At 50.5% G+C, this 50,714-nt stretch carries 53 protein-coding genes and 2 pseudogenes; 19 read left to right on the forward strand and 36 right to left on the reverse strand.

The features are described from left to right. The coding region (locus ACLTD4_RS13730; RefSeq protein WP_412331360.1) for an aldo/keto reductase at window positions 1-686 on the reverse strand (686 nt) is incomplete at its 3' end. 225 nt (window positions 687-911) lie between these two features. On the opposite strand from ACLTD4_RS13730, the gene rd reads away from it, so the two are divergent. Next, window positions 912-1,073, forward strand: a complete 162-nt coding sequence (gene rd, locus ACLTD4_RS13735) for a rubredoxin (protein WP_055655477.1) — start codon at window positions 912-914, stop codon at window positions 1,071-1,073. Between the two features lie 86 nt (window positions 1,074-1,159). Here the strand turns inward: rd and ACLTD4_RS13740 are convergent, their stop codons facing one another. From ACLTD4_RS13740 to ACLTD4_RS13765, 6 genes are all read right to left on the reverse strand, one after another. After that, window positions 1,160-2,479, reverse strand: a complete 1,320-nt coding sequence (locus tag ACLTD4_RS13740; protein ID WP_002600380.1) for an aspartate kinase — start codon at window positions 2,477-2,479, stop codon at window positions 1,160-1,162. 68 nt (window positions 2,480-2,547) lie between these two features. Beyond that, on the reverse strand, window positions 2,548-3,933 hold the full coding sequence (locus ACLTD4_RS13745) for an MATE family efflux transporter (protein ID WP_117623332.1): 1,386 nt from the start codon (window positions 3,931-3,933) through the stop codon (window positions 2,548-2,550). Between the two features lie 10 nt (window positions 3,934-3,943). Continuing rightward, entirely contained in the window at window positions 3,944-4,714 is a 771-nt protein-coding gene (locus tag ACLTD4_RS13750; RefSeq protein ID WP_117623331.1) for an arginase family protein, read from the reverse strand. A gap of 39 nt (window positions 4,715-4,753) precedes the next feature. Then, the gene (locus tag ACLTD4_RS13755) at window positions 4,754-5,344 is read right to left on the reverse strand and encodes a hydrolase (protein WP_117623330.1); all 591 of its coding nucleotides are present in this window, start codon (window positions 5,342-5,344) and stop codon (window positions 4,754-4,756) included. A gap of 7 nt (window positions 5,345-5,351) precedes the next feature. Further along, window positions 5,352-5,858, reverse strand: coding sequence for a DUF523 domain-containing protein (locus ACLTD4_RS13760; protein WP_117623329.1), 507 nt, complete (start codon window positions 5,856-5,858; stop codon window positions 5,352-5,354). Window positions 5,859-5,891: 33 nt separating this feature from the next. Beyond that, window positions 5,892-7,172 (reverse strand): metallophosphoesterase, encoded by a 1,281-nt coding sequence (locus ACLTD4_RS13765; protein ID WP_412331361.1) that lies wholly within the window; start codon window positions 7,170-7,172, stop codon window positions 5,892-5,894. A gap of 171 nt (window positions 7,173-7,343) precedes the next feature. On the opposite strand from ACLTD4_RS13765, the gene ACLTD4_RS13770 reads away from it, so the two are divergent. Next, window positions 7,344-7,817: a DUF2752 domain-containing protein gene (locus ACLTD4_RS13770; protein WP_055655487.1), complete on the forward strand. Its 474-nt coding sequence runs from the start codon at window positions 7,344-7,346 to the stop codon at window positions 7,815-7,817. An 85-nt stretch (window positions 7,818-7,902) separates the two neighbouring features. Continuing rightward, on the forward strand, window positions 7,903-8,163 hold the full coding sequence (locus tag ACLTD4_RS13775; protein WP_117623327.1) for a hypothetical protein: 261 nt from the start codon (window positions 7,903-7,905) through the stop codon (window positions 8,161-8,163). Between the two features lie 94 nt (window positions 8,164-8,257). Here the strand turns inward: ACLTD4_RS13775 and ACLTD4_RS13780 are convergent, their stop codons facing one another. Together ACLTD4_RS13780 and ACLTD4_RS13785 are read right to left on the reverse strand one after the other, a co-directional pair. Further along, window positions 8,258-8,854: an ATP-dependent Clp protease proteolytic subunit gene (locus ACLTD4_RS13780; RefSeq protein WP_055655491.1), complete on the reverse strand. Its 597-nt coding sequence runs from the start codon at window positions 8,852-8,854 to the stop codon at window positions 8,258-8,260. Further along, a complete protein-coding gene (locus ACLTD4_RS13785; protein WP_055655494.1) occupies window positions 8,851-9,273 on the reverse strand; it encodes a helix-turn-helix domain-containing protein in 423 nt (140 codons plus the stop codon). The genes ACLTD4_RS13780 and ACLTD4_RS13785 overlap by 4 nt, the downstream gene beginning before the upstream one ends. Before the next feature lie 274 nt (window positions 9,274-9,547). Between ACLTD4_RS13785 and ACLTD4_RS13790 the strand changes: the two genes are divergently transcribed. Continuing rightward, window positions 9,548-10,750, forward strand: coding sequence for an FprA family A-type flavoprotein (locus ACLTD4_RS13790; protein ID WP_055655496.1), 1,203 nt, complete (start codon window positions 9,548-9,550; stop codon window positions 10,748-10,750). Between the two features lie 244 nt (window positions 10,751-10,994). On the opposite strand, the gene ACLTD4_RS13795 is transcribed toward ACLTD4_RS13790, so the two are convergent. The 6 genes from ACLTD4_RS13795 to ACLTD4_RS13820 form a co-directional block, all read right to left on the reverse strand. Beyond that, complete coding sequence (locus tag ACLTD4_RS13795) at window positions 10,995-11,930, reverse strand: hypothetical protein (RefSeq protein ID WP_117623326.1); 936 nt, start codon at window positions 11,928-11,930, stop codon at window positions 10,995-10,997. A 33-nt stretch (window positions 11,931-11,963) separates the two neighbouring features. Continuing rightward, a complete protein-coding gene (locus ACLTD4_RS13800; protein WP_110326968.1) occupies window positions 11,964-12,329 on the reverse strand; it encodes a DUF6054 family protein in 366 nt (121 codons plus the stop codon). Further along, window positions 12,316-13,002 (reverse strand): hypothetical protein, encoded by a 687-nt coding sequence (locus ACLTD4_RS13805; RefSeq protein ID WP_117623325.1) that lies wholly within the window; start codon window positions 13,000-13,002, stop codon window positions 12,316-12,318. The genes ACLTD4_RS13800 and ACLTD4_RS13805 overlap by 14 nt, the downstream gene beginning before the upstream one ends. A gap of 190 nt (window positions 13,003-13,192) precedes the next feature. Further along, window positions 13,193-13,489, reverse strand: a complete 297-nt coding sequence (locus ACLTD4_RS13810; protein WP_320995809.1) for a hypothetical protein — start codon at window positions 13,487-13,489, stop codon at window positions 13,193-13,195. A 93-nt stretch (window positions 13,490-13,582) separates the two neighbouring features. After that, the gene (locus tag ACLTD4_RS13815) at window positions 13,583-13,759 is read right to left on the reverse strand and encodes a hypothetical protein (RefSeq protein ID WP_320923480.1); all 177 of its coding nucleotides are present in this window, start codon (window positions 13,757-13,759) and stop codon (window positions 13,583-13,585) included. After that, window positions 13,760-13,939, reverse strand: a complete 180-nt coding sequence (locus ACLTD4_RS13820) for a hypothetical protein (protein ID WP_002600396.1) — start codon at window positions 13,937-13,939, stop codon at window positions 13,760-13,762. Window positions 13,940-14,520: 581 nt separating this feature from the next. Between ACLTD4_RS13820 and ACLTD4_RS13825 the strand changes: the two genes are divergently transcribed. The 3 genes from ACLTD4_RS13825 (at window position 14,521) to ACLTD4_RS13835 (ending at window position 17,735) form a co-directional block, all read left to right on the forward strand. Then, window positions 14,521-14,784, forward strand: coding sequence for a CD3324 family protein (locus tag ACLTD4_RS13825; protein WP_055655504.1), 264 nt, complete (start codon window positions 14,521-14,523; stop codon window positions 14,782-14,784). A 145-nt stretch (window positions 14,785-14,929) separates the two neighbouring features. Next, on the forward strand, window positions 14,930-16,246 hold the full coding sequence (locus ACLTD4_RS13830; protein WP_055655506.1) for a hypothetical protein: 1,317 nt from the start codon (window positions 14,930-14,932) through the stop codon (window positions 16,244-16,246). Between the two features lie 139 nt (window positions 16,247-16,385). Beyond that, window positions 16,386-17,735 (forward strand): MATE family efflux transporter, encoded by a 1,350-nt coding sequence (locus ACLTD4_RS13835; protein WP_117621847.1) that lies wholly within the window; start codon window positions 16,386-16,388, stop codon window positions 17,733-17,735. Between the two features lie 28 nt (window positions 17,736-17,763). Here the strand turns inward: ACLTD4_RS13835 and ACLTD4_RS13840 are convergent, their stop codons facing one another. Together ACLTD4_RS13840 and ACLTD4_RS13845 are read right to left on the reverse strand one after the other, a co-directional pair. Continuing rightward, on the reverse strand, window positions 17,764-18,312 hold the full coding sequence (locus ACLTD4_RS13840) for a CDP-alcohol phosphatidyltransferase family protein (protein WP_002600400.1): 549 nt from the start codon (window positions 18,310-18,312) through the stop codon (window positions 17,764-17,766). Continuing rightward, window positions 18,309-18,896: a TetR/AcrR family transcriptional regulator gene (locus ACLTD4_RS13845; protein ID WP_055655509.1), complete on the reverse strand. Its 588-nt coding sequence runs from the start codon at window positions 18,894-18,896 to the stop codon at window positions 18,309-18,311. The genes ACLTD4_RS13840 and ACLTD4_RS13845 overlap by 4 nt, the downstream gene beginning before the upstream one ends. Window positions 18,897-19,055: 159 nt before the next feature. On the opposite strand from ACLTD4_RS13845, the gene ACLTD4_RS13850 reads away from it, so the two are divergent. Together ACLTD4_RS13850 and ACLTD4_RS13855 are read left to right on the forward strand one after the other, a co-directional pair. After that, a complete protein-coding gene (locus tag ACLTD4_RS13850; protein WP_412331362.1) occupies window positions 19,056-19,796 on the forward strand; it encodes a hypothetical protein in 741 nt (246 codons plus the stop codon). Between the two features lie 5 nt (window positions 19,797-19,801). Beyond that, a complete protein-coding gene (locus ACLTD4_RS13855; protein WP_412331363.1) occupies window positions 19,802-20,026 on the forward strand; it encodes a pentapeptide repeat-containing protein in 225 nt (74 codons plus the stop codon). A gap of 26 nt (window positions 20,027-20,052) precedes the next feature. Here the strand turns inward: ACLTD4_RS13855 and ACLTD4_RS13860 are convergent, their stop codons facing one another. The 5 genes and pseudogenes from ACLTD4_RS13860 to ACLTD4_RS13880 form a co-directional block, all read right to left on the reverse strand. After that, window positions 20,053-20,529 carry an LURP-one-related/scramblase family protein gene (locus ACLTD4_RS13860; RefSeq protein WP_002600403.1) on the reverse strand — a complete coding sequence of 159 codons (477 nt, stop codon included), beginning with the start codon at window positions 20,527-20,529 and terminating at the stop codon, window positions 20,053-20,055. A 57-nt stretch (window positions 20,530-20,586) separates the two neighbouring features. Continuing rightward, the gene (locus ACLTD4_RS13865; RefSeq protein WP_242352805.1) at window positions 20,587-21,201 is read right to left on the reverse strand and encodes a GNAT family N-acetyltransferase; all 615 of its coding nucleotides are present in this window, start codon (window positions 21,199-21,201) and stop codon (window positions 20,587-20,589) included. Continuing rightward, window positions 21,192-21,641: a peptide deformylase gene (def, locus tag ACLTD4_RS13870; protein WP_022030196.1), complete on the reverse strand. Its 450-nt coding sequence runs from the start codon at window positions 21,639-21,641 to the stop codon at window positions 21,192-21,194. The genes ACLTD4_RS13865 and def overlap by 10 nt, the downstream gene beginning before the upstream one ends. A gap of 13 nt (window positions 21,642-21,654) precedes the next feature. After that, window positions 21,655-22,065 carry a hypothetical protein gene (locus ACLTD4_RS13875; RefSeq protein ID WP_117621846.1) on the reverse strand — a complete coding sequence of 137 codons (411 nt, stop codon included), beginning with the start codon at window positions 22,063-22,065 and terminating at the stop codon, window positions 21,655-21,657. Between the two features lie 236 nt (window positions 22,066-22,301). Then, window positions 22,302-22,781 (reverse strand): annotated as a pseudogene (locus ACLTD4_RS13880) (ECF transporter S component); the annotation flags it as partial. Between the two features lie 376 nt (window positions 22,782-23,157). Between ACLTD4_RS13880 and ACLTD4_RS13885 the strand changes: the two are divergent. Continuing rightward, window positions 23,158-23,634: an SAM-dependent methyltransferase gene (locus ACLTD4_RS13885; RefSeq protein ID WP_117621845.1), complete on the forward strand. Its 477-nt coding sequence runs from the start codon at window positions 23,158-23,160 to the stop codon at window positions 23,632-23,634. A gap of 12 nt (window positions 23,635-23,646) precedes the next feature. Then, window positions 23,647-24,216 carry a GNAT family N-acetyltransferase gene (locus tag ACLTD4_RS13890; protein ID WP_117621844.1) on the forward strand — a complete coding sequence of 190 codons (570 nt, stop codon included), beginning with the start codon at window positions 23,647-23,649 and terminating at the stop codon, window positions 24,214-24,216. 175 nt (window positions 24,217-24,391) lie between these two features. On the opposite strand, the gene ACLTD4_RS13895 is transcribed toward ACLTD4_RS13890, so the two are convergent. Further along, on the reverse strand, window positions 24,392-24,988 hold the full coding sequence (locus ACLTD4_RS13895; protein ID WP_117621843.1) for a uracil-DNA glycosylase family protein: 597 nt from the start codon (window positions 24,986-24,988) through the stop codon (window positions 24,392-24,394). After that, complete coding sequence (locus ACLTD4_RS13900; protein ID WP_333490878.1) at window positions 24,985-25,923, reverse strand: YafY family protein; 939 nt, start codon at window positions 25,921-25,923, stop codon at window positions 24,985-24,987. Before ACLTD4_RS13900 ends, ACLTD4_RS13895 begins: the two co-directional genes overlap by 4 nt. A gap of 534 nt (window positions 25,924-26,457) precedes the next feature. Here ACLTD4_RS13900 and ACLTD4_RS13905 point away from each other — a divergent pair. After that, the gene (locus tag ACLTD4_RS13905; protein ID WP_117621841.1) at window positions 26,458-27,258 is read left to right on the forward strand and encodes a MerR family transcriptional regulator; all 801 of its coding nucleotides are present in this window, start codon (window positions 26,458-26,460) and stop codon (window positions 27,256-27,258) included. Window positions 27,259-27,546: 288 nt separating this feature from the next. Here ACLTD4_RS13905 and ACLTD4_RS13910 read toward each other — a convergent pair whose 3' ends face one another. Further along, window positions 27,547-29,403: an ATP-dependent nuclease gene (locus ACLTD4_RS13910; RefSeq protein ID WP_117621840.1), complete on the reverse strand. Its 1,857-nt coding sequence runs from the start codon at window positions 29,401-29,403 to the stop codon at window positions 27,547-27,549. 139 nt (window positions 29,404-29,542) lie between these two features. Here ACLTD4_RS13910 and ACLTD4_RS13915 point away from each other — a divergent pair, with 139 nt between their 5' ends. The 3 genes from ACLTD4_RS13915 to ACLTD4_RS13925 all read left to right on the forward strand — a co-directional run bounded on the left by ACLTD4_RS13915 (window position 29,543) and on the right by ACLTD4_RS13925 (window position 33,338). After that, window positions 29,543-30,913 carry a citrate transporter gene (locus ACLTD4_RS13915; RefSeq protein WP_117621839.1) on the forward strand — a complete coding sequence of 457 codons (1,371 nt, stop codon included), beginning with the start codon at window positions 29,543-29,545 and terminating at the stop codon, window positions 30,911-30,913. A 92-nt stretch (window positions 30,914-31,005) separates the two neighbouring features. Continuing rightward, the gene (gene asnB / locus ACLTD4_RS13920; protein WP_117621838.1) at window positions 31,006-32,856 is read left to right on the forward strand and encodes an asparagine synthase (glutamine-hydrolyzing); all 1,851 of its coding nucleotides are present in this window, start codon (window positions 31,006-31,008) and stop codon (window positions 32,854-32,856) included. Window positions 32,857-32,987: 131 nt separating this feature from the next. Beyond that, window positions 32,988-33,338: a hypothetical protein gene (locus ACLTD4_RS13925; RefSeq protein WP_002600418.1), complete on the forward strand. Its 351-nt coding sequence runs from the start codon at window positions 32,988-32,990 to the stop codon at window positions 33,336-33,338. A gap of 123 nt (window positions 33,339-33,461) precedes the next feature. Here the strand turns inward: ACLTD4_RS13925 and ACLTD4_RS13930 are convergent, their stop codons facing one another. Beyond that, window positions 33,462-34,757 carry an FAD-dependent oxidoreductase gene (locus ACLTD4_RS13930; protein ID WP_117621837.1) on the reverse strand — a complete coding sequence of 432 codons (1,296 nt, stop codon included), beginning with the start codon at window positions 34,755-34,757 and terminating at the stop codon, window positions 33,462-33,464. Window positions 34,758-35,019: 262 nt separating this feature from the next. Here ACLTD4_RS13930 and ACLTD4_RS13935 point away from each other — a divergent pair, with 262 nt between their 5' ends. The 3 genes from ACLTD4_RS13935 (at window position 35,020) to msrB (ending at window position 37,527) form a co-directional block, all read left to right on the forward strand. Beyond that, window positions 35,020-35,814: a MerR family transcriptional regulator gene (locus tag ACLTD4_RS13935; RefSeq protein ID WP_055655534.1), complete on the forward strand. Its 795-nt coding sequence runs from the start codon at window positions 35,020-35,022 to the stop codon at window positions 35,812-35,814. Window positions 35,815-35,956: 142 nt separating this feature from the next. Beyond that, window positions 35,957-36,412 carry a large-conductance mechanosensitive channel protein MscL gene (gene mscL, locus ACLTD4_RS13940; RefSeq protein WP_055655536.1) on the forward strand — a complete coding sequence of 152 codons (456 nt, stop codon included), beginning with the start codon at window positions 35,957-35,959 and terminating at the stop codon, window positions 36,410-36,412. A 122-nt stretch (window positions 36,413-36,534) separates the two neighbouring features. Continuing rightward, window positions 36,535-37,527 (forward strand): peptide-methionine (R)-S-oxide reductase MsrB, encoded by a 993-nt coding sequence (gene msrB, locus ACLTD4_RS13945; RefSeq protein ID WP_117621836.1) that lies wholly within the window; start codon window positions 36,535-36,537, stop codon window positions 37,525-37,527. A 175-nt stretch (window positions 37,528-37,702) separates the two neighbouring features. On the opposite strand, the gene ACLTD4_RS13950 is transcribed toward msrB, so the two are convergent. After that, window positions 37,703-39,400 carry a glycoside hydrolase family 13 protein gene (locus ACLTD4_RS13950; RefSeq protein WP_117621835.1) on the reverse strand — a complete coding sequence of 566 codons (1,698 nt, stop codon included), beginning with the start codon at window positions 39,398-39,400 and terminating at the stop codon, window positions 37,703-37,705. Window positions 39,401-39,669: 269 nt separating this feature from the next. Here ACLTD4_RS13950 and ACLTD4_RS13955 point away from each other — a divergent pair. After that, a pseudogene (locus tag ACLTD4_RS13955) lies at window positions 39,670-40,868 on the forward strand (coenzyme F420-0:L-glutamate ligase). 174 nt (window positions 40,869-41,042) lie between these two features. On the opposite strand, the gene ACLTD4_RS13960 reads toward ACLTD4_RS13955, so the two are convergent. The 9 genes from ACLTD4_RS13960 to ACLTD4_RS14000 form a co-directional block, all read right to left on the reverse strand. Continuing rightward, entirely contained in the window at window positions 41,043-41,873 is an 831-nt protein-coding gene (locus ACLTD4_RS13960) for a MerR family transcriptional regulator (protein ID WP_117621833.1), read from the reverse strand. Window positions 41,874-41,995: 122 nt separating this feature from the next. After that, entirely contained in the window at window positions 41,996-42,745 is a 750-nt protein-coding gene (locus tag ACLTD4_RS13965) for an ABC transporter ATP-binding protein (RefSeq protein ID WP_110325894.1), read from the reverse strand. An 11-nt stretch (window positions 42,746-42,756) separates the two neighbouring features. Then, complete coding sequence (locus ACLTD4_RS13970) at window positions 42,757-43,536, reverse strand: ABC transporter ATP-binding protein (RefSeq protein WP_055655546.1); 780 nt, start codon at window positions 43,534-43,536, stop codon at window positions 42,757-42,759. Further along, on the reverse strand, window positions 43,512-44,309 hold the full coding sequence (locus ACLTD4_RS13975) for an ABC transporter permease (RefSeq protein WP_117621832.1): 798 nt from the start codon (window positions 44,307-44,309) through the stop codon (window positions 43,512-43,514). The genes ACLTD4_RS13970 and ACLTD4_RS13975 overlap by 25 nt, the downstream gene beginning before the upstream one ends. 1 nt (window position 44,310) lies before the next feature. After that, entirely contained in the window at window positions 44,311-45,096 is a 786-nt protein-coding gene (locus tag ACLTD4_RS13980) for an ABC transporter permease (RefSeq protein ID WP_002600431.1), read from the reverse strand. Window positions 45,097-45,115: 19 nt separating this feature from the next. Then, window positions 45,116-46,192 (reverse strand): ABC transporter substrate-binding protein, encoded by a 1,077-nt coding sequence (locus ACLTD4_RS13985; protein ID WP_117621831.1) that lies wholly within the window; start codon window positions 46,190-46,192, stop codon window positions 45,116-45,118. Window positions 46,193-46,537: 345 nt separating this feature from the next. Beyond that, window positions 46,538-48,940 (reverse strand): leucine--tRNA ligase, encoded by a 2,403-nt coding sequence (gene leuS, locus ACLTD4_RS13990; protein WP_117621830.1) that lies wholly within the window; start codon window positions 48,938-48,940, stop codon window positions 46,538-46,540. 64 nt (window positions 48,941-49,004) lie between these two features. Beyond that, on the reverse strand, window positions 49,005-50,507 hold the full coding sequence (locus tag ACLTD4_RS13995) for a sulfatase (protein ID WP_117621829.1): 1,503 nt from the start codon (window positions 50,505-50,507) through the stop codon (window positions 49,005-49,007). Beyond that, a partial coding sequence (locus ACLTD4_RS14000; protein WP_412331364.1) for a helix-turn-helix domain-containing protein occupies window positions 50,482-50,714 on the reverse strand: 233 nt, incomplete at its 5' end. The genes ACLTD4_RS13995 and ACLTD4_RS14000, both read right to left, overlap by 26 nt.

The following is a 50,714-nucleotide window of genomic DNA, read 5'->3' on the forward strand; positions in this document are numbered from 1 at the left end:
GGAGACTTGTCCTCCGGAAATACCTTCTTTAAATGGGATGCCGGATTCGCCAGCCTCCCGCCCAGCAAAGGCTCCATGATCACCACCCCGAGGCCTCTCTCAGCGGCATACTTAAGCCCCTTTGTTCCGGCCTGGTGCTCGGTGTCCACGTAATTATACTGAATCTGGCAGAAATCCCATCCATCATAATAATCTATGATATCCTGAAACACGTCATATGAATCATGGAAGGAAAATCCAAGATAGCGGATCTTTCCCTCAGCCTTCGCTTTTTCCATCCGCTTAATCAGTTCAAACGGCTTTACCTTATCCTTCATGCGTTCGCCGCTCAAGGCGTGAAGAAGATAAAAGTCGATATGATCCGTGTTCAGCTTCTCCAGCTGCTCATCCAGCAGAGTCTCGAAATCCTCCGCCTTCTGAAGCTTCCATACGGGACATTTGGTCGCCAGATACGTTTTCTCCCTGTAGCCGTCCGCCAGCGCTTTTCCCACGATCCTCTCGCTCTCTCCCTGATGGTAAGGATAAGCGGTGTCAATGTAATTCACGCCCTCATCGATGGCATGGCGGATCATCCCGATGGCGCGTTCCTCATCGACCACCTCATCGTGAAGCAGCGGAAATCTCATGGTTCCGAACCCCAGCGCCGACACTTTAATTCCTGTCTTTCCAAAATTGCGGTATTGCATCTTAGTCCTCCCTGATGGATAAAATTTTGATTTTATTTTACCACATATTTCCTGTATTCTAAAGTATTTTCTGGCAGTTTCCCTGTTTTTCATCACTGTTCAGACCAAAAACTATTCTGCAGGCCTCAGACAGCCGGCCAGGCCCCATATATTTCTCTGCACCGGTTGTAAAATAGTTACATATCTGGTAAAATAGGGTATCAACGAAAGAAAGAGGTGACTGTTATGCAAAAATACGTTTGTGAGCCATGTGGATACATATATGATCCGGCTGATGGAGATCCGGACAACGGAATCAATCCAGGCACAGCTTTTGAAGATCTTCCTGAGGATTGGGTATGTCCGCTCTGCGGAATGGGCAAAGATGTCTTTGTTCCGGAAGATTAATAAGTACTGCAGCAAAACCGGTCCGCACTGGCTTTTAAGCCTCTGTGCGGACCGGTTTTTCATTTGAATATATGGTATACCATTTATCAGATTTCGGTTGAGATAAAGATATCGTAGATCGCCTTGATGGCCGCCTCAAAATCTGCATTCTTAACGCCGATAATGATGTTTAACTCACTGGAGCCCTGGTCGATCATCTTGACGTTGACACGGGCGTGGGCCAGCGCGGAGAAGATTCTTCCGGCGGTGCCTCTCGTGGCCTTCATGCCGCGTCCCACGACGGCAACTAATGCCAGATCTGATTCCAGTTCCACGAAATCAGGCTCGACAGCGCGGTGGATTCCCGCGATCACGGACTGTTCGTATTCCTCGAATTCGGACTGATGGACAAACACGGTCATGGTATCGATTCCCGAAGGCATATGCTCGAAGGAAATGCCGTATTTTTCAAATACCTCCAGAACCTTGCGGCCGAACCCTACCTCGGCGTTCATCATGGCTTTCTCAATGTTGATGGAACAGAAGCCCTTCTTGCCCGCAACTCCCGTAATGGTATAGCGCGGCTTGCGGCAGGTGCTCTCTACGATCAGGGTGCCTTTCTCCTCCGGCCTGTTGGTGTTGCGGATATTGATCGGAATGCCTTCTTTTCTGACCGGGAAGATGGCGTCCTCATGCAGAACGCTGGCTCCCATGTAGGCCAGCTCACGGAGTTCTCTGTATGTAATGGTCTCAATGACCTCCGGATTATCAATGATACGCGGATCGGCTACGAGGAAGCCGGAGACGTCGGTCCAGTTCTCATACATATCAGCATGGATGGCCTTCGCCACAATGGAGCCTGTGACATCGGATCCGCCTCTTGAGAACGTGCGGATGCTTCCGCTGTGAGTGGCGCCGTAAAAGCCCGGAATAACCGCGCGCTCCACATGCTCTAAGCGCTCCCCCAGCTCACGGTTGGTGATATCCGCCTCGAAGCTGCCGTCTTCATCGAAGAAGATGACCTCTGCCGCGTCGATGAATTCATAGCCTAAATAGTTGGCCATGACGATGCCGTTTAAGTACTCGCCTCTGGATGCCGCGTAATCACGGCCGGCCTTCTTTAAGAAATTCTCCTCGATGGTCTCGAATTCATGATCCAGATTCAGGTTTAAATCGAGTCCGTCGATGATCTCCATGTAACGGCTCTTAATCTTCTCCAGAATCTTCTTATAGCTTTTTCCCTCGGCCGCCGCATCGTAACACTGATACAGCATATCCGTAACCTTCTCGTCCTTGTCGTTTCTCTTGCCCGGCGCGGATGGAACCACATAGCGTCTGCTCTTCTCGGAACGAATGATGTCCCCAACCTTCTTAAACTGTCTTGCACTGGCCAGAGAACTGCCGCCGAATTTCACAACCTTTTTCATGTCTTCTTTCTCCTCTGTCACATATCCAATTTATTTAACCGAAATAATATCGTACTTGCCGGGCGCTGTCAAGTGTTTTGTAAAACGGTTTTTTCAGCCTCCTGGCGTGCGGCCAGAACTTTATGATGCTTCAGCCAGCCTCCCGACGCAACACGCGCGACGTAGACCACCGCCCTCACGGCCCAGTCCAGAACCATGGCAATCCAGACACCGATCAGCCCCATGCCGAAATACCGTCCCAGAACGAAGCTCATGGCAATCCGGCACAGAAACATGGACGCAATGGTAATGAACATGGCGAATTTCACGTCATCTGCGGCACGCAGGGCATTGGGAAGCGCAAAGGATGGCGCCCAGATCAGCACGCAGCATAATCCGTGAAGCGTGCAGATGATTCTGGCCAGCTCCGCCGTCTGTTCTGACACATGGTAGAAGCCGATAATGTGCGGCAGAAATACCAGCATCGGAAAACAGATGAGGAAGTGCGCTCCCATGATGAGGAAAATAAAGTTCTTTGCATACCGTTTCGCCTCCTGATACCGTTTCGCGCCCACGGCCTGCCCCACCACGGTTATCATGGCCAGGGAGATGGCGCTGCCCGGAATCACCTGAAAGGAACAGATGGTTCCTGCCACCGCGTTGGCGGCAATGGAGGTCGTACCAAAGCTGGAGACCAGCCCCGCCACAAGAAGCTTACCGCCCTGAAAGAGGCCGTTTTCCACTCCCATGGGAACTCCGATCCCCATGATCCGCCGGATGATGGCGGGATGGAAGCCCAGATGAAAGTTTTTGTCGATGCACAGCGGAAGCTTCGGATTCCGGATCACCCACACCAGTATGACTGCCGCGGTAATTCGTGACAGCAGCGTGGAGATCCCGGCCCCGGCCACCTCCAGATGAAAGCCGTAAATCAGAATGGCATTTCCCACAATGTTGATTCCGTTCATCAGCATGGACACCTTCATGGATATCCCGGAATTGCCCATGGAGCGGCAGATAGCCGCCGACCCGTTATACACCGCCAGAAACGGGAACGACAGTGCCGTCAGATAGTAATACGTTCTGGCGTAATTCATGACGGATGGTTCGATCTTCCCGTAAATCGTCCGCAGAATCTGGTAGTTGAACAGTAAGGACAACACCATTAAAACCGTTGAAAATACCAGAACCACAAGAATCAGCTGATTGGAGGCCTTTAACGCCTCCTCCCTGTTTTCGTCCCCCAGCTCCTGGGCCGCGATGACAGCGCCTCCGGTAGCCATGGCGGTAAACACGTTGATCAGCAGAATATTAAGCGTATCCACAAGGGAAATTCCCGAGACCGCGGTCTCCCCCACTCCGGCCACCATGATCGTATCCGCCATTCCCACTAAGACGGCGAGAAACTGCTCGATGATCAGCGGCAGAATCAGCCGCCTGATGGCCGCCTTCGAAAATATCGGTGCTTCTTCCATTTCTCTCTCCCTATTGTATACTGCCCTCCGGCTTCTTATGACCGTTTCGAAGCATTCGGAGGATTCGTCTGTTTGCCGCGTCATTTTGTTTGTCTGACACGGACATCCATCCCGAAAAAGAGTCGTCCTGATTCGCCTCGCCGCAGATGTCCACACCCAGAATCCGGCGGCTCTCCAGGCAGCGGTACGCCCTCTCAAGCTGTTCCAGCGTCATGGTTCCCTGATCCCAGTCAGTCACCACTTCCTTCCGCCCAAACACGTCCTTGTCTATGGACAGATACACGGCCTCCGACACCTCTGTTTCCAGAGCCTTAAGCCATGAGTCATCTGCCCCTGCCGCGCTTTCCGAAAACACCTGCACGCGGTCCGCATACTCTGATTCTACGGTATCTGCCAGCGAATCCGCGACACCGATCAGAATCACCTTTTTTAAGTATGGCTGGTCGTCCAGCGCCCGTTTGATCCAGCAGCCGCAGGACAAAATTCCAGCAAATATAGAAGGCTTCATATCCGTATGATGGTCAAATACCACCAGGGTAAACGGCTCCCGAATCTTCCTCACCATGAGATAGCTTAAATAGTGGAAATTTCCGCCGTCTATAAAGTGAATCCAGCCTGACAGCCCGCTGATCCGCGCCTCAATCTCCTCCATGGATGCCTCATCACAGAATCCGTTTACCCCGGACAAATCCGAACAGTCAATCCATTCACAGTCCCCATCTTTATAGAAGCTTTCTCTCTCGTAAACTCCTGTAAAATTCAGCACTGAAACTGATATCATCGTTCTCTTCTCCCGATTGGTCTTCCCTTTCCGGCGCTCTTAAACGCCCAGCTTTTCCATCTCTTCGTTGACAGAGGCCTCGCAGGAACGCATGGCCTCAATGGTCTTCTCAAAGAGCTCCTCTAACGTCCAGCCGAGCCTCTCGGCTCCCTGTGCGATCACCTCGCGGGAACAGCCTGCCGCGAACCGTTTATCCTTGTATTTTTTCTTCAGACTGGAGACCTCCATATCCATGACGCTCTTCGATGGGCGCATTCTCGCGGCGGCTCCGATCAGGCCTGTGAGTTCGTCTGACGCGAACAGTACCTTCTCCATATCATGCTCCGGTTCCACATCAGAGACGAGTCCATAGCCATGGCTTACGACCGCATGAACAAGCTCCGGTTCAGCCCCGGCTTCGGCCAGAAGCTCCGGCGCCTTGATGCAGTGCTCCTCCGGATAATTTTCAAAATCCACATCGTGGAGAAGGCCGGCGATTCCCCAGAAATCCTCGTCCTCACCGTATCCCAGTTCCTTTGCATACCAGCGCATGGTGCCTTCCACCGTAAGCCCGTGAAGTATATGGAAGGGCTCCTTATTATATTTCATAAGAAGGGAAAGCGCCTGGTCTCTCGTTACATTTGTTTTCATATTCCTGTCACCCCTCTGTAATTTTTATGTTGTCATCCATCATATCACTGCTGATTTCCGATATCAAGCTTGAAATGCCGCTTTCCCCCACAACTTTGATGCCATGCTCCTTGAGAAGGCGGGCTGTCACCCCGTCTCCGGCCGTCTTAGCGCCCGAAAAGGTTCCGTCGTAGATGATCCCGCTGCCGCAGGACGGGCTGCGCTCCTTCAAAATGGCGTACCGGCATCCATACAGCTTTGCGATCTTAAGCGCTTCCTCCCCGCCCTTTTCGAAATACTCTGTCACATCCTGGCCCTTCCGGTTCATCACCTGGACACGCCCGCCGTCTCTCCGGCATTCCGACGGCTCTCTGGGGGTCTCCATCCCTCCCATCTGCTCCGGACAGACCGGGATCAGTTCATACTCCCGAAGCAGCTTCAGTACCTCGTCACGACGGCCGTTCTTTCCGTCGTAGCGGCAGTTGACACCCAGCAGACAGGCACTGACCAGTATTCTTGTATTTTTCTTATCCATGGATAAGCCTCCTTCCAAAATAGTCTCCGGGAACTATGGCCTCAGATCCCTTACTATTTTCAGTTTGTTTTCATCACATCCCGCATCTTCCAGCATGGAATCCATGTATTTTTCGAAAAAGAGCTCTGCGCCTTTTTCTTTCCAAAGCTTCCAGCCCTCGGTATCCTTCACTTCTTTTTCCGGTTTTGTCATGCCGGCAAAGTAGTTCCGGTTCATCTCCACGGCCAGTTCCGTCATCTGCGCCCGCTCCTCCTCCGAGAGTGACAGCGCTTCCAGCTCTTTCTTCATCTTTTTTCGCGTGCACGCGTCAAAATACGCCTGGGACAGCTTCAAAATCCCCATATTTACCGGGGATTCCGCTTTTTCCCCATCCCATCGCCCACATACCCTTCGTTTCATGCGTGTGCTTCCATCCGGATCAACCGTCAAAACGCCGTACCGGTTCGGGGCCACGGTAAGGGAGCCGGTTGCAATGTCATAAAGGCCGCCGCTCTCCGCAATATGCTGGATATGAACGTGACCGCTTAGATTCAAAGCGATCCCATGAGCTTTCAGCAGCTGCTCCATCTCCTCATGATGATCCAGCAGGAAGCCCTGTGACAGAAGTCTGTTCTGAGCCAGGACATTCTGGTGCGTCACCGTAATGATGGAGGCCCCCGCTTCCTCAGCGCGTTTCATCTGCCGCTCCGCCCACTGCATCGTGGAATCCTTAATCCGGCCGGGTGCGTCCTCCGTGTTCGCGTCCAGAAGCAGCAGCCAGACCCGTTCCGACAGCTCATACAGAAAGCTTAAGGATTCTTCATCCTTTCCAGCCGCGTCCTGATACCCCAGACTGCCATATATATCACGAAATTCTTCGCCGCTGACCCGTTCCGTCCTCGTCACCGTCTCTGCCTCAAATTGGGCGGCAAACGGATAAAGGATATCATGATTTCCGGGCAGCACAAGAACCGGGATTCCCTGTTCCTGCAGCTTGAACAGCTTCCCGGCCAGTTCCTCATGGCTTGTCTTCTCACCGTTAAAACTGAGATCTCCGCTTAAAATAAGCGCGTCCGGTTGCAGCTTCTCTACCTCCTCTAAAAAAGCGTCCGTAATCTCCGGCGCGTACTGAGTCAGCTTTCCATCCCCATTTCCGACCATTCTCATAAATCCGGTTCCATAATCCGTAAGCTCCGGTGATAAATAGTGCAGATCTGTGGCGGTCACGACGGTAAGAGGAGAAGTCTCTTTCTCCGCCAATGGCCTGCTGCTCCCGCAGCCTCCAAGCGCGGCACAGAGAAATGACAGAAATACAATATGTGTTTTTTTAATCATAGACGCCCCCATCCCGTTTATCTTAATTTTGCAGTTTAAATTGTTACATGATATCAAACAGCTTCATTATATCAAACCTCTATTCGAGGCACAAGCTTGTAAAAGCGGCAACACTGCCTTATAATGAAATCTGCAGCTTCACACAACCGCTGAAAAGGATGCCATGTAATCATGAAAAAAAATCGCAGCCCAATTTTGTATAAAAAAAGAATAAAACATCTGATTTCCGATGTCAGACACTGCCTGCCCGGAATGCTTCTGTGCGCAGTTTTTCTTTCTGCCATGACTGCCGCTGCTGGCAAGGTGTGTCCAACCCGGCTCTTATTAGGGATTCCATGCCCCGGCTGTGGACTTACCCGAGCCGCCGTCCTGTTGTTAAAAGGGGATATCCACGGCAGTCTTCTGTACAATCCATTTCTCCTGCCGCTATTGGCCGGAGGGCTTTTATTTCTGTACGAGCATTACGTCCTGGAACGAAAAGCGCGCCTGTTTTCCGTCTACATAGCCGTATGCATCTTCCTTATGGTGGTGTTCTATATCATCCGCATGAAATACTGGTTTCCTGACCGGCCTCCCATGATCTATGAGCCCCATAACCTGCTGCACCTGCTTTTCACAGTTCTGCAATCCCCGGGGAGCCTGTAACCCGGCAAAGAAAAAATAGACAAATTACGACAGTATATGATATAATTTTAACGGTAGATAGATTAAATTACAGGAGGTACTAAGTATGGAAAACAACACAATGACGACAGATCCTAATAAGGCTGTCATGACCATGGGGGAATGGCTGATCACGTTAATTGTTCTGGCTATCCCATGTGTCAATGTAATCATGTATTTTGTCTGGGCATTTGGCAATGGAAACGAGAACAGGAAGAATTTCTGCCGCGCCGGACTGATCGTTATGGCAGTGGGAATCGTGCTGTCCTTAATTTTATACGCTGTAGTCGGCGCAAGCCTGGCTGCTGCATTAAGTGCAGGCTATTAAGTTTCATAAAACGGCATCAGCCGATAAGGGGCGGCCGCACCGATGATTGTACAATCATCAGGGCGGCCGCCCCTTTCATATCTTCTTTTCAGATTTATGCCTTTTCCTCTCTCTTTCTCATCACCGTATCAATAATCCCATATTCCTTCGCCTCTTCGGCGCTCATGAAATGATCCCGCTCCGTATCCCGCCAGATCTCTTCCTCCGTTCTCCCCGTATTTTCAGCCAGAATCCGATTCAGCCGTCTCTTATCCTGCTGAAGCTTCTCTGAATAGATCTGGATATCCGTCGCCTTTCCTCCGATCTTCTCCACCGCCGGCTGATGTATCATGATTTCAGAGTTAGGGAGGGCAAAACGCTTGCCCTTCGTCCCCCCGGCCAGCAGAAATGCGCCGAAGCTGGCTGCAAGTCCGATACAAATCGTCGATACATCGCACCGGATATAACGCATCGTGTCGTAAATGGCCAGGCCGGCCGTAATAGAACCGCCCGGACTGTTAATATAGAAGGAAATGTCCTTCGCCGGGTCCTCCGCCTCCAGAAACAACAGCTGCGCCACCGCCAGCCGGGCCGTCTCATCGTTCACTTCTTCCCCCAGAAAGATAATTCTGTCCTTTAACAGACGGGAAAAGAGGTCGTAACTGCGCTCCCCCTTTGACGTCGTCTCGATCACACTCGGTACCAGACTCATGCCGCACACCTCCAGTTATTCTTTCTTTCGCAGAAGGCGGTAATCCCTGTCTTCTTCTGCTTTGTCTGCTCACGAAGAGGCGTGAAATGCTTCCGTTCCCGGTAGGTAAACGGCGTGCATCCGTAAGCCCGCCGGAATGCCAGTGTAAACGCCTGCTGAGACTGATAATCCGCTTCGCCGGATATCTCCACGATCGTCTTGTCCGTCTCCACCAGCTTTCTGGCCGCCTCCGTCAGCCTCCGCTCCATAATATAGCGGTGAATGGTACAGCCGGTTTCCTCAGCAAAAATCCGGTTCAAATAAAAACGGGAATACCCCGTATGTGCTTCCAATGCTTCCAGGCTCAAATTTTCCCCGGTTCCCATGTTTTTCTCAACAGACTCCAGAATGTCCTTTACGATTCTGTTTTTTCCATCCATTTATTACCACACCTCCAGTTATGTTCCAATACAAAACCATCTTCCTCATGGGAAATCAGGTCTCTTTTCTCCCATTATAACAGGCTGTCTTCACTCTGTCTTAATAAAAAATGATGTTTCCGCTAAAAATCTCTTCTTCCGGTTATACTATAAAGTAATGGACCGCTGAATTCATACTAAGTTCGTATAAAAATACAATGACATTTCCCCGATTTTGTAGTATACTTCTTACGAAATTATATGTGTGAGATTATGACGAAAGGATGGCTTCATTATGTACTGTGTAAAAAATATTAAAGATGACCTGTTCTGGGTCGGCGGAAGCGACCGCAGGCTCGCCCTGTTCGAGAACGCATACCCCATTCCAAACGGGATCTCCTATAATTCTTATCTTCTTTTAGATGAAAAAACCGTTCTCTTCGACACGGTCGACCGGGCAATCACCGGGCAGTTTTTCGAAAATGTGGAATCCGTTCTGGCAGGAAGAACGCTGGACTATGTGATCATCAATCATATGGAACCGGACCACTGCGCAACACTCGGCGAACTGATCAGACGATATCCGGACGTCTCCGTGGTCTGCAACGCAAAGACGATTCCGATCATCAAGCAGTTCTATGAATTTGATATCGATACCAGAGCCGTGATCGTGAAAGAAAACGACACCTTCTGTTCCGGCAGACATACCTTCACCTTCCTGATGGCCCCCATGGTACACTGGCCGGAGGTCATGGTGACGTATGACACCACGGACAAGATCCTTTTCTCCGCGGATGCCTTCGGTACCTTCGGCGCCATGAACGGCAACTTGTTTGCGGATGAACTCTATTTCGAACGTGACTGGCTGGCTGATGCCAGAAGATATTACACCAATATCGTCGGAAAGTACGGCGCATCTGTTCAGACGCTGCTTAAAAAGGCCGCCGCACTGGACATCGAAATCCTCTGCCCGCTCCACGGTCCTGTATGGAGATCCGATATCGCATGGTATGTGGACAAGTATTTAACCTGGAGCAGCTACGAACCGGAAGAGAAAGCCGTCATGATCGCATACGGTTCCATCTACGGCAACACGGAGAATGCGGCGAATATTCTGGCCTGTCGGCTGGCAGACCGCGGCGTGAAGAATATTGTCATGTATGACGTCTCCTCCACACATCCGTCCACCATCATCTCCGAGGCCTTCCGCTGCAGCCACCTCGTATTCGCTTCCGCAACGTATAACGGCGGCATCTTCAGCTGTATGGAGCACCTGCTCCTCGATTTAAAGGCTCACAATCTGCAGAACCGCACCGTGGCACTCCTGGAAAATGGTTCCTGGGGCGTAACAGCCGGACGTAAGATGGGAGAAATTATCTCCGAGATGAAGAACATGACCATACTCGATGAAACCATCACGATCAAATCCTCCTTAAAGGAAGACCAGATGGCGGAACTTGGTGCTCTGGCAAATTTAATGGTAGATTCCATGAACTAGCGGGTCCGGTACGACGGACTCTCCTGACAAACAGTAAAAAGCCCTGTCCGGAACTGCGTGGTCTGACACGCCTTCCCGGACAGGGCTTTTTCGGATCGCGTTCGTAAAGCCGCGCAGTATGGACGCCGGCGCCATGCCGCAAAAATATCTCTGTCCTGCTTCCTCCGAAGTAAAAAGCATCCAACAAAATACACCAGCGATGCAGAAAAACAGGATTCTCAAACTATTTCATACTTTTTCATAGCTAGATCACCTCAGTAAAAAACATGCGTCCATCAGAGTCCGTCAACACGGCCTTTGCACCGCGGAACCGGTAACTGGAAAGTAAGAGCGGCTTCTCCCTGAAAATCACCTCCGACGGCGCCCGGCTGCCCAACTGATCCCCTTTTATCTCATACCGGTAAAACTGGGAATGTCTGCCATATCCGCCGTCCATGATAAGAGCAGTATGACTCCGGCTGATCAGGAACGCGGAACAGCCTTCCGCCTTCGGGCGGTAGATGACATCCCTCTTAAAATCAGTCTTCACCAGATGAAACTCGTCGTAATAATAGAACCACAGCGCGCCCTGTTCATCCACATTCATCGCATAGCAGTCATAGATCGGATATTTTTTATTCTCCCACAACCGCTGTCCCCGGGAATCCCATACGATCAGACCGCACGCACCCACCGGCTGGTCCCAGCCGAAATTACCGAACACGCCCTCGTCGAAGTATCCGGTAATGATGCGGCCGTCTTCCGTCACGATACAGCTCTCGATTCCGTCACCCAGACACATCTCTGCCAGCTTTGTGCCATCCTTTTTTAAGAGAACTCCGTTATTCTCCGCCGTCCCGTCTTTATATTTCCTGCACCGGGCACCTACCAGAAGAATATCTTCTCCCAGAGGCATGACGTGATGAAAATTCATCTCATGAAACCCCAGCGGATACATCTCTCCCCCCAGCAGCGTCCCATCCGTCCAGTTTACCCATAGGCACAGCGCATGGTAGTCCGTATTCGCCTCGGTATCCACAAACATCCCGTTGATCCGTTTCGGCACCGAACAGGCAAACAGAAGCCATACGCTGCCGTCGTAACCGATCGTATCATTCACAAAGGTCTCATGTTCCAGTCCATACTGCTTCTGCAGCACATTTCTCTCTGTATAGCTGGTCACATATATATTTCTGTCCATCCCAGATCCCCTTTTCACACGGTTATAAATCGTTTATAAATCGCTTATCATTCGCGTGTGTCTGCACTTATAGGCCTTCACAGCCTCTTCCAGCTTCTCTAAAAAGGCTTCCTCTCCGAATGTATTGAGCTTAAAGAACATGGCCTGGCTTCCACCGGAAGTGATGGCAGTCAGCCTGAGTTCCCCTTCATATCCCAGAATCGTCACATTCAGGCTGACGCGGTTACCTCCCATATAGCTGTACCTCTCATATACCATTGTGCAGCACCGCACGCCGTTGATCTCCTCCTCATGCTCGTCCTCGAACGATGCGGATACACTGCCGTTTAAAATTTCATTTTTTAAGTATTCTTTAAAATGATCCAGATTCCCTGTTAAGTCAGCTTCAAATTTTGCCATGTATCTCACTCCCTTCTGCCGCAGCCGGCGTATCATCATAGACCGCGAACGGCATCCACTCCACCGGCTCTCCTCTGTTCTGAATGGCATCTGCAAATGCTTCCACTTCTTCTTTCGAATTCTCTAAAAGTCCAAATCTTCCCGGTTTCAATTCAAACCGTTTCATCAGTTCTTCCTGAAGGGAATTGCACAGGTACGTGTGGAAACCTGAGATATCCCAGCCAAGAAGATCAAAGCCGAGGAATCGGCGTTCTTCGGTTCCAGTCACTTCTTTCTTTTGGATTATCCTGTCCTCCAGAGACGGCAGGAGCGCCTCTTCCAGCGCAATCCCGATCAGGCGGTATCCCGGAACCACACCCCTCCGATTATAAAAATAACGCCTGTATATGTCTTCTGCGTCCTGTTTGAACAGGAACCGACTGTCTGTATCCAGCCGGTCCTCCCCGAACAGACGCAGGGTTTCTTCTGAGAAATCTATAAATTCCTGTTTCTCCATCCCAAGCCGTTTCCGGTATTTCTCTTTTTGCCTTTCATCATTGGCCATGCAGGAAAATGGCTGCGGCTCCGCATCACAGATGCAGCCGCTGACAGTCAGAATCCATTCGGAAAAATCCTTTAAAAATTCCGGGCACCGGCAGGGACGTATGATATAATAGCCATAATCTACATACATTTCTGTGTCCTTCCTTTTCTGGCTCTATTCTACCAGATATCATTTTCCCATGTCTTTCATTTTCCTTAATATTTACGCTACAACATTTGTCATATAAGTGAAAGAAAATAAAGGTATGGAGGAAATATTCTCCATACCTTTTTACTCTCAATTATACTTAACAGATCACTTAAACCATAAATGCTTCAAGTTAATGACACCCTTTCTGCCATTTTATATACCAATCAGGGATATTCTTTGACACTCTGACAATCTCCCCGCTTTCATATATTGCAAACCGGCGAAATTCATTTGTGTTATCATATAATGCATCCAAGTCACACAAATCAATTATTTCGTGAAGATTTCTCAAGCTTTCTCCAAATCTCTTCTCAACATCCTTGTCTGGTATCCCATGCCCTCCCATTTTCACTCGCTCTGCAATTCTCTGCTTTGCGATCTCTGGAGAATCAACCCCAACATAGTGTAATTCTATTCCATATCCCAACTGTTTGGCCCTGTGTATTGTACGCAATATAGTATGTCCGCACAGAGTAGTCTCCTGGTTAAACGTAATCCCTTCCTGCAAGTAAGAATTTAATCATTCAATTGCAATTCTGCCTGCTTTCATTAAATCCGCAGTATTTCTCCAATCACCAAAACCTCTCAATATTTCATCAGTATTGATCCGTGGCATCGTATCCTGATAGTGTGTAGTCCTGTATAAAGTTGATTTCCCTGCCCCGTTTACACCAGCATATAAAATGTATTTTTTCATTTAGAACCTCTTTTGAGCTATTACTTTCTTTTGCTTTCTCTGCAAAATAAAATCACTTAACATAGAAAAAAAATCCTGTTCTTCTTCTGTCTCTGCATTTAAAACCAACTCCATAGTTTCGTCTATATCCATATCCTTACATTCCTCATATAATTTCTTTGCAGCTTCGGCCTTCGACATAAATTTTTCCTCCTTGTTCTAAAAAAACAGAAGTAACGCTGAAAGTCAAATTTATCGACCTTTCAGCCCTTCAATTAACACCACCAAATTTGGTGGTGATATCTTCTCGGGTTCTATCTTTCACTTCATTCACACCACTGCGCAAGCAGCGAATCGGAGGTATGTCATTACATTACATGTTAATGCAACTGTAATGTTTATTATACAAGAAAAAGTGTTAAAAGAAAAGGCATAAAGTTTTTTCTTCCCCTCTATTTTCTTTGCATTTCATGCTTAATACCGCACTTCCAAAACCCATTCGCCGCTTGTATATCCCCTTCTAAAATGATATACTGGTAACACTTAGCGAAGCAGCTTTAAGCTAAGCGCGTATCTTAAAACGGTCTTAAAGGTGTGTTTCGGCAGGAAACACAGCAGTTTTCTGAAAAGGGTGAGAATCATGTGCAGAAACAAAAAGAAAAACAACGATGTATTGCTCCATGCAAAGCCGGCAGAATCAGCGACATTTGCATGGAGTAGCTGCAGTCGCTGATCAAGTACGGCTTTGCTGCCTGACAATAAAAAACAGGGAGTGAAGCGCTATGAAATATATCAATGCGGCCGCGGTTCTTCCCGCCTCGCTGGTGGAAGAGCTGCAGAATTACGTTCAGTCCGGATATCTCTATGTTCCGGCCAGGGAAGACCAGCACAGGGCCTGGGGCGAACGGAACGGAGGCCGGGAGGAACTGAGGAAACGCAACAAGGCTATTCTTGATGCATGGCAGAATGGAGTGTCCATGGAGACGCTGGCGGACCAGTACTGCCTCTCTATACATGCCATACGGAAAATCATTTATCAGAAATAATCATGGAAGGACTGCGGAAAACAGTCCTTCTTTTTTGTACAAAACAGTACAGAAGCGACTGGTAGATTGAGATTTCACAGAATTTCGGGTATCCTAAACAGGAAGGATAGAAAGAAAAAAACAGAAAGATAAGAGGTTGTTACAGATGAACACTTACGAGACTGCGCGGATGGGATACGGGGAAGCCGATATCACACCGGAAACTGTTGTTGAACTGGTCGGATTTTTCCGTCCGGACAATCACTCAAGGGGCATCCGCGACCCCTTGAAGCTCCAGACAATGGTCTGGGAATACGGAGGAGAAACGGCCTGTCTTATCACCCTGGACAGTCTTGGCTTTACCGTCCATTTGTCCAATGTCCTGCGGGGCCTCATTGCGGACCTGCTTCATACGGGAATCGATCACGTCATGACTGCATTTTCCCATACACACTCTGCACCGAACGCCGCAGAGGAACCGGAATACTTTGATTTCGTATGCCGCAGGGCGCAGAGTGCTGTAAAAGACGCTCTGAACAGTCTGTCTCCTGCCTTGGCTTCTTGGGGCATCGGAGAAAATACTGTGGGATTGAACCGCAGAACGGATTCCACCGACTTCGACAACCGGCTTGGAATCCTGTCTGTCACCGCACCGGAAAATGAATCTCCCAGGGTGCTGCTGCTGCGGGTCACTGCCCATGCCAACATTCTCTCCAGCGACAACTATCTCATATCAGCCGACTACTTTGGCATTACAAGAGAGCAGTTGGAGACGCGCTTCGGCTGCAAAATCATGATGATGCAGGGTGCTTCCGGAGACGTACGGCCTCGGTTTCATCAGGAAAACACAGAGTATTTGGAAATTCACGGTTACGAGGCGGCCGAGAAGGGATTTTCAGAAGAGTATCAGAAAATATACCGGCTTCAGAGCCAAAAGGCCCTGGAGCAGACGGCAGAGGCTATCTGCCAGGCCGTGTCAGCCGTTCTTCCCTCAATGGAAGCGGAGCCTGTCACTCATCTGACCATGAAGTCGGTTTTCAGCCATTTTACAGCGGATGTTCCCTCCCTGGCACAAGCGGAGCGGATTGCCGATGAGGCACTTAAGGAGGCCGGCATCGATGGAACCGACTGGCTCCGGGAAGTGAAACGCCTTAACGGCGAGGGTATTTCACAACAGTTTTCAGAGGTGGAAATACAGTACTTTTCCCTCAATGACGGCTGTCTGTGCGGGATTGCCAATGAAGCCATGTGCAGGATTTCCATTGACGCCATGGAGGCTGCTGGAACGCCGCTGCTCTTTTTAAACGGCTATACCAATGGATGTAACAGCTACTTACCGACGGCCGGGGAGTATGAGAAAGGCGGCTATGAGGTGCTCTGGTCAAATCTCGTATATTTTCCATACCACGGCCGTGTCATGCCCTTTAACCGCGGTACAGCCGGACAGCTTGTTGAGGATGTGGTTCAGAACTGGAAAGATTAGCCTGTGAATATTCTGTATGTGGATAGAAACCGCTAAAATACTGATTCCATTCCCGCTGTTTCTGTAGTAGAATAAAAGATGGCGCCCTTGCGCACTACTGATACAAAACATTGATCAATGACTACGGAGCGGATTTACTATGGAAAAAAGCACGTCTTCGACCCTGATGACAGAGGGGTCCATCTGGAAAAAAATTATCGCATTTGCTGTTCCCTTATTTCTCGGGAACCTTTTTCAACAGCTTTACAATACAGCGGATTCACTGATTGTCGGCAATTTCCTGGGGAGCAATGCCCTCGCTGCCGTCAGTTCTTCCGGCAACTTAATCTTCCTCCTGGTAGGTTTCTTCAATGGCATCGCAATCGGAGCCGGTGTGGTCATCGCCCGGTATTACGGCGCCGGACGGCACGGTGACGTGCAGAAGGCCATTCACACCACCATTGCCTTCGGTCTTGCCGCAGGAGTGGTGCTGACCGTGATCGGTGTGGTACTGGCACCGATTATTCTGGTCTGGATGGGAACTCCGGCCGATGTACTTCCGAAATCCACCGTCTATTTCCGTACGTATTTTGCAGGCTCCCTGTCCTTCGTCATGTACAACGTGTTTGTCGGCATCCTGCAGTCCGTGGGTGACAGCCGCCATCCGCTGGTCTATCTCATTATATCGTCTCTCATCAACATCGTGCTGGATCTTGTGCTGGTGGGGATCTTTCACTTTGGAGTGGGGGCCGCGGCGTTTGCCACCATTATCTCCCAGTTTGTCAGCGCGTTTCTCTGTCTGCGCCGGCTCATGAGAAGTCCGGAGGAATACCGGGTCTGCTTAAAGAAAATCCGGTTTGACACAGGACTTCTGCGGCAGATCATCGCAAACGGTCTCCCGGCAGGCTTCCAGAACTCCGTTATTTCTCTGGCTAACGTGGTAGTCCAGTCCAATATCAACCGTTTCGGGAAAATGGCGATGGCGGGATGCGGCGCCTATTCGAAGATCGAAGGCTTCGGATTCCTGCCGATCACCTGCTTTGCCATGGCCCTGACCACGTTCGTGAGCCAGAATCTCGGCGCCGGACAGTATGAGCGGGCGAAAAAGGGAGCCAGCTTTGGCATTCTCTGCTCCATCATCACCGCGGAGCTCGTCGGCATTTTCATCTATGCCTTCTCGCCCCTGCTCATCTCCGCCTTTAACAATGATCCGCAGGTTATCATAAATGGAACGGCCCAGGCCCGCACGGTAACTCTGTTCTATTTTCTTCTGGCATTTTCCCACTGTATCGCGGGAATTCTCCGCGGCGCTGGAAAATCCACGGTTCCCATGCTGGTTATGCTGGTCTGCTGGTGTGTCATCCGGGTGACGTACATCACCGTAACCGTCCACTTTGTTCCGGATATCCGCGTGGTATTCTGGGCCTATCCGCTGACCTGGTTCTTAAGCTCGGTCGTCTTTCTCCGTTATTTCCTGAAGGGTAACTGGGTGCATGGCTTTGAGCACTAGGGCCTCCCGGCGCAAATACCAGAGCGTGTCACATTTTTCGAAACACAGGTATGTACAGGATGAGTGTCGCGGCCATGACCACGGCGCAGACAGCAATCAGTGCATTCGCCGCCGCGGCCGGGATATGTGGCACGAGAATGAGCACAAACATGACGACAAACAGCAGCGCCGTGCACACCTTTCCAAACCACATGGCGCCATCAAGCTTCTTGCCCTCTCTCAGCTTCACCAGGCCCATAACCGCCATGAAGCCTTCCTTGACGACAAAGAGTACCACCAGAACTGCCATATACGGATAGCGGGTCCACAGGCATAAGAGAATGGCCCCGTGCGTCATCTTATCGGCAAACGGGTCCAGAAATTTGCCGAATTCCGTGATCATATTGAATTTTCGGGCAACCAGCCCGTCAAACATATCCGTGATGGACGATATTCCCATGACAGCCGCCGCGGCGTAATAGCCGCGGTCCGTCTCCGCATGGAGATAGAGATATACAAAGACCGGGATCATCAGAAGCCGGAAGTATCCCATAAGGTTTGGAATGGATAACAGTTCCTTTCTCGTATATTTTTTCATTTTGCATCACTCCTATCCGGCGTTTTCTCATCGCCAGCCAGTAAATTTTGTAGAGACCTTTGGATCATGCGCTCCATCTCACAGGGGCTTCTCTCCGGTTCTTCGAAAAGCCATTTCATCATAATATTCCATAAGCCTCCCATGTTAAAAAACAGACAGTACTCCAGCTCTTCTCCGCTCATGGTTTCTTTCCAGTACGATTGCAGACGGCCGTAAATTTCGGGCCAGTACGTATTGGACACCTCGATGAGACAGCAGATCTTATCATCCCTGCATACAGACTGCAGAAATGTCTTATGCTCTTTCCAGAACGAAAAATACACCTCTGTGATATGCGCCGCAAAATAGGCGGTATCCCGTTCCAGATACCGGACATACTCCCTGCACAGGCGTTCGCAGCAGCTTCGAAACAGGTCTTCCTTTGAGGAATAATTTCTATAAAATGTCCGCCTTGATAAATCCGCCCGCCTGCATATTTCCACCACCGTGATCTCTTCGAATTTCTTTTCCTCCATCAGAGCCGCCAGCGCGTCCATCAGCCACGTCCGGGACTGCCAGACAACCGGATTGCTCGTCTCCTTCATCTCTCCACCTTCGTTTCTCTGATCCTTTTTACCGGATTATTTTCAGGGTGGCACACCGGCCCCCCTGATGTAGCACTTGCCCGCAGGGCCTTGACGCTGTCAGATACCCGCATTATACTATGGAATACTTTCCGTTACAAGTACAGGAGGATGAATGACATGGAACCAATCCACGAAAATTTCTCGTACCGGCACGCGGTATCCGGTGGGGCAGCCCCGGTCCCGGCCCTCATTTCCCACAGGAGGGAACGTCTGGCCGCGGACTGTTCCCGCTGCTGCGGCCTGTGCTGCACGGCGCTCTATTTTTCCAAAGCGGAGGGGTTCCCCGACGATAAGGAAGCCGGGATTCCCTGCGCCCACTTATGTGAAGATTTCTCCTGCGAGGTACACAGTTCTCTGTCCGGACGCCGCCTGAAGGGCTGCATCAATTACGACTGCTTCGGGGCGGGGCAGACGGCCACAGAAATCGTATTTCAGGGGAAGAGTTGGCGGCAGCTTCCTGATCCGGAGGAAATGTTCCGCGTCTTCTTCCTTGAATTAAAGCTGCACGAGGCCATGTGGTATCTGGAGGAAGCCGCAATACTGCGCCCCGCATCCGCACTGCGCCCACGTATCCATGCCGCACTCACCGGCTTAGAGAAGCTGGCAGACGGTTCCCGGCAGGACCTCACGGAAGACGGGATCCGCGATAGGATCACTGCGGCCAACGATCTGTTGAAGGAGACCATCCGCCTGACCCTCGATTATGCGGCTGCTCAGAAGCTGCCTTCGAAAAAGGGAGGCATTTCGCGGTCTGCCCGCAGCCACTCCGCCTCTTCCCGTAAATCGTCCCGTAAAACCTGGACGAATGGCGCGGGGCCTCTGCGATTCCTTGGATATCATTTTCGGGGGCAGACTTAAGTGCCATGGATTTTTCTTCTTCCTTTCTCATTGCGGCCGACTTGAGGGGATGCCGTCTCTTCGGAACATGCTTTCTGGGAACCGACCTGCGGGATGCCGATCTTAAAGGCGCCGATTTAAGGGATGCCTTTTTCCTCACGCAGATGCAGATAAATGCCGCAAAAGGCAGCCGGTATACCCGTCTTCCTTCCTGGTTAAAGTTGCCTGATCACTGGGAATCCGGCAGATAAACCGTAACATTTCCTGTTACAATAATTCAGTCCTGTCCACCGGAACATTTCGCCGCGTCAATGGCGAGTACGATCATCAGGCAGAGGAGCGCGTCCTCTTCCCTTACAATATCGAGAACGTACGTGTCTGAAAAGTGGAGAAATTCTTTACTGGCCGTCATGATCAGACTGCCTGCGCTGTCTTTTACACGATAGTCCCATTCCAGCCAGTCTCCGTCTACCGTCCAGCCGTTGCAGTCCAGTGTGAATTTGGGCTTTAAAAAGGTCAGTTCCTTGCGGATTTCTCCGATCTCCTGTCCGTTTATGTACATAAGAAATTTAGGCAGAAAGGTGAGCACTCTCTCCTGTACGGTTCCGATATGGTTATCGAAACGGTCATAGATTTCCAGCAAATGGCCCCAGCTTAATTTTCCCTTTACCGTATAGACCGTATTTCCGCTCTCGTCATAGATGTCGTAACTGTCAAACCAGGAAAACAGCCGCTGTTTAAATAGTAATTGCATGATCGTTCCTCCCTGTTATGAGCACTCAGCGGTTTGGCCGCTTCGTGCAGTGCTGCTTTATGCCCCTTCATTCCGGGGGATAAATTTTGCCATGTAATACTCATCCGCGTAGGCGCCGCCGACACGCATGGAGTTCTTTCTGAGCCCTTCGATTACAAAACCGCTCTTTTCATAGAGATGGACAGCGGCTTTATTTTCCTTTCTCACGGTCAGCTCCAGGCGGGTGATTTCCTGGGATACGGCCCATGCATCCAGGCGTTTGAACATCTCTGTGCCGATGCCCCGGCCGCGGTATCCGGCCCGGATTCCGACTACCACATATGCCGCATGGCGGATTCGGCGGTAGCGGCCCCGCTCGGCGGTCAAAACTCCCGCCATCGACTCCCCTTCCCTGGCAATCAGGAAGAAATCGCCTGCTGCCAGAGACTCCCGGATCATGTCCGCGGCGGCCTCCGGGTCATTTTTCCGTTCCCCCGGTTCCAGCATCATCATATCGGTCTCTAAATCCAGGGATCGCATCATTTCCACATATTCCCGGGCATCCTCCGGTCTGATCTGACGGTACTCCATCGATCCGTCTCCTCCATTTCCGCCATAAAGCCAGTCGTCCGATTCCTGTCTGTTTATTCCCGCAAGCAGCGGGCTTTTTAACTTGGCACTGGTCACAGCCACTCCGTCACCTTATCGACGAAGCAGACTCCGTCTAAATGATCCAGCTCGTGGCAGAAACATTTGGCCATCTCATCGATTCCGGTCAGAGTGACCTCTTCTCCATTTTCATCCAGCGCCTTCACGATTACGGTCTGGGGCCGAATGGTCCTTCCGTATTTCTCCGGAAAGCTTAAGCAGCCTTCGATGCAGTCCTGTTCCCCTGTCTGTTCCACAATCACGGGATTTACCAGCTTCATGAGCCCGGTTCCCATATCGATGACGACAAGGCGCTTTAAAATTCCTACCTGGTTCGCTGCGATTGCAGCTCCGTTAGGCGTCGCATGAAGCGTATCTGTCATATCATTAAGGATTTCCCGGATCCGGTCATCCACCTCTTTCACTTCTTTGCATTTCTTTCTCAGTATCTCGTCTCCGTCGTAACGCATGTTTAATACTGCCATATACCGTTCCTCCCTACAGCCAGATATCTCTTCCGTTCCATGTCACACTCTCTGCCTCCCCCTCGTTAAGGCACCAGCCCAAAAGGCTGGCCACCAATCCAGGCGTAACTGGAAAATCTTCCATAACAGGCTCATCAGTTTTTTCTGTGTCCTGGCCTGCGTCAGGCTCCTTCCCTGCGCCCAGTTCTGGAATCCGGTACCGCTGCCAGCAGCCGCTCGTCGTTCTGTTCTTAAATACTCTTCCGATGGATACCAGATACCGCCGCTCCCCATGCTGTTCCGTGGGATAGAGCACAATCAGCCCTTTATCCTCTGACGCGATATGCAGTACGGGTCTGTCATAATCATCATCCCGCTTTACCCACCAGTAATAGGTGCTGTCCCCATAGACTAATGTTCTTTTATGCTTCTTTGCAATTGCCATAAAAAACCTCCCGGAATTTCTCCGCGCTATTCCAGCCGTTTTTCCTCCTGCTCCATCTAGTACTGCATTGCGTAAATAACTGTGATATAGTGCCCGATATCTGCGTCAGGTGTGCGTCCGCGAAGCGACGGCGTAGTGACCCTACGTCTAGCTTCGTGGGCGTGCTCCTGGCGTGATAGTGCTATATCATAGAATTTACGCAATGCAGTACTAGCGGCGGCATACAGCCAGGACTGATACAGAATGACGGCCAGAACAAGGCCTCCAAGTCCCTGAATCAAATTTGACGGCACGCTGGCCAGGGCCGCTGCCATTCCATAAAAACAGGTTTCATAAAGCCAGTACCCGCAGGCTACAAACACCATGTCGGTCAGCCCTCCGATCACCACACCGGCGGTCCGCTTTCCGGCCGTCGCTGAAAGTCTCTGAAATACAAGGCCGCAGCAAAAAGCGGTCAGTCCCTTAATCAGAAAGGTGGCCGGCACGTACAGCAGATATCCGCCCAGGAAATCCGCCAGCGCGGAACCGATTCCTGCGGCCAGGAGCCCCTGAACCGGTCCAAGAAAGATTCCCGAAAGAATCACCAGCGCATCTCCCGGATGGATATATCCGTTCGTACCCGGTGTCGGAATCCGGATCACCATCGTCGCGGTACATACCAGCGCCATAAACAGCGCCGTCATCACCATTCTTCTGATATTATTGTTCGTTTTCATACAAAGTCTCCCTTCCGGTTTTCAATGATAATGCACTTACTATAAACCGAAATTGGACTGTTTCAAATATCCAGTTTTTAACTTTTTAACAATGCCAGTGTTATTTTCCAGCCACACGCCTGCTCCACCACTGTTTTATTGTATCATAAACACAAAATTAGTGAAACACCTCATTCGGTGTTTTGATGTACTTTTGCTGTGAATTGTAACCCAGAGTTCGTCAGAAACCAAAGCCTATCCGGCAGCCGCAGCACTGGAAGAAACTGCTTCTATTCTGCTAATTTTATAATTTTTCTTAAAAGGGGTTGAAGTATAAAAAACACTTGCTACAATTAAGATAACGGCGCCGTAATAAAACGAAAAAGGACAAAAAAGCATGAACAATCTCATAGTAAAGCCTGTCGGCAAAGTTGTATTTCAGAATGAAATGCCACTCATTTTATTGGAAAAGCCTTATCGTTCCGCCCTGGAGGGACTGGATGGCTTCAGCCATATTCAGATCTTCTGGTGGTTCGACGCCTGTGACAATGAAGCTTCCCGCAGTGTGCTCAAGGTCAGCTCTCCCTACCGCAATTCGCCGGATACGCTGGGCACCTTTGCCACCCGCTCCCCGGAACGCCCTAACCCTGTCGCGCTCTCAACGGCGCAGATTCTTAGAATCGATCCGGCGGCCGGCATCATCGAACTCAGCCATATCGACGCACGTGACAACACACCGGTCATCGACTTGAAGCCCTATACTCCCAGTCTCGACCGGGTGGCACATCCCTGTGTGCCCGACTGGTGCGCTTCCTGGCCGAAAAGCCTGGAGGAATCGGCTGATTTCGACTGGTCTGGCGTATTTACATTCTGAGAGGAGGCTGCCATGAGTTTAAAAGACTATCTGACCAAAAAACCGGTACTTGAAACAGAACGGCTTATTTTAAGGGAACTCAGGCCGGAGGATACTGACGATTTGCGGGAGTGGCTGAGCGATCCCGGTCTGTACCTCTATTGGGGAAAGCGGCCCGGCAGACACGATTTAAACCCGGAACTGCTTTTCACAGCCGCCAATCGGAAACCAACGAAAAGCTTCCACTGGGGCATCGCAAGCAAGAAAGACAATAAGGTAATTGGGGAATTCTGGGTCTACTTAATCGAGAACGACCGGATGGCCAAGGTCTCCTACCGCCTCTCGCCTGCCTGTCAGGGAAATGGCCTCATGGCGGAAGCCCTGAAAAGCGTGGTGGATTTCTGCTTCACGCGCACGGAACTTCAGAGGCTCTGGACCGATGTGGACGTAAGAAACACCGCCTCCTGCAAAACGCTGGAAAAGGCCGGCTTCACACGGGAGGGCTGCATCCGGCAGGGAAAAATGGTCTCTTCCTGGTGCGACTACTATTTATACGGTCTGCTGAAAACAGACCTTCTCCCGGAACACGACAGTCAGGCGTAACGCGATCTAAACGGATTACCGGTCTCTCGCGCCGGGACATGGCCGCTTCATCAGCCATATCCCCTTAGGGCGTGGATTGAAACAATAAACAGTACGGGCTCTCCTGTCAAACAAACAATGCCTGCGTCATCCCTCCGCGATTCAGCTCTGCGGTGCGGTATGATGCAGGCATATTCTATTCTTTGATTATGGAAAGCATGACGGAAATATCTTCAGCCGCCATTTCGGCCTTCGACTTTTCAATTAAAATATTTTGCCCGGTCATAATGTAGGAAGGCATTATCCGGATACCCTGATACCATATTTCACTCTTTCGTATCTTATAGGTGGACACCGACGGTATCACATTTTTCCCAGTGGCCTTTTTGCTTATCATGTTAAAGGCCTTTTTCGCCACGTCCCCCATCAGCATGATCACTTTCACATGGGGAAAGAGAGACAGCTCCCACTCCAGATACGGCAGACTTTTTTCGATGGTGCTTCTCTCAATGGCCGGGGCCGTCTTGGGCATTTTCACTGCGTTTGTAAGGTAAATGCCCTGCTCCAGCAGTTCTCCCGCATTGTTCACCTGTGCTCCGGCCTTCTGAAACAGCGGAATTGCCGTCGATAAATAGGCCGCCCCGTCACCGCCGTAAAAGTCATCCGCCGGGTTTGATGGCACCACCTCATTAATCAAAACCGTCCGGATTTGCTCGGGCTTCACCTCTAAATCCTGAAATACAAACGCCTCTTGATTACCATTTCTTTTTTCCAGTTCTTCTCTGATATTCATCGTTTCTCCTCATAGTGCTGCAGTGCAGACTTCAGTCTCTTTTCCACCTCTCGCTTCAAAGAAAGCGGACTCAACACGGTAACTTTATCTCCAAAGGACATCAGGAAGCCGTACAGCCACTCATTGTACGGCAAAACCGCCCGGACAGTAAGTTCCCCGTCGCTATCCGTAACCGCCCGGTCATCGAACACGTCATACACTCTGGAGGCCGCTTCCTTCGGGAAACGCAGAACTACAGAGACAGGCTCTCTTTCCTTCTCCCATCGTGTCAGATCCGGCTCCGTTCCTTCCGGTATCCGCTCAAACAGGATCCCCGTCAGCACAATCTCCTTTATCCGCGATAAACGGAACAGCCGGAAATCTTCTCTGACCAGGCACCACGCATACAGATACCACGCCTTGTCCTTATAGATCAGCCTGTACGGATGGCAGTCCCGCTCACTGGCCATTCCATTGGAACCATAGTACTTAAAATGGATCTGCCGTCTCGCCATAACCGCCTGTTTCAGCACGTTGAAATCCAGCCGTTCCCTCTCCGGGTCGCTTCCCCAGCGGGAAACATCCACTTCGATCCAGCTCGTATCCGCCATCTGAAACGCAGCCCTCAGTTTCGATAAAACCGTCTCCATATCAGAATTCTGAACCGCCGCCAGACTCTGCAGGCCGAACAGAATATCCCTCATCTCCTCTTCCGAAAGCAGCGATCTCTCCAGCACAAATCGGTCCAGCAAACGAATTCCCCCACTTCGCCCCGCCACCGAATAGACAGGCACCCCCGCCCCGCTGATCCTATCAATATCCCGGTAAATCGTCCGCACCGACACCTCAAACTTCTCCGCCAGCTCCGGCGCAGTGGCCTGTCCCTTTTCCATCAGATGGTAAATAATTTTGAACAGCCGGCTCTCTATCATTGCTATCACCTCGTTTTTCATCATATCAGATAAAACCTGACATGCTATGTCAGCAATATTATAACTGTACACTTTTAATTAATTATTTTTTCTTTTGCTTTTATCTTTTGCTTTTATCTTTTGCTTTTTATCTTTTGCTTTTTATCTCTTGTTTTTTATCTTTTGCTTTTTATCTTTTGCTTTTTATCTTTTCTAAATTAAGATTTTTTCTGATCTGCGTGTCCGTTCCCGGCAGACTCCGTTTTCTGTGACATTTGCAGGCTGTTAGAAGCTGTTAATGCGTGGGGTTTTTCGTTCTGCCGCAAAGTGCGGTTGTCTGAGCGCAGCGAGTTCCGAACTTTGCGGCAGGCTTTTAGAAAAATCCCACACATTTACAGCTTCTTACTGCCGAAACAGGAACAGAAAGCGGAGTCTGCCGGGGCAGAACGGACACACCGCGGATTAAGAAAAATTACCTCTTGACCTTATCACAGTGGGAAGGTGTACAATACACTCAGAACCGGTTCTACACCTGACAACGCAATATCAGCACAACACCATTTCACTTTGGGAGGTCCTATGTTTACCATTGGAGAATTTTCAAAATTCTGCTGCATTTCCGCAAGGATGCTGCGCCATTACGACCGCATCGGCCTGCTGCATCCGGCCGCCACGGACGAACAGAACGGGTACCGCTACTATGACAGCAGCCAGATCCCCACATTTCAGCGAATCGAGAAGCTGAAGCGATACGGCTTCTCACTGGCCGAAATCAAACGGCTGCTGACGCTTACGGAGGCAGAGTTAAATATCCAGATTCTGCTTCAGTACGAGCGCGTAAAAGAGCAGGCGGCCAGCCTGACGGAGACGCTCACCTGCATGGAACGGGATATCTCCCATTTTAAGGAGGGCATAACCATGAATCGGAACTATCGCGTCATTGTCATGAACACACCGGAGCAGCGCGTCTTCTCCGTTAAACGCACCATTGCCGTCAAGGCCCAGGACATTCACGGCCTCATCTCTGACCTCATGGCACAGGCAAAGGAACGCGGCCTGCACCGCGCGGGTCCCTGTCAGCTGGTCTACATGGGAAATGAATTCAACGAAGACAGGATGGAGGTGGAAGCACAGCTTCAGGTAGCGGAAGCTCATCCGGACACGAAGCTTCTGCCGGAATCCCTCTGTGTCACCGCGATCCACCAGGGGTCGCTGGAGGAGGTACACATCGGGTATCAGGCGATCTGTCAATACCTGGATGCGCATCCGGAATACCAGCTTACCGGAATCAGCATTGAGCGGTATCTAAAGGATGAGAATACGGTCTCTTCTGCGGAAGAACTGGAGACAGCGATCCTGTTTCCGGTAGAAAAAGCGTAGTCCGTTTCCATCATCAATATCAAAAATGCGGACCGGAAAATATGGCAGGATTTTCCGGCCCGCTTTCTTCTGTCCAGCGGCTCTTATATGTTCGCTTATTTTTTCAAATATTTGATACAGCACAGAATAAAACAGATCAGTGCAGCCAATTTTGTCAACTGCAGCACAGCGGTAAAAATGATTGAGATCAGGGGTAAAAACTGAGCGATTAACATGCCATCTCACCTCTCTTTTCCTAACTTTTATCGGTTGTCAGTTCTCATTTCCATGGCGGCCGGGCCTCATGCCTTAAGCGTCCACTTTCCTGCTGTCAAAATAGACAAACCGGTCGATGGCCTCCAATATGTCCTTAAAATCCTCTCTCGGCGCCAGCTCCATGTACTTTCTCAGAATCTCCGTCTCCCGTTTCTTATACGGGCCATAGAAGATATCATAGAGGTTGTGGCCTCTCATATAGATCTTAAACTCTTCCATATGCGCCTTCAGTTCTTCCACAGATGAGAGCGTCCCTCCCAGCACCTCTGTCAGATGGCGGCCTGACTGCAGGCGGTATAAATACTCCTGCCATTTGGAAAAGAGCGTCTCATAGAATGCCTCCTCGCTCTTCACAATTCCAAGCTCTGCCATAATCTTTGGATTTAAGAAGTAATTTTCAAAGGAATAGTACTTGAGAATCAGCACATTTCTCCTCGTAACCTTCGGCAGCTTATCGACATCCTCCAGGCTCCGCTCGTCGTAGTACCGGCAGAGCTGGCCCGCCAGTTCCTCCGGGTTCTTTCCGTCACCGTCGCGGATCATCAGAAACTGATCCCGCAAATACACCTGATTCATGTATTTTAAGTTGGCGTACGTCTTGATATTGGTACAGCTGTTGGTGGTGATAATCGAAATCCGGGACAGATTGCCGTTAGCATCGTGAATCTCCGAATAATACTTCTCCAGCAGCAGCGGCAGCCGGCTCTTATCCTGTTTTCCCTCCACGATAAAGACGAAGCTCACGTTCAGGAAATCGTTGGCCCCATAACCGAGATCGTCTAAAATGGCGTCGATATCCGTGCGTTTGCGCACCACGGAATAGTCTTCCTCGTCCAGCACCACCTGGCGGATCTGGCGGCTGGTAAAGTTAAACAGCATATTCGGCGAATGGGTCGTGAAGATCACCTGATTCTTCTTCGACAGCTGGTACAGGATCTCACTGGATATCTTCTGCAAATGAGGATGAAGGAAAATCTCGGGATCTTCCACAATGATCACGCTGGGGATCCGTTTCTCATCGTCCGTGTACGTCTGAAGCAGCGACAGCATATAGATGCTCTTCATGCCCCCGCTGAGATTTTCGATGGGGTTCAGCCGCCCGTGTTCTTCGTGGTACGTCTCCGCCGTCACATGAAACATCTCATCCGGATTGCAGTTCAAGGTGAACTTGATTTCCTCGAATCCGCCGTTCTTTCTGTAATTGGCGTTGACCTTTTCCGTAAACTCTTTTAAATTAAGCTGATACATCTTATATTCCAGAAGCTTGGACGTCTCGTAAAGCTTCAATTCTTCCGGTTTTTTCTGATTGATCAGACCGATGCATTTGAAACACTGGTTGCACTCCTTTGCCGCATCGAACATGCAGACGTGGGCGCGCAGTCTGATCAGCTGCTCATCCTCCTGGAACATGAACAGATCATCCTGAAACTGTTTTAGCTGACGCTCGGTATCGATATAATAAATCCTGGGAAATACCTCCTGGATATACCGGTTGTTCTTCTTATATCCATCGAAAAAGCGGGACTCCCCCTTCCAGTTTACCACAAATGTAAATGACAGGGCCTCCTCCTCATACGACGGCAGCTTTGTACAGAAATCCCTGCGCCATGCGTCATACCGCTTGTACTGGCTCACGATTCCCGCCCGGTGGAACATATGAAGATCTTCCTCTGTAAAATTCAGGGTGATGGATATCTCAATATTCTGTTTTCTTTCATTAAAGTCGCTCTCCCGTATCTGGTAAGAACCGGCCACCACACGGATGGCATCCAGCACCGAGGTCTTCCCCGTGTTGTTCTTTCCCACCAGAATCAGGGCATTTTCGATACCATGAATCTCCATCTCACGGATGGATTTAAAATTCCTGATGTGGACTGATGTGATCTGCATATGTGTTCTCCTTTAGGTTTAAGTATAGGAGATGCCAGGGCAAATTTCAAGCTTCCGCTGAAATTTTCGCAACTATTGAGCACTGGCCCTTCCCGCGCTTCATACTATGGATTATATTCTAAATTCAGGAGTGGTTCTTATGTTCGATTCTGCCGTAGTGCTGACCCCTCTGCACTATGTTTATCTAATCGGTGTTCTTGTAATTCTCGCTGTCATGGTCCTGCGAAAAGACACCCCCGCCGTCTGTATCGCCTTTTTATTTCTCCTCGGAGTCATCGGTCTTGGTTCCATAACAGGCGGAATCATGACCGTGTTTAATTCTATTCTGTTCGCTGCGAAAGAATTCATGGAAGTCATAGCCACCATCGCCCTGGTAACGGCTCTGTCCAAATGCTTAAAAGACTTAGGCAGCGACTACCTGATGATGGTCCCCATGTCGAAAATCATGAAGACCCCCTCCGTCACATGGTGGATTCTCGGAATCACCATGCTGATCTTCTCCCTCTTCCTCTGGCCGTCACCTTCCGTGGCCTTAGTCGGCGCGATTATGCTGCCATTTGCAGTCAAGGCCGGTTTAAAACCGCTCGCCGCAGCCATGGCTATGAACCTTTTCGGTCACGGAATCGCTTTAAGCTATGATTTCGTCATCCAGGGTGCGCCTGCCATTTCCGCCGGTGCCGCCGGAATTTCCACTTCCGATATTCTCACCCAGGGCCGTCCCGTTTTCTGGGTCATGGGAATTGTCACCGTAACCGCCGCATATCTTTTAAACCGTAAGAGTATGGCAGCCACCGAGACCGTGTCCGCAGAGGCCCTGCCTGAGGAGCGGAAGAAAGTGACGAAAGCGGCCATCGCCATCGCGGTCCTCACTCCCGCGGCCTTTCTCGCCGATATTCTTCTGATGCTGGCCTTTGACTTAAAGGGCGGAGACGCCACCAGCATGGTTTCCGGCACCGCCGTACTGGTGATGTGTGCCGGCGCAGTCGCCGGATTTGGCAGACAGTCGCTGGAAAAGGTGACCGATTACGTGACAGGCGGCTTTCTCTTCGCCATCAAGATCTTCGCCCCCGTCATTATCATCGGCGCCTTCTTCTTCCTTGGCGGCAGCGGCATTACCACGATCATGGGCGATCAGTACCAGAGCGGCATCATGAATGACTGGGCCGTCTGGCTGGCTCACAATGCGCCCTTAAACAAATATATGGCAGCCTTTATCCAGATGGTCGTAGGCAGTCTGACCGGTCTCGACGGTTCCGGTTTCTCCGGTCTTCCCTTGACAGGCTCCCTGGCACACACCTTCGGCACCGCCGTCGGCGCTTCGGTACCGGTGCTGGCTTCTCTCGGCCAGATCACAGCGATCTTCGTGGGAGGCGGTACCATCGTTCCCTGGGGGCTTATCCCCGTGGCCGCAATCTGCAACGTCAGCCCCTTAGACCTGGCCCGTAAGAATCTTCCGCCGGTCTTAATCGGTTTTCTCTTTGCCTTTTTAACCGGCAGCCTTCTGTTGTAGCAGCAACAGTAACGGAAATACGTATCCTGAATCACGCTTTATCAAATTGCACTTTTGGAATCACGCATCTTAATGAAATGGAGGAATCTGCCATGTGTGGAATTGCAGGCTTTTATAACCCGCATCGCAATTACTTAGAAGAGGAGGCCCGTTACCGGGATATCTTAAAAGACATGGCCGCGGTGCAAAGACACCGCGGCCCCGACGATTCCGGCGTCTGCCTGAGCAAACATACCGGTCTCTCCCACGCCCGTCTGTCCATCATAGACTTAGTCAGCGGACATCAGCCCATGGAAAAGGAGGCCGGAGGCCGCACATATTCCATCGCCTACAACGGGGAGCTTTATAACACGGAGGAGCTGCGGACGGAACTGCGCGCGCAGGGACACTCCTTCGCCACCACCAGTGACACGGAGGTGATTCTCACCGGATGTATCGAATACGGCCCCGACTTTGTCAAGCGGCTGAACGGCATCTTTGCCATCGCCTTTTACGACGCCTTACACGACCGTGTCATCCTGTTCCGCGACCGGGCGGGTGTAAAGCCGCTCTTCTACACGGTCCGCGGCGACGAGATACTGTTCGCATCGGAACTGAAAGGAATCCTGGCTGTCCCCGGCATCCGACCGAAACTGGACCGGAAGGGACTGAATGAGGTCTTCTCCATCGGTCCCGCCAGAACGTATGGCTGTGGTGTATTTGCCGGTATGGAGGAAGTTCTCCCCGGCCATTTTCTCATCTGTTCCCCCGAGGGCGTCTCTTCCCACTGTTACTGGAAATTAGTGAGCCTTCCTCATGAGGACAGCTACGAAAAGACCATTGAGAAGACGGCCTTTCTCGTTCAGGACTCTATCAAACGCCAGATGGTCTCCGATGTTCCCATCTGTACCTTCCTCTCCGGGGGAGTGGATTCCAGCCTGGTTTCCGCCGTCTGCGCCGCGGAGCTTAAAAAGCAGGGAAAAAAACTGACCACGTTTTCCTTTGATTTTGTGAACAATGATAAGTATTTCAAGGCCAATTCCTTCCAGCCCTCTCAGGACCGACCGTTTGTAGACCGTATGGTGGAGTTTCTGGACTCCGACCACCACTATCTGGAGTGCGGCAACACCGATCAGGCCGACCGTCTCTGTGATTCGGTGCTGGCCCACGATCTGCCCGCCATGGGAGACATCGATTCGTCCATGCTACATTTCTGCTCTCTGGTCAAGGAGCATAACAAGGTGGCCCTGACCGGCGAATGCGCCGATGAAATATTCGGCGGCTATCCCTGGTTCCACAAGGAGGAATGCTTCCGGGCCCACACCTTCCCATGGACGATGGACTTAGAGGCAAGAAAAGTCCTTCTGAAAGATGATTTTCTCGATTACCTGCAGATGGACGAATACGTCAAAGAAACGTATGAGCGGTCTGTCGCAGAGACTCCTGCCCTGTCCGAAGACTCGCCCACAGAGGCGCGCCGCCGGGAAATCTCTTACTTAAATCTTCGATGGTTCATGCAGACGCTTTTAAACCGCATGGACCGCGCCAGCATGTATTCCAGCCTGGAAGCCAGGGTGCCGTTTGCCGACCACCGGATCATGGAATACGTCTGGAATGTCCCCTGGGATATGAAGACGAGGGATGGCCTGGTCAAAAACCTTCTGCGTCAGTCCGGGAAAGGCCTTCTGCCCGACGATATCCTGTTCCGCAGGAAATCGCCCTATCCGAAGACTTACGACACGAATTACGAAAAACTCCTCACCAGCCGTGTCCTCGAAATCATGAACGATTCGTCCTCGCCTGTCATGCAGTTTCTGGACAGAAAAAAACTGGAGACGTTTCTTCAAAATCCCTCCGATTACGGAAAACCATGGTACGGCCAGCTGATGGCCGGTCCGCAGATGCTGGCCTATATACTTCAGATCGATTACTGGATGAAGGCCTATAAGATTTCCCTGGTTTAAGACGCTGGCCGCGCACACTTTATATACATTTAATAATTTTGGTGATTATTTTCCGACAAATTGTATTGTAAAATGAAATATTCATGTTATAATATTTTTAGACGTTTTTACACTTAGAAAAGGGGAATAATATGTTTGGTTCATCAAAAGGAGCAACAACAGAAGCATTAGAAAAACTGGTTCAGAAGGGCAAATGGGATAAGATCAAGAAAAGTTATTTAAATTCTGATTCAGAGACAAAGGTACATTTAGCAGAAGCATGTGCTTCAGCCGTGGGCGACGATTCCAGCAATGTATTGATGGCACTCCTCGACTCACCCGAAGATGAAGTAAAAGTGGCTGCACTTAAATCTCTCGCAAAAGTCGGCAACGATCACTGCGTGAGCCGTATTCAGCAGATGATCGCTTCCGTACCGGCTGACAAAACAGCACTTCGCGGAGAAATTCAGAATACGCTTCAGGCACTTCGCGGAAAACAGTAGAGCAGATAGCGGCAAAACTGACAACAGTAAAACAGCGGCACACAATACACGTGGCCGCTGTTTTCTATTAATTTAGAATATATTTTAAAATTCATTACTTCCCGCCATGCTATTTCGGAAATTTTACGCCTGCTCCATCTCCTCCGTCACGCTCTGCATCTCCTTCGTATCACCGATGAGAATCGCTCCGGTCAATCTGCCATTCGCATAATACCGGGTCTTATAGATCTTCTTTTCCGGGTCTTCCTCGTGCTTCACCGTATACTCAATTTCGGAATTCTTTCCCACGTCGCCCACGGCAAAAAGGGAAGTTTCCATACCGTTAAAGGTAAGTGCTGCGGGTACGGTGTGGTAAACAAGGCCGTCGCCGGCCGCATTGGCGCCCGCTGTCCTGCCCATCTCCACCGCCTGCGGCCAGATCGCATAGTTGATTCCCTCATACTCGGCGCAGTCTCCGCATGCGTATACGGACGGAATGGTGGTCTCCATAAATGCATTGACCTTGATGGCTCTTCCGATCTCCGCTCCCGCGTCTTTTGCCACACCGACATTTGCACGGACACCGGCTGATACTACCACCAGCTCAGCCGGAACTACGGTGCCGTCGCCCAGACGCACTCCCGTCACATCCGTCTCTCCCTCGATCGCCTCAATCTTCACATTTAAATAGATGGCGATTCCTACATTCTGAATCAGATCCTTCAGGAATTCACCGGCTCCCGCATCCAGCTGACGGCCCATCAGCTGCGGCGCCAGTTCCAGAACCGTCACCTCCAGGCCCGCCTTTTTCAGTTCCCAGGCTGCTTCCAGTCCCAGAACACCACCGCCGATTACCACGGCGTGCTTCGTCTGAGGAAGAAGGGCGCCTACTTTTTCCGTATCGGTGATTCTCCGGATCGCTATAACCTGCGGCTTATCATGACCTGGAATCGGTGGAATAAAGCATTCCGAACCCAGGGCGTAAACCAGCTTGTCATATTTTAAGCGGATTCCATCCGAAAAGGTCACTTCTCTGGACTCCGGATCGATCCTCTCCGCCGTCTTTCCTGTCAGGGTTAAAATCCGGTTTTCCTCATACCACGGTGCGTCATGAACCAGAAGCTGTTCCCTGTTGTTCTCTCCCAGCATGGATTTCGTCAGCATGGGACGGCTGTAGGGCAGTATCTCCTCGTTCGTCGCCATCACGATGGAGGCTGTGGAATTCCGTTCTCTTATGGCCTCTGCCGCGTTTAACCCCGCCGCGCCGCCGCCCAGAATCAGAAATATCTCTTCCGTGTCTCTGTGGAAGGACTTCTCCTCCTCCGTAAATGGGATGAAGTTCTCCGGTCCCACTCCGCATACGGGACATACGCTTACCCCATCTTCAAATACCGCGCCGCATACCAGACATTTTACCAGTTTCTTTTTTGTTTCACCCATGTGAATACCCCTTTCCGACTCTCATAGTATCATTTCCTATATTTGTTAAAATCAGTATTAATTACTATTATTGTAATAATATCACATTTGTCTTCCTTTTACAAGACTAACTTCGTTAAAATTTTGTAAACGTAGACAGAAAACTGTAAGGTCCCCTCCCGTGCTATTTGTGCTAAAATATCAGGGAATGGCAGTTAAATGGACATGCCAGCATGTTTACCTTGCTCGCTGCCTTCGCAAGAATAAAAGAGGGGATCCTATTATGAAGCAGTATACGATTGGAGACGTGTCGAAAAGACTGGGCATCAGCCGCGACTCGCTCCGTTTTTATGAAAAAAAGGGCATCATCACTCCGCAGAAGCTGGAAAACGGCTACCGGTGCTACAGCTATGAGGATATGAGAAAGCTTCTCGACATCATGTTCTACCGGAGGCTGAACTTCAGCATTGAGGATATCAACCGAATCCTTCATCAGAGTTCCTTTGGTTCTTATTATACCATGATTCAGGAAAAAATAGCAGAGGAAGAACGGGAAGTGGAACGGCACCGGCGTTCTTTGATCCATCTAAAGTATCTTACTCAGCTTTATAAAAATATTGACGATTATTTAAATGATTATGACATACGTCCGCTCCGCCGCTATTACAAGGTTGATGAGACTCTCATTGACAAGCTGGCCGTTCATGATTTATGCTATATCTATCAGGAATATCAACTCAGGGAAGGCATGCCGGGTCAGGTGGATGAATACTACTTATTCGCCGCAGATACCGCTGCCATCATCGGACTGGAGGAACAGTTATCCGGCCGCCTCTTTATTCAGCATGAGCGGTGCGTCTATACGGTTATCGCATCCGCCAGCCGCATCCCGGACACCCGCTCCATCATGAAGGCGGTCTGCTGGGCCAGAGATCAGGGATATAAGCTGGAAGGTACGGCCTACGGCGGATTTCTGCTGAGCTGCGCGGTCGATGAGATGCAGACAGCTGTGCCGGAGGAGGCCGATGTCAGCCAGCCAGTTTATTACATCGAACTGTATCTGCCGTTAAAGGAGTAACAGCTGTAAACCGACGTCCTTTCCTCAGATGATTTTCCACTATTGCTGTGTCATTTATGCAATGAAGTACCAGAGTACTCTCGGAAAATCTTTCTATCCAGATTTGTGAGGGTACTCCACAAAAGAGAAGGAGGATTTAATCATGAGTAAGGGAAAGGGAGTCATGCAGGAATTCAAGGCGTTTATTCTGAAAGGGAATATCATCGATATGGCCGTCGGCGTCATCATAGGCGGGGCGTTCAGTAAGATCGTTACCTCTCTGGTAAACGATATTCTGATGCCGCTTTTGGGCGCAGTCACGGGTGGCGCTGATTTTGATACCTTTAAAATTGTTCTCAGCCCGGCTGTAAAAGATGCGGCGGGCGAAATTATTAAGGCCGAAGCTGCTGTCCGCTACGGGCTTTTCTTTCAGAATATTCTGGATTTCCTGATTATCGGCGCCTGTATGTTCTTTATGATCAAGGCGGTAGCCATGATCAGTTCCCGTCTCCGTCACGAGGAAGAAAAAAAGGAAGAAGCTGCACCAGCCGGCCCGACACAGGAAGAACTGCTGGCGGAAATCCGCGATCTGCTGAAAGCACAGCAGAATGCCGAGTAGTATTTCCTGCGGCAGTCGCCAAATGGACGCGCCAGCGTGTCCGTTTGGCTCGTTGCTCGCGGGAATAAAGACTGTCCGATCAGGGAATCGTAAGAAACAGCATCGGAAAGGAGGCTGCCGATTTGAATCAGCATAAAACCATTTACCTGGCAGGCGGTTGTTTCTGGGGCATGGAAGAATACATGTCCAGACTGGACGGCGTCTGCGAAACAGAGGTCGGATACGGAAACAGCCTGGTGGAATATCCCACTTACGAACAGGTCTGCACCGGCACTACCGGCGCCGCGGAGACGGTTAAACTCATTTACCGTCCGGAGGAGACGGAGCTTTCGACTCTGCTGGAGGCTTATTTCGCAGTCATCGACCCTACCATCTTAAACCGGCAGGGAAACGACCGCGGAACCCAGTACCGCACCGGAATCTATTACGAAGATCCGGCGGACAGGGAACCCATCTTAGCCGCCATTTCCAGACAGCAGAGAAAGTATACCGTCCCGGTCGTAACCGAGGTGCTTCCGCTTGACAATTTCTATCCTGCGGAGCAGTATCATCAGGATTATTTAAAGAAGAATCCGGGCGGCTACTGCCATATTGACGTCAGAAAAGCGGATGTATTTAACGAGGAGGAACGGCTTCGCAGGGCTCACGATTCCGTCGAAGGCCCTGGAAAAGAGCGCAGCTATACGGTACCCTCTCCGGAAGAGCTGAAAAGCAGGCTGACGCCGCTTCAGTTTGAGGTTACACAGAATCAGGCGACAGAGCATCCCTATCGGAATGAATATTTCAATCATTTCGAGCGCGGACTGTACGTGGACATCGTTACGGGGGAACCGCTCTTCTCCTCCTCTGATAAGTTTGACTCCGGATGCGGCTGGCCCAGCTTCTCGAGGCCTGTCAAATCCCTTTCGGTAAAGGAACTGAAAGATCAGAGCCATCACATGGAACGGACGGAAGTCCGAAGCCGGGCGGGAGACAGCCACCTTGGCCATGTCTTCGACGACGGCCCCATCGACAGGGGCAGACTGCGGTACTGTATCAACAGCGCGGCTCTTCGCTTCATCCCGTATGAAGAGATGGAAAAAGAGGGCTACCGGGATTATATGGATCTCGTCTGAGACCACCAGAGATACCCCGGGCGGCCAGGTAACCGAACTTAAAACGATTAGAATCATGTATGCATAAAGAAAAGAACCGGGAGCACCAGCCCGGCCTCCATAATTCGGACGGTCGGAAACAGGTGCTCCCGGTTCTTTTTCGTTATAAACCGTTACTTACTTCTATTTTTCTAAACTATGCCTCTTCCCGCAAAACGATTGCTCCGCAGCTCTTCAGGCAAAGTGTGCCGTCATTCTCCAGGGTACTGAGCGTCCCCTCCGGAGCACTGTCATCATTCGTCAGGAGAACCGTATACCTCTTCTCCGGAAGCGTAAGCGTCTTCTCTTCTTTTCCGAAATTGGCAGCGATAAATACGCGATCTCCGCTCTCGCTTTCCCGATAGAAAGCAAAGACCTCCTCATCCGCCTCAAATGCCGGGACGAACCTGCCAAAGATCAGTGTCTCCCGGTACGCTTCCGATTTCCTAAGGGCAATCAGCTTTTTATAGAAATGAAGGACTGAATCCTCGTCATTTAACTGGTCCTCCACGTTGATCTCCGTATAATTGGGATTCACCTTCAGCCAGGGCTTTCCCGTCGTAAATCCGGCTTCCTTCTCATGGCTCCACTGCATCGGTGTCCTCGCGTTATCGCGGCTGTAACGGATACAGGCGTCAAGTGCCTCTTCCTCTGTACACCCAGCCTCCAGAGCCGTCCGGTACTGATCCTTCGTGTTGATATCGTCGTAATCTTCTATGGAATCCATGGGGCAGTTTCTCATTCCGATCTCCTGTCCCTGATAGAGAAATGGAAGGCCGCGAAGAAGGATATTAACAGCCGCCAGCATCTTGATTCCTCTGGGATTTACCGCATACTCCGGCAGATACGTGGACGCACCACGGGGCTCATCGTGATTTTCGATGATATTGGCCAGAAAACCCACGTTCTGAACCTCCAGCTGGGATTCGATTACGGTCTTCTTCCATTCGGAGAATTTGACTGGCTTTGCGTCGTACCAGCCGTGTTCCCCTCCTGTCAGCAGATGAGCAGAGAAATCGAACATCGTCGAAAAGTGACCATTTTCCCCCACAAATTCCTTCAGTTCCTCTTCCCTCATATTAAATACTTCCGCAACCGTAAATGCCTGATACGGATCGAAGGCCTTCTGCCGCAGCTCCTCCAGCAGCTCGCCGACCCCCTCGACCTCTTCCACCATTTTGGTACAGGAAGCCAGCCCGTCGGGACCGTCTGCCGGGAAATCCGGGAAATTCGGATCCTTTTTAATATTGATGATGGCGTCGATCCGGAATCCGGCCACCCCTTTTTCCAGCCACCAGCGGATCATGGCAAACAGTTCTTCCTTCATCTTCGGATTATTCCAGTTTAAATCCGGCTGTTCCTTTGCAAACAGGTGCAGATAGTAGAGGTCGGTACCCGGAACCGGCTCCCAGACGCTTCCTCCGAAATAAGACCGGTAATTGCTGGGTGCACCGCCGTTCCTGCCCTTTTCAAAGTAGAAATAGTCCGCGTACTCGCCGTATGGATCGGCAAGCGCCTTCTGAAACCATTCATGCTGGTCGGAGCAGTGGTTGATCACCAGGTCCATAACGATCTCGATCCCCCTCTTCTTCGCCTCGGCCAGAAGCTCATCGAACTCCTCCATGGTGCCGAACTCCGGGGCAATCTTATAGTAATCGGAAATGTCATACCCCTGGTCCACAAAGGGAGACTGGTAGATCGGCGATATCCATACAATATCAATACCAAGTTCCTTCAAATAATCGAGTTTCTCTATAATTCCTCTCAAATCACCGATTCCATCCCCATTGCCGTCGTTAAAGCTCTTGGGATAAATCTGATAGGCTATTTTCTCATGCCACCATTTTCTTTCCATGGTCTTCCTCCTGTTGTCTCAAATGTATTGTCATTATAATACGGAGCCTCTTACATTTCTTGCAGTATACTTCCCAATTCTAACACAATTCTGCTGTCTTCTCTGCCGCGCCCCTGCAAAACCGTGCTCCGGGCCGGAGAAAGTACAAAAAATACCGCATTTTGCTAAAAAACGTTTGTATATTTATGATTTTTCTTTTATAATAGATAGGCAGTCTTTTTCTAAACAGGGGAAAATGCGAAAGATAATGATAAGGAGAAATGATGACTATGGAAGAACGTTTGATAGGGACAATTTCAAGAGGCGTACGTGCACCGATTATTCGTGAAGGAGATGACCTTGCAAAAATCGTTGTAGATTCCGTTATAGATGCTGCCGCCAGCAGCCGCTACGGCTTTGAGATTCAGGATAAAGATATTGTTGCCGTTACGGAGGCCGTCGTTGCAAGAGCACAGGGCAATTACGCCAGCATCGACAACATCGCAGCGGATGTAAAGGAGAAATTCGGTGATGAGACAGTCGGAGTTATTTCCCGATTTTAAGCCGTAACCGTTTCGCCATCTGCTTAAAGGGAATTGCCCGCGGCGTGAAAAAGGTCGTGCTTATGCTCTCCTATCCTTCCGATGAAGTCGGCAACCACTTAATCGACGAGGATGAGCTGGATGCAAAGGGCGTGAATCCATGGGCTGATGTGCTGAGCGAAGAGAAATACAGAGAGCTGTTCGGCTATAACAAGCACACCTTCACCGGTGTTGACTATATCGAGTACTACAAGGACGTGATCAAAGAGCAGGGCGCAGAGGTCGAGGTCGTTCTGGCCAATGACTGCCGCACCATCTTAAAGTATACGGACAACGTGATCTGCTGTGACATCCACACCAGAGCGAGAAGCAAACGCCGCCTTCTGGCTGCAGGAGCGAAAAAGGTCTGCTGTCTCGATGACATCATGACCGCATCCATCGACGGAAGCGGTTACAATGAGAACTACGGACTCCTCGGTTCCAACAAGGCAACAGAAGAGACTGTCAAGCTGTTCCCGCGCGACTGCCAGCCATTCGTTGACAGAGTTCATCAGATGATGATGGAGCGCACCGGCAAGCACGTGGAAGTGATGATCTACGGCGACGGCGCATTCAAGGATCCGGTCGGAAAGATTTGGGAACTTGCTGATCCGGTCGTTTCACCGGCTTACACGGAAGGTCTGGAAGGACAGCCCAACGAGCTTAAGTTAAAATACCTGGCGGATAACGATTTCGCCGATTTAAGCGGTGAGGAGTTAAAGAAGGCCATCTCTGAGAGAATCCGTACAAAGGATGACAATCTGGTGGGCGACATGGCTTCCCAGGGTACCACCCCAAGACGTTTAACGGATTTAATCGGTTCCTTATGTGACTTAACCTCCGGTTCCGGAGATAAGGGAACACCGATCATCTTCATTCAGGGATATTTTGATAATTACACGAAGTAAGGAAGCTTGTCCGTCCGGCTCCATGCTCTCGGGAATAAAAAGGAACCGGCGTCCGGCCAATGTATATTGGCGGGCGCCGGTTCCTTTTTGCTGCCGGCTTATCTGTTATTTATGATCCCTGCTTATTTACTGCAATGATACATGAAACAGTAAATTCCGGTAAAGTCTGAACGCTCATATATTTTTTACCACCGCTACCGCTATGGCCGATCCAAAGACTAGCACGAACCAGATTGCCGTCAGCCACAATGGCCATTGGATTTCCAGCATTCGGTTGAATGGGATCACGAAGAGGCTGGCGAGACAGATCTGATTTAACCCCACAATCTGTCTTTCATACCGCAGGCGTCTGTTTTCGGCGCGCTTCACCAGCCGTTCTCCCCGCATTCTCTTTTCTGTCTCCTCCTCCCCATGTCCGGCTGCGGAGGCCAGCAAGACAGAGGCCGCCAGAGCCAGCACCGTGACGGCCAGTGTCCAGACGGTCATGACTGTCTCGGAAACCGGTATTCTAAGGACTGAGTTCACCGGGAAAAATACCAGCGACGTGATTCCGCACATGGCAAAGAACCAGACAATCCGTCTCAGCTTTATCACAGGCTCTGTTCTGTCTTTCTTCAGCCGTTCCGCCCCTCTCCGCTCTAAAACCTTCATCTGCAGATCAAATAGCCCCGTATCGAGCGTCTGAAAATCCCAGTCCCTCTTCTTTAATTCCAGGCAGACCAGTTTCATCCGGTTCAATGCGGCCTCCTCCTCTTTCAGCTGATACTCCCGCTCCTTAAGGAGCTGTGCCAGAGACCGCTTCCCCTGCTGAAACTGCCGGATATCGGAAACCGTGACTCCCAGCATCCGGAGATACTTGATTTTCTCCAGCACCTCCCTGTCTTCCTCTGTATATTCCCGGTAATTATTCTCACCGCGTGCCGGTGACAAAAGCCCTTCTTTTTCGTAAAAGCGGATGTTCGCCTTCGTAACTCCCACCTGCCGCTCCATATCCTTAATTTTCATTGTCTTTCGCCTCCTTCTTTCCCTCATTATAAGGGTTCAACAAGGTTTAATGTCAATAGAAAAAATAAAATTATGCAGCTCAGAGGTCCAGACTGAAAAGCGAAAAATTATACCGTTAGAATTTACCACCACTTAATCAAATCCGTCACTTCATTTCTCAAATCCACAAAATCCTTCGCCGCAATATCCCGCGGCCTCGGCAGATCATTTCGAATCTCTTTCTTAATACTGGTAGGCTTATTGGTAAGCACCAGAATCCGCTCCCCTAAATAAACCGCCTCTTCAATATTATGGGTAATAAAGATAACCGTAGTCCCGTTCCTCTTCCAGAGATTTAAGAGTTCGTCCTCCAGCTTGAATCTCAGTTCGATATCCAGCTGTCCGTACGGCTCATCCATCAGCAGCAGCTCCGGCTCCGTGGCAAACGCCCTGGCGATTACCACCCTCTGCAGCATGCTGGCAGAGAGCTGATCCGGATAGTACTTCCGGTATTTTGTAAGGCCTACCACCTCTAAATACTCGTTTACCTTCCGGTCCGTGGTTTCCTGATCCGTGTGCTTAATCTCCAGACCAAACCGCACATTCTCCTCCACCGTCAGCCATGGCATGGTGGAATACTCCTGAAAAATGTAAGCGACGCTGTGTTTATTCAAATCCACAGGCTCATTGTTAATCAGGATCTCTCCGCTTGTTGGCTGGTAAAGCTTCGTCAGGCTGTTTAAAAAGGTCGTCTTGCCGCAGCCGGTAGGACCGACAATGCACAGGAACTCCCCTTTCTTCACATCGAAAGAGATATGATCCAGCACGAGGAGGTCATCGAACTTCTTCGTCAAATTCATTACCTTTACTTTTGTTTCCCTTTTTTCTTCCATGAGCGCCTCCTTTACAGCGATTTATCCATATTTTCCGTAATCTCCTGGCGGAGGCGGAGAAATTCAGGGTCCACGTAGCTTCTCGGATGCGGCATATCGATGATGTATTCCTTCTTTATGGTGGATGGACAGTTTGTCATCAGAATAATCCGGTCTGCCAGAAATAAGGCCTCCTCGATGTTATTTGTGACAAAGATAACCGTGCGTTTTTCCTTCTGCCAGATCCTCTGCAGCTCTTCTTCCATCATATAACGGGTCTGAGCATCGAGATGGCCGAAGGGCTCATCCATGAGCATCAGGTCAGGATTGTTGCTGTAGGCCCTGGCGATTCCGACACGCTGACGCATGCCTCCGGACAGTTGGGAGGGATAGCTCTTTTCAAATCCCTTTAATCCAACCAGGTCGATATAATGATCCGCTTTTCTTTTCCGCTCATCCTTGCTTAAGCCACGCACCCTGGGTCCAAACTCTACATTTCCCATGACGGTAAGCCACGGAAAGAGCGCCGTCTTCTGGTACACAACGCCGCGTTCCGGCGCCGGTTTTTCCACTTTTTTGCCGTGATCGATGACCTCACCGGAGGTAGGGGTGTCGAGGCCTGCCAGAATATTGAGCAGTGTAGTCTTCCCGCACTGTCCCGGTCCGAAAAGCACCAGGAATTCATTTTCACGGACAGAAAAGTCAACATCCTTCAGCACATGGTTCTTTCCGGAGCCGTCGTAGCTGTCAAACTCCCTGGAAACGTGGCCGCACCGAAGCACCTCATTTACAGTCCCTGCTGCTGATTCCATATGCACAACCTCCCTTCCAGTTTTGCCATGGCCGTTGCCAGAACGTATCCAACAATGCCGATAGCCAGCATTCCTACCATGATCTGAACGGTGTTTCCGTTTGTCATTCCCATGACGATGAGCCAGCCAACGCCCTCATCCGAACGCACCATTTCCGCACCGACGACGGCCGACCAGCCGGCCGTGATGGCGATCTGAAGCCCTGCGAAAATATAAGGAATCGACGAGGGCAGAACCACCCGGAAGAACACCTGGTGTTCCGAGGCCCCCAGCATTCTGGCAGCTCCTAAAAGGACAGAGTCCACATTTTTCGTTCCGTCATACGTATTGACCGTAATGAAGCAGAAGCAGCCCAGGAAAATGATGAAAAACTTACTCTGATCGCCCAGTCCGAACCACAGGATAGACATGGGAATCCATGCCAGAGGCGGAATGGGGCGGATAAATTCAAAGATTGGTTTGATGATGGCTTCCACAGTTTTCGAATACCCCATGGACACGCCTAACGCAATGCCGGCAATTGTCGCAAAGAAGAATGCAACACCTACGCGGTAGAGACTTACGCCGATATGCACCAGCATGGTATGCCTTCCGATCGGTACCGTAAAGCTCTCGAAGAATTTCCACAGAATTTCCGATGCAGGAGGGAGAAACATCTTTGCATTGGTAAACCGGGCCACGGCTTCCCATACGATAAGCAGGGAGGCAAATGCCACAACCGTCATGACGGCGGCCATATTTCTCTTAAAAAAACGGCTGGATGCGCTTTCCATTCTATTTTCCTCCCTTGACGAATTTATTCTGCAGCTTTTCCAGGATAAAGGAAAGCAGATAACCGATCACACCGATGGTGATCATTCCCACGATGATGACATCGGGGCGTCCCAGCATCCTTGCCACCTGAATCATGTAGCCTAACCCTCTCGTCGCTGCTAAGAGCTCAGCTGCCACCAGAGCTACCCAGGAAGAACCGAGTGCCAGCCTTAAGCCGGTAAAAATCATGGGAAGAGCCGTCGGTATTGCAACCTTAAACAGCATCTGCCTGTTGGATGCACCGAACGTCCTGGCTACCCATAAATGAACCTGGCTCGTTCTCTTGATTCCGGCATAGGAGTTAATGGTTGCGCTGATAAACGCCGCAAAAAAGATAATTCCTACCTTTGACCAGTAACCGATTCCCAGCCAGAGAATCATCAGCGGAATCCACGCAAGCGCCGGAATCGGCCGGATTACATCGAACAGCGGTTTGGCAAACATCTCGAATTTACGGCTCCAGGCCATGGCAATTCCCAGCGGCACTCCGATCAACACTCCCACCACGTATCCTCCAAGAGCAATCTTCATACTGGCCGCGATATGCTGGAGAAGGGTCGCTCCATCCGGATTGACCCCTCCTGTCAGCTTGTAGACAAACGTGTCCAGTACCTTTGCCGGGCTTGGAAGCATCATGGGAGAAATCAGATGCAGAATATCGGTTGCCATTTCCCAGATAAACAGGACGGTGATAACCGAGCACACCGACAGAATCCGGTACTTATACTTTGCAGCAATTTCTTTCATCTGCGTTCCCTCACTTTCTCTAATTTACCCCTTTGACAAACTCCGGATCGATGTTGCTGTCAAACTTGTCCATCAGCTCCGGTTCCAGCTGTCCTAAGCCTATGTAGAATTCTCCCAGTTCCCTTGCGAAATTGCCTAAAGTACGGTCTTTCCAGTCAGCCGCGGTGATAAACTGCACACGTCCCAAGTCGCTGACACAGCTCTCCCTGCTGGCCTCTGCTCCCGCATCCTTTAAGAAATCCACCATCAAATCAGCCGCCATGTCGGGATCTTCATTTAACACCTTGCAGGCTTCCACAACACAGTCCATATATTTCTGAACCAGCTCCGATTTTCCTTCCACTGCTTTTCGATTGCCTACAACCATGTCCACGTAGCGGGTTCCTAAATCGGCGAGATTTCCTACCTGCACCATGCCGTCATCTACGGCTTCAAAGAACGTCGGTACATTTAAGGCTACCGCGTCACACTGGTTTGCTAAAAGTGCCTGGTAGGCCTGTGCCGTATCCATATTTACGATATTCACATCGGTGATACCCAGTCCCAGTTTTTCCAGCCATTTTAATGTGGTAAAATGCTGAGCCGTGCCGATCGGAAGAAGAATCGTCATTCCCTTCACCGTCTCCGGGCTTCCGAGGACATTGGGATACGATGGATTGTAGCCTTTTTCCTGCGCTGCCGGTGAATCCGGTTTTACGAAGACTCCCAGGCCGTCTGTCGACTCCAGGACTTCCCCGATAATCATCATGTCATAGTTTGCCACACCGGTGACGGCCGCGGCGCCCATGGAGCCCACATCCCACAAGTCGGCGGCCAGCGCCTCATTCATGGGAGCACCTGTTGCAAACATGATGGTATCCATTTTAAATCCGGCCTTCTCATCCAGCTTATTCTTCCTGATATACTCTGTCGGAAGGCTTGTGATAAACGGCATCATTGCCACACGAAGCACCGGCAGATCCCCTGACGCCTCCGCCTTAGCATCCTTTCCTCCAGCAGTGCTGCTCTGGCTGCTGCCCGCGCTTCCACAGGCTGTCAGTGCAAGTGCAAGGCCGAGGGCCATAGTTGAACGTAATACTTTTTTCCATTGTCTCATATCGATTCCTCCTGGTATTTCACGAGCTTCATACTTTGGCTCGTTATAATAGGTCCTTACTGTCAATTGGAAAACACATGAACACTCGACTTGCCGCAACCAACTCATAAGTTATCCGTGTTTTCCTCTTATGAGCCCATTATAGCCCGGCTGCCAGGGGCTGATTTTTCTATTATTTTACTTTTCTTTTGCATTTCAGATCAAACGACCATACGGACCGAAAATCACTTTTTAAATTCTTACTTTTGTTTCTATATTTTGACTTTTTTACACGAGGCACAGAAAAACGGGTAAAGAGAGTGACATTCTTTACCCGTTTTTCCGTGAATGGATATTACTTTTTATTTATTTCACTACCAGATTCACGATCTTATTAGGAACGTAAATCTCTTTTACTATCGTCTTTCCTTCCAGCAGCGGTACGATCTTCTCGTCCTTCACCGCAATGGCAAATGCCTCTTCCTTATCACAGTTTGCAGGCAGTGCCACCACGCTTCTGAGCTTTCCGTTCACCTGCACGCCGACCTCCACGGTTGAATCCATGGTCTTTGCCTCGTCGTATACCGGCCATTTCGCCATGGAGAGGAATCCCGTTCCGCCCAGGCTTTCCCAGATCTCCTCGCACACATGCGGAGCGATCGGGCATAACAGCTTGATATAGATGATGAGCTCGTCCTTCGTGATCTGCCCCTTCGCATAAATGTCGTTCAGCAGGCCCATGAGTGCAGCTATCGCTGTGTTAAACTTCATTTCCTCCAGGTCGTTCGACACCTTCTTGATCGTCTTATGGAACGCGGTCTCCAGTTCCGGTGTCGCGCCCTCTCCGCTGGCCATCTCACACAGTCCGGCAACACGCTCCAGGAAACGCTTACAGCCCTTTACGGAGCTGTCACTCCACGGTGTAGCCGCGCCGTAATCGCCCATGAACAGGACATACGTACGCAGAACGTCCGCACCGAACTCTTCCACAACGTCCAGCGGATCCACGACGTTGCCCTTGGATTTGCTCATCTTGTCCCCATCCGGTCCGAGGATCAGACCCTGAGCGGTACGCTTCGCATAAGGCTCTTCCGTGTTCACCACTCCCATATCGTACAGGAAATGGTGCCAGAAACGGGAATAGATCATATGGCGTGTTACGTGCTCCATGCCTCCGTTGTACCAGTCAACAGGCATCCAGTATTTTAACTTCTCAGGATCAGCCAGCGCTTCCTGATTATGAGGGTCGATATATCTTAAGAAGTACCAGGAAGATCCGGCCCACTGAGGCATGGTATCCGTCTCGCGCTTCGCGGCTCCCTTACACTTCGGGCAGGTGCAGTTTACGAAGGATTCGATTCCGGCAAGCGGCGACTCTCCCTCCTGACCCGGCTCGAAATTATCCACCTTCGGCAGGCGGAGCGGCAGCTCCTCATAAGGAACCGGAACGACGCCGCAGTCAGGGCAGTGAACGATCGGAATCGGCTCTCCCCAGTATCTCTGACGGTTAAATGCCCAGTCCTTCATCTTATACTGAACACCGGCTTCACCGACACCCAGCTTCTCCAGCTCCTTCACCATGCGGGCGATGGAGTCCTTTTTATTCGTCAGGCCATTTAAGAAATCGGAATTGATCATCCTGCCGTCGCCGGCGTACGCGGCCTCGGTAATATCGCCGCCCTCGATTACCTGCACGATGTCGATGCCAAACTTCCTGGCAAATTCATAGTCACGGTCGTCGTGGGCTGGTACCGCCATAATCGCGCCGGTGCCGTATCCCATCATAACATAGTCCGCAATATAGATCGGAATCTTCTTGCCGGTCAGCGGATGAACCGCGCTTAGTCCGTCGATACAGACTCCCGTCTTCTCTTTTACCAGCTGGGTGCGCTCGAACTCCGTCTTCTTCGCACACTCTTCTCTGTACGCCTTAATCGCATCCATATTGGCGATCTCATCCGCGTACTTGTCGATCATCGGATGCTCCGGCGCAATAACCATGAAGGTGACGCCGAACAGCGTGTCCGGACGTGTCGTATAGATGCGGAAGGATTCGTCCTTGTCTGCAAGGCTGAAATCCACGAATGCGCCTTCCGACTTGCCGATCCAGTTCACCTGCTGCTGCTTGATATTCGGCAGGTAATCCACGGTATCCAGGCCATTTAAGAGCTTGTCCGCGTATTCCGTGATTCTTAAGAACCACACCGATTTGGACTTCTGAACGATGTCGCTGTGGCAGATATCGCACTTTCCGCCCTGACTGTCCTCGTTGGATAAAACGACCTTACAGGAAGGACAGTAGTTGACAAGAGCCGTGTCACGGAACACGAGGCCCTTTTCAAACATCTTTAAGAAAATCCACTGGGTCCATTTATAATAATCTTCCTCCGTCGTGTCGACAACTCTCGACCAGTCGAAGGAGAATCCCACTTTTTTCAGCTGATTGGAAAATCTGGCAATGTTGTCATCTGTAATCTTTCTCGGGTGCACGCCTGTCTTGATTGCGTAGTTCTCTGTCGGGAGTCCAAAGGCGTCAAATCCAATGGGAAATAAGACGTTATATCCCTCCATCCTGCGCTTTCTCGAAATGACTTCCAGGCTTGAGTACGCCTTGATGTGGCCGACGTGCATACCGGCTCCGCTCGGGTACGGAAATTCTACCAGACCGTAAAATTTCGGTCTCTCGTCGTTGTCCACAGCCTGAAAGATACCGGCCTCGTCCCATTTTTTCTGCCATTTGGGTTCTATCTTTTTAAAATCGTGCTTCATAATCTGCCTCCATTTTTTTGCTGATACGACCATTATATAGATTCCTTCCATAAAATGCAAGGTTTTACTTTTTTAAGCCGTATCTCATAAACATTTCCTCCGGGCAGCTGTTTTCCTTCATCCGTTCCGCCATGAGCGCTGCCATATACCGCTCTGCCTCTTCATCGTGTATCGGATGCTCCTGGCCGGGATCATTCTCCAGATCAAACAGCATGGTATCGTACTTCGCCTGGCCTGCTTCCTTCTCATATGGAATTCTTAAGACCGGAAGCCCCTTGGTAAAGGACAGGCCTTCTGACAGCGTCATCTTCTCCAGTTCCCCGTTTTCGATAAACGCTCTGCGGCCGCCATGACGGGTCGGCATCAGCGTGTACTGATAAATCCCGGTATCTGTATCCACAGGACTCCTCATATAGACATACCTCCCGTCGGTACAGTTGATCTGCCCTCCGAAAATGCCGTACAGCGCCGCTTTTCTCACCGCTTTCCCGCCGTCTGCAAGCACCGGCTGGAGCGGAACTCCCTCCATGTCCTCCGGCAGCCAGAGCCCGAACTGAGTGAGAATCGTCGCCGGCAGATCGATGGTCTGAACCAGGCTGTCCGCGTGAATTCCCCTGGCCCCCGTCACCGGATCCCAGATAAACAGCGGGATTCTGGCCACTTCATTGTAGAAAGGGCAGTGGCATTTGGCCCACTGACCGTGCTCAGCCAGCAGAAAACCGTGATCTGTGTTTACAATGACCATGGTGTCCTTCCACATGCCGTACTCGTCCAGCAGGTCCAGCACCTCTCCCAGCTTCTCGTCACACATGGTCAGCAGCGCCGCGTATTCCGCCCTCAGGTGAAGAATCTCTTCCGGCGTGTCCCGCTCATCCACCTTCCGGTAATCCGGCCAGTCATAGACGCCGCCGTTATAGGGATCCGGAAACAGCTTCTTAAACTTTTCCTGGGAGAAAAACGGCTCATGAGGATCGAAGGTCTCAATCTGTAAATACCACTGATCCGCCCCGTGATTTGTCCGGATAAAACTGCATCCGGCTTCAAACGTCAGGCTCTGCGGCTGTTTTTCCTCGGTCTCCATATAGGAACGGTTGACAAAATCCTGCGGAACCCAATTGTGTTCCCAGTTATCTGCCACCCCGTCACAGCGGTTTCTGTATCCTTCCGGAATCTGATCCGGGGAAACAACGCCCTTCCAGGCATCCCCCTCCTGCCCCCGAAAGCCTTCCCAAGTCCGGTATCTCGTATGGTAGGTGGCGCCCCCATCCTCAAAATAGTGGTAATGGTCCGTCACCATATGGGAATGAATTCCGCTGTGATTTAAAAGCTCCGGCATGGAATCATCGAATGGTTCCAGCGGCCCCCAGCTCCGGTGCAGAAAATTATACCGCCCCGTGTGAAGCTCCCGCCTGGCCGGCATACAGGGAAGACTCCCCGCGTAGCAGTTGTCAAATGTGACGGAATGCTCCGCCAGCCTGTTGAAGTTGGGCGTAGCCGCCAGGTTCCCTCCATAAGGATTCAGCATATTCCGGTTCAATGAATCAAACATTACCATGATTACCCGCATCTTTTTCTTCTCCTCTCCTGTATTCATAGGGATTGACCCCGTAGCGTTTCTTAAAAGTCGTCGAGAAATAACTGACATTCGGATATCCCACCGATTCCGCGATCTTCTGGACGCGCTCCGGTGTATGGGACAGCAGATAAGCCGCCTTCTGAAGCCTTGTCTCAGAGAGAAATGTGCTGTAGGTACAGCCTGTCTCCTCCTTAAAAA

The sequence above is a fragment of the Hungatella sp. genome (assembly GCF_046966825.1).

Bases quoted from the DNA above. Each gene is read 5' to 3' on its own strand.
- rd (WP_055655477.1), top strand. From the start codon at position 912: ATGCAAAAATACGTTTGTGAGCCATGTGGATACATATATGATCCGGCT.
- ACLTD4_RS13740 (WP_002600380.1), bottom strand. From the start codon at position 2,479: ATGAAAAAGGTTGTGAAATTCGGCGGCAGTTCTCTGGCCAGTGCAAGA.
- ACLTD4_RS13745 (WP_117623332.1), bottom strand. From the start codon at position 3,933: ATGGAAGAAGCACCGATATTTTCGAAGGCGGCCATCAGGCGGCTGATT.
- ACLTD4_RS13750 (WP_117623331.1), bottom strand. From the start codon at position 4,714: ATGATATCAGTTTCAGTGCTGAATTTTACAGGAGTTTACGAGAGAGAA.
- ACLTD4_RS13755 (WP_117623330.1), bottom strand. From the start codon at position 5,344: ATGAAAACAAATGTAACGAGAGACCAGGCGCTTTCCCTTCTTATGAAA.
- ACLTD4_RS13760 (WP_117623329.1), bottom strand. From the start codon at position 5,858: ATGGATAAGAAAAATACAAGAATACTGGTCAGTGCCTGTCTGCTGGGT.
- ACLTD4_RS13765 (WP_412331361.1), bottom strand. From the start codon at position 7,172: ATGATTAAAAAAACACATATTGTATTTCTGTCATTTCTCTGTGCCGCG.
- ACLTD4_RS13770 (WP_055655487.1), top strand. From the start codon at position 7,344: ATGAAAAAAAATCGCAGCCCAATTTTGTATAAAAAAAGAATAAAACAT.
- ACLTD4_RS13775 (WP_117623327.1), top strand. From the start codon at position 7,903: ATGGAAAACAACACAATGACGACAGATCCTAATAAGGCTGTCATGACC.
- ACLTD4_RS13780 (WP_055655491.1), bottom strand. From the start codon at position 8,854: ATGAGTCTGGTACCGAGTGTGATCGAGACGACGTCAAAGGGGGAGCGC.
- ACLTD4_RS13785 (WP_055655494.1), bottom strand. From the start codon at position 9,273: ATGGATGGAAAAAACAGAATCGTAAAGGACATTCTGGAGTCTGTTGAG.
- ACLTD4_RS13790 (WP_055655496.1), top strand. From the start codon at position 9,548: ATGTACTGTGTAAAAAATATTAAAGATGACCTGTTCTGGGTCGGCGGA.
- ACLTD4_RS13795 (WP_117623326.1), bottom strand. From the start codon at position 11,930: ATGGACAGAAATATATATGTGACCAGCTATACAGAGAGAAATGTGCTG.
- ACLTD4_RS13800 (WP_110326968.1), bottom strand. From the start codon at position 12,329: ATGGCAAAATTTGAAGCTGACTTAACAGGGAATCTGGATCATTTTAAA.
- ACLTD4_RS13805 (WP_117623325.1), bottom strand. From the start codon at position 13,002: ATGTATGTAGATTATGGCTATTATATCATACGTCCCTGCCGGTGCCCG.
- ACLTD4_RS13815 (WP_320923480.1), bottom strand. From the start codon at position 13,759: ATGAAAAAATACATTTTATATGCTGGTGTAAACGGGGCAGGGAAATCA.
- ACLTD4_RS13820 (WP_002600396.1), bottom strand. From the start codon at position 13,939: ATGTCGAAGGCCGAAGCTGCAAAGAAATTATATGAGGAATGTAAGGAT.
- ACLTD4_RS13825 (WP_055655504.1), top strand. From the start codon at position 14,521: ATGAAATATATCAATGCGGCCGCGGTTCTTCCCGCCTCGCTGGTGGAA.
- ACLTD4_RS13830 (WP_055655506.1), top strand. From the start codon at position 14,930: ATGAACACTTACGAGACTGCGCGGATGGGATACGGGGAAGCCGATATC.
- ACLTD4_RS13835 (WP_117621847.1), top strand. From the start codon at position 16,386: ATGGAAAAAAGCACGTCTTCGACCCTGATGACAGAGGGGTCCATCTGG.
- ACLTD4_RS13840 (WP_002600400.1), bottom strand. From the start codon at position 18,312: ATGAAAAAATATACGAGAAAGGAACTGTTATCCATTCCAAACCTTATG.
- ACLTD4_RS13845 (WP_055655509.1), bottom strand. From the start codon at position 18,896: ATGAAGGAGACGAGCAATCCGGTTGTCTGGCAGTCCCGGACGTGGCTG.
- ACLTD4_RS13850 (WP_412331362.1), top strand. From the start codon at position 19,056: ATGGAACCAATCCACGAAAATTTCTCGTACCGGCACGCGGTATCCGGT.
- ACLTD4_RS13855 (WP_412331363.1), top strand. From the start codon at position 19,802: ATGGATTTTTCTTCTTCCTTTCTCATTGCGGCCGACTTGAGGGGATGC.
- ACLTD4_RS13860 (WP_002600403.1), bottom strand. From the start codon at position 20,529: ATGCAATTACTATTTAAACAGCGGCTGTTTTCCTGGTTTGACAGTTAC.
- def (WP_022030196.1), bottom strand. From the start codon at position 21,641: ATGGCAGTATTAAACATGCGTTACGACGGAGACGAGATACTGAGAAAG.
- ACLTD4_RS13875 (WP_117621846.1), bottom strand. From the start codon at position 22,065: ATGGCAATTGCAAAGAAGCATAAAAGAACATTAGTCTATGGGGACAGC.
- ACLTD4_RS13885 (WP_117621845.1), top strand. From the start codon at position 23,158: ATGAACAATCTCATAGTAAAGCCTGTCGGCAAAGTTGTATTTCAGAAT.
- ACLTD4_RS13890 (WP_117621844.1), top strand. From the start codon at position 23,647: ATGAGTTTAAAAGACTATCTGACCAAAAAACCGGTACTTGAAACAGAA.
- ACLTD4_RS13895 (WP_117621843.1), bottom strand. From the start codon at position 24,988: ATGAATATCAGAGAAGAACTGGAAAAAAGAAATGGTAATCAAGAGGCG.
- ACLTD4_RS13900 (WP_333490878.1), bottom strand. From the start codon at position 25,923: ATGATGAAAAACGAGGTGATAGCAATGATAGAGAGCCGGCTGTTCAAA.
- ACLTD4_RS13905 (WP_117621841.1), top strand. From the start codon at position 26,458: ATGTTTACCATTGGAGAATTTTCAAAATTCTGCTGCATTTCCGCAAGG.
- ACLTD4_RS13910 (WP_117621840.1), bottom strand. From the start codon at position 29,403: ATGCAGATCACATCAGTCCACATCAGGAATTTTAAATCCATCCGTGAG.
- ACLTD4_RS13915 (WP_117621839.1), top strand. From the start codon at position 29,543: ATGTTCGATTCTGCCGTAGTGCTGACCCCTCTGCACTATGTTTATCTA.
- asnB (WP_117621838.1), top strand. From the start codon at position 31,006: ATGTGTGGAATTGCAGGCTTTTATAACCCGCATCGCAATTACTTAGAA.
- ACLTD4_RS13925 (WP_002600418.1), top strand. From the start codon at position 32,988: ATGTTTGGTTCATCAAAAGGAGCAACAACAGAAGCATTAGAAAAACTG.
- ACLTD4_RS13930 (WP_117621837.1), bottom strand. From the start codon at position 34,757: ATGGGTGAAACAAAAAAGAAACTGGTAAAATGTCTGGTATGCGGCGCG.
- ACLTD4_RS13935 (WP_055655534.1), top strand. From the start codon at position 35,020: ATGAAGCAGTATACGATTGGAGACGTGTCGAAAAGACTGGGCATCAGC.
- mscL (WP_055655536.1), top strand. From the start codon at position 35,957: ATGAGTAAGGGAAAGGGAGTCATGCAGGAATTCAAGGCGTTTATTCTG.
- ACLTD4_RS13950 (WP_117621835.1), bottom strand. From the start codon at position 39,400: ATGGAAAGAAAATGGTGGCATGAGAAAATAGCCTATCAGATTTATCCC.
- ACLTD4_RS13960 (WP_117621833.1), bottom strand. From the start codon at position 41,873: ATGAAAATTAAGGATATGGAGCGGCAGGTGGGAGTTACGAAGGCGAAC.
- ACLTD4_RS13965 (WP_110325894.1), bottom strand. From the start codon at position 42,745: ATGGAAGAAAAAAGGGAAACAAAAGTAAAGGTAATGAATTTGACGAAG.
- ACLTD4_RS13970 (WP_055655546.1), bottom strand. From the start codon at position 43,536: ATGGAATCAGCAGCAGGGACTGTAAATGAGGTGCTTCGGTGCGGCCAC.
- ACLTD4_RS13975 (WP_117621832.1), bottom strand. From the start codon at position 44,309: ATGGAAAGCGCATCCAGCCGTTTTTTTAAGAGAAATATGGCCGCCGTC.
- ACLTD4_RS13980 (WP_002600431.1), bottom strand. From the start codon at position 45,096: ATGAAAGAAATTGCTGCAAAGTATAAGTACCGGATTCTGTCGGTGTGC.
- ACLTD4_RS13985 (WP_117621831.1), bottom strand. From the start codon at position 46,192: ATGAGACAATGGAAAAAAGTATTACGTTCAACTATGGCCCTCGGCCTT.
- leuS (WP_117621830.1), bottom strand. From the start codon at position 48,940: ATGAAGCACGATTTTAAAAAGATAGAACCCAAATGGCAGAAAAAATGG.
- ACLTD4_RS13995 (WP_117621829.1), bottom strand. From the start codon at position 50,507: ATGCGGGTAATCATGGTAATGTTTGATTCATTGAACCGGAATATGCTG.